The sequence below is a fragment of the Streptomyces sp. H27-C3 genome (genome assembly GCF_030063415.1).
Classification (GTDB): Bacteria; Actinomycetota; Actinomycetes; order Streptomycetales; family Streptomycetaceae; genus Streptomyces.
The window spans coordinates 55,845-113,515 of sequence record NZ_JASITA010000005.1; the positions used below are offsets into that span (position 1 = coordinate 55,845).

Annotated in this window: 48 protein-coding genes (2 of these 48 cut by a window edge); 15 read left to right on the forward strand and 33 right to left on the reverse strand. The window is 70.2% G+C overall.

Translation table 11 applies throughout. From position 1 onward, the window contains the following. The 3 genes in view from hisB to hisD are tightly spaced (each overlapping or abutting the next) and all read right to left on the reverse strand, a layout consistent with a single transcriptional unit that may run on beyond the window. Positions 1-355 carry the 5' portion of an imidazoleglycerol-phosphate dehydratase HisB gene (gene hisB, locus QMK30_RS06370; RefSeq protein WP_283516173.1) on the reverse strand. The gene continues 248 nt to the left of window position 1, outside the view, so 355 of the gene's 603 nt are visible here — the first part of the coding sequence; the start codon lies at positions 353-355; its stop codon lies beyond the left edge, outside the window. Beyond that, entirely contained in the window at positions 352-1,476 is a 1,125-nt protein-coding gene (locus QMK30_RS06375; RefSeq protein ID WP_283516174.1) for a histidinol-phosphate transaminase, read from the reverse strand. The genes hisB and QMK30_RS06375 overlap by 4 nt, the downstream gene beginning before the upstream one ends. Beyond that, on the reverse strand, positions 1,473-2,807 hold the full coding sequence (gene hisD, locus QMK30_RS06380; RefSeq protein WP_283516175.1) for a histidinol dehydrogenase: 1,335 nt from the start codon (positions 2,805-2,807) through the stop codon (positions 1,473-1,475). Before hisD ends, QMK30_RS06375 begins: the two co-directional genes overlap by 4 nt. A 158-nt stretch (positions 2,808-2,965) precedes the next feature. Between hisD and QMK30_RS06385 the strand changes: the two genes are divergently transcribed. The 4 genes from QMK30_RS06385 to ybaK all read left to right on the forward strand — a co-directional run bounded on the left by QMK30_RS06385 (position 2,966) and on the right by ybaK (position 7,026). Further along, positions 2,966-4,573 carry an oxidoreductase gene (locus QMK30_RS06385; RefSeq protein WP_283516176.1) on the forward strand — a complete coding sequence of 536 codons (1,608 nt, stop codon included), beginning with the start codon at positions 2,966-2,968 and terminating at the stop codon, positions 4,571-4,573. A 131-nt stretch (positions 4,574-4,704) separates the two neighbouring features. Then, positions 4,705-5,742 carry a hypothetical protein gene (locus QMK30_RS06390; RefSeq protein ID WP_283516177.1) on the forward strand — a complete coding sequence of 346 codons (1,038 nt, stop codon included), beginning with the start codon at positions 4,705-4,707 and terminating at the stop codon, positions 5,740-5,742. A 5-nt stretch (positions 5,743-5,747) separates the two neighbouring features. Further along, positions 5,748-6,512: an LON peptidase substrate-binding domain-containing protein gene (locus tag QMK30_RS06395; RefSeq protein ID WP_283516178.1), complete on the forward strand. Its 765-nt coding sequence runs from the start codon at positions 5,748-5,750 to the stop codon at positions 6,510-6,512. A 19-nt stretch (positions 6,513-6,531) separates the two neighbouring features. Beyond that, positions 6,532-7,026: a Cys-tRNA(Pro) deacylase gene (gene ybaK, locus QMK30_RS06400; RefSeq protein ID WP_283516179.1), complete on the forward strand. Its 495-nt coding sequence runs from the start codon at positions 6,532-6,534 to the stop codon at positions 7,024-7,026. A gap of 398 nt (positions 7,027-7,424) precedes the next feature. On the opposite strand, the gene QMK30_RS06405 is transcribed toward ybaK, so the two are convergent. The 4 genes from QMK30_RS06405 to QMK30_RS06420 form a co-directional block, all read right to left on the reverse strand. Continuing rightward, positions 7,425-8,159: a hypothetical protein gene (locus tag QMK30_RS06405; RefSeq protein ID WP_283516180.1), complete on the reverse strand. Its 735-nt coding sequence runs from the start codon at positions 8,157-8,159 to the stop codon at positions 7,425-7,427. A gap of 34 nt (positions 8,160-8,193) precedes the next feature. Next, entirely contained in the window at positions 8,194-9,021 is an 828-nt protein-coding gene (locus tag QMK30_RS06410; protein ID WP_283516181.1) for an ABC transporter permease, read from the reverse strand. After that, positions 9,018-9,989 (reverse strand): ABC transporter ATP-binding protein, encoded by a 972-nt coding sequence (locus tag QMK30_RS06415; RefSeq protein ID WP_283516346.1) that lies wholly within the window; start codon positions 9,987-9,989, stop codon positions 9,018-9,020. Before QMK30_RS06415 ends, QMK30_RS06410 begins: the two co-directional genes overlap by 4 nt. Before the next feature lie 313 nt (positions 9,990-10,302). Further along, a complete protein-coding gene (locus QMK30_RS06420) occupies positions 10,303-11,652 on the reverse strand; it encodes an NYN domain-containing protein (RefSeq protein ID WP_283516182.1) in 1,350 nt (449 codons plus the stop codon). A gap of 224 nt (positions 11,653-11,876) precedes the next feature. Here QMK30_RS06420 and QMK30_RS06425 point away from each other — a divergent pair, with 224 nt between their 5' ends. Next, positions 11,877-12,059 (forward strand): hypothetical protein, encoded by a 183-nt coding sequence (locus QMK30_RS06425; protein WP_283516183.1) that lies wholly within the window; start codon positions 11,877-11,879, stop codon positions 12,057-12,059. A 112-nt stretch (positions 12,060-12,171) separates the two neighbouring features. Here the strand turns inward: QMK30_RS06425 and dnaE are convergent, their stop codons facing one another. Next, on the reverse strand, positions 12,172-15,708 hold the full coding sequence (gene dnaE, locus QMK30_RS06430) for a DNA polymerase III subunit alpha (RefSeq protein ID WP_283516184.1): 3,537 nt from the start codon (positions 15,706-15,708) through the stop codon (positions 12,172-12,174). 227 nt (positions 15,709-15,935) lie between these two features. On the opposite strand from dnaE, the gene QMK30_RS06435 reads away from it, so the two are divergent. The 4 genes from QMK30_RS06435 (at position 15,936) to QMK30_RS06450 (ending at position 20,671) form a co-directional block, all read left to right on the forward strand. After that, positions 15,936-17,270 carry a DUF2252 domain-containing protein gene (locus tag QMK30_RS06435; RefSeq protein WP_283516185.1) on the forward strand — a complete coding sequence of 445 codons (1,335 nt, stop codon included), beginning with the start codon at positions 15,936-15,938 and terminating at the stop codon, positions 17,268-17,270. Positions 17,271-17,328: 58 nt separating this feature from the next. Beyond that, on the forward strand, positions 17,329-18,018 hold the full coding sequence (locus QMK30_RS06440; RefSeq protein WP_283516186.1) for a hypothetical protein: 690 nt from the start codon (positions 17,329-17,331) through the stop codon (positions 18,016-18,018). A 42-nt stretch (positions 18,019-18,060) separates the two neighbouring features. Continuing rightward, positions 18,061-18,876 carry a DsbA family protein gene (locus QMK30_RS06445; RefSeq protein ID WP_283516187.1) on the forward strand — a complete coding sequence of 272 codons (816 nt, stop codon included), beginning with the start codon at positions 18,061-18,063 and terminating at the stop codon, positions 18,874-18,876. A 139-nt stretch (positions 18,877-19,015) separates the two neighbouring features. After that, the gene (locus QMK30_RS06450; RefSeq protein ID WP_283516188.1) at positions 19,016-20,671 is read left to right on the forward strand and encodes an alkaline phosphatase D family protein; all 1,656 of its coding nucleotides are present in this window, start codon (positions 19,016-19,018) and stop codon (positions 20,669-20,671) included. A gap of 107 nt (positions 20,672-20,778) precedes the next feature. Here the strand turns inward: QMK30_RS06450 and QMK30_RS06455 are convergent, their stop codons facing one another. Further along, complete coding sequence (locus QMK30_RS06455; RefSeq protein ID WP_283516189.1) at positions 20,779-21,348, reverse strand: dienelactone hydrolase family protein; 570 nt, start codon at positions 21,346-21,348, stop codon at positions 20,779-20,781. 42 nt (positions 21,349-21,390) lie between these two features. Here QMK30_RS06455 and QMK30_RS06460 point away from each other — a divergent pair, with 42 nt between their 5' ends. After that, positions 21,391-22,509, forward strand: a complete 1,119-nt coding sequence (locus QMK30_RS06460) for a mechanosensitive ion channel family protein (RefSeq protein WP_283516190.1) — start codon at positions 21,391-21,393, stop codon at positions 22,507-22,509. Positions 22,510-22,588: 79 nt separating this feature from the next. Here the strand turns inward: QMK30_RS06460 and QMK30_RS06465 are convergent, their stop codons facing one another. From QMK30_RS06465 to QMK30_RS06490, 6 genes are all read right to left on the reverse strand, one after another. After that, the gene (locus tag QMK30_RS06465; protein WP_283516191.1) at positions 22,589-24,175 is read right to left on the reverse strand and encodes a Na+/H+ antiporter; all 1,587 of its coding nucleotides are present in this window, start codon (positions 24,173-24,175) and stop codon (positions 22,589-22,591) included. 192 nt (positions 24,176-24,367) lie between these two features. Beyond that, entirely contained in the window at positions 24,368-25,390 is a 1,023-nt protein-coding gene (locus tag QMK30_RS06470; protein ID WP_502963077.1) for a glycoside hydrolase family 5 protein, read from the reverse strand. Positions 25,391-25,676: 286 nt separating this feature from the next. Continuing rightward, on the reverse strand, positions 25,677-26,147 hold the full coding sequence (locus QMK30_RS06475) for a GNAT family N-acetyltransferase (RefSeq protein ID WP_283516192.1): 471 nt from the start codon (positions 26,145-26,147) through the stop codon (positions 25,677-25,679). Then, on the reverse strand, positions 26,144-27,085 hold the full coding sequence (locus QMK30_RS06480; RefSeq protein ID WP_283516193.1) for an RluA family pseudouridine synthase: 942 nt from the start codon (positions 27,083-27,085) through the stop codon (positions 26,144-26,146). The genes QMK30_RS06475 and QMK30_RS06480 overlap by 4 nt, the downstream gene beginning before the upstream one ends. 17 nt (positions 27,086-27,102) lie before the next feature. Continuing rightward, complete coding sequence (lspA, locus tag QMK30_RS06485; RefSeq protein ID WP_283516194.1) at positions 27,103-27,753, reverse strand: signal peptidase II; 651 nt, start codon at positions 27,751-27,753, stop codon at positions 27,103-27,105. Between the two features lie 133 nt (positions 27,754-27,886). Next, positions 27,887-28,672, reverse strand: a complete 786-nt coding sequence (locus QMK30_RS06490) for a TraR/DksA family transcriptional regulator (protein ID WP_283516195.1) — start codon at positions 28,670-28,672, stop codon at positions 27,887-27,889. Between the two features lie 541 nt (positions 28,673-29,213). On the opposite strand from QMK30_RS06490, the gene ileS reads away from it, so the two are divergent. After that, complete coding sequence (ileS, locus tag QMK30_RS06495; protein WP_283516196.1) at positions 29,214-32,396, forward strand: isoleucine--tRNA ligase; 3,183 nt, start codon at positions 29,214-29,216, stop codon at positions 32,394-32,396. Between the two features lie 315 nt (positions 32,397-32,711). Here ileS and QMK30_RS06500 read toward each other — a convergent pair whose 3' ends face one another. From QMK30_RS06500 to rsmH, 16 genes are all read right to left on the reverse strand, one after another. After that, entirely contained in the window at positions 32,712-33,935 is a 1,224-nt protein-coding gene (locus QMK30_RS06500) for a DivIVA domain-containing protein (protein WP_283516197.1), read from the reverse strand. Positions 33,936-33,984: 49 nt separating this feature from the next. Next, positions 33,985-34,269, reverse strand: a complete 285-nt coding sequence (locus QMK30_RS06505) for a YggT family protein (RefSeq protein ID WP_283516198.1) — start codon at positions 34,267-34,269, stop codon at positions 33,985-33,987. A gap of 79 nt (positions 34,270-34,348) precedes the next feature. After that, positions 34,349-34,954, reverse strand: a complete 606-nt coding sequence (locus QMK30_RS06510) for a cell division protein SepF (protein WP_283516199.1) — start codon at positions 34,952-34,954, stop codon at positions 34,349-34,351. A gap of 139 nt (positions 34,955-35,093) precedes the next feature. Continuing rightward, positions 35,094-35,813 (reverse strand): YggS family pyridoxal phosphate-dependent enzyme, encoded by a 720-nt coding sequence (locus QMK30_RS06515; RefSeq protein WP_283516200.1) that lies wholly within the window; start codon positions 35,811-35,813, stop codon positions 35,094-35,096. A 3-nt stretch (positions 35,814-35,816) separates the two neighbouring features. Continuing rightward, a complete protein-coding gene (gene pgeF / locus QMK30_RS06520; protein ID WP_283516201.1) occupies positions 35,817-36,560 on the reverse strand; it encodes a peptidoglycan editing factor PgeF in 744 nt (247 codons plus the stop codon). Then, positions 36,557-37,768: a cell division protein FtsZ gene (gene ftsZ, locus QMK30_RS06525; protein ID WP_283516202.1), complete on the reverse strand. Its 1,212-nt coding sequence runs from the start codon at positions 37,766-37,768 to the stop codon at positions 36,557-36,559. The genes pgeF and ftsZ overlap by 4 nt, the downstream gene beginning before the upstream one ends. 269 nt (positions 37,769-38,037) lie before the next feature. Continuing rightward, positions 38,038-38,838: a cell division protein FtsQ/DivIB gene (locus tag QMK30_RS06530; protein WP_283516203.1), complete on the reverse strand. Its 801-nt coding sequence runs from the start codon at positions 38,836-38,838 to the stop codon at positions 38,038-38,040. A 29-nt stretch (positions 38,839-38,867) separates the two neighbouring features. Further along, positions 38,868-39,962 carry an undecaprenyldiphospho-muramoylpentapeptide beta-N-acetylglucosaminyltransferase gene (gene murG, locus QMK30_RS06535; protein WP_283516204.1) on the reverse strand — a complete coding sequence of 365 codons (1,095 nt, stop codon included), beginning with the start codon at positions 39,960-39,962 and terminating at the stop codon, positions 38,868-38,870. Between the two features lie 6 nt (positions 39,963-39,968). Further along, positions 39,969-41,351, reverse strand: coding sequence for a putative lipid II flippase FtsW (ftsW, locus tag QMK30_RS06540; RefSeq protein WP_502963078.1), 1,383 nt, complete (start codon positions 41,349-41,351; stop codon positions 39,969-39,971). Between the two features lie 59 nt (positions 41,352-41,410). Beyond that, entirely contained in the window at positions 41,411-42,820 is a 1,410-nt protein-coding gene (gene murD / locus QMK30_RS06545) for a UDP-N-acetylmuramoyl-L-alanine--D-glutamate ligase (protein ID WP_502963079.1), read from the reverse strand. Then, the gene (gene mraY / locus QMK30_RS06550) at positions 42,817-43,887 is read right to left on the reverse strand and encodes a phospho-N-acetylmuramoyl-pentapeptide-transferase (protein ID WP_283516205.1); all 1,071 of its coding nucleotides are present in this window, start codon (positions 43,885-43,887) and stop codon (positions 42,817-42,819) included. The genes murD and mraY overlap by 4 nt, the downstream gene beginning before the upstream one ends. Further along, positions 43,884-45,299, reverse strand: coding sequence for a UDP-N-acetylmuramoyl-tripeptide--D-alanyl-D-alanine ligase (locus tag QMK30_RS06555; protein ID WP_283516206.1), 1,416 nt, complete (start codon positions 45,297-45,299; stop codon positions 43,884-43,886). The genes mraY and QMK30_RS06555 overlap by 4 nt, the downstream gene beginning before the upstream one ends. A 4-nt stretch (positions 45,300-45,303) precedes the next feature. Beyond that, positions 45,304-46,986: a UDP-N-acetylmuramoyl-L-alanyl-D-glutamate--2,6-diaminopimelate ligase gene (locus QMK30_RS06560; RefSeq protein ID WP_283516207.1), complete on the reverse strand. Its 1,683-nt coding sequence runs from the start codon at positions 46,984-46,986 to the stop codon at positions 45,304-45,306. A gap of 13 nt (positions 46,987-46,999) precedes the next feature. Further along, positions 47,000-48,967, reverse strand: coding sequence for a peptidoglycan D,D-transpeptidase FtsI family protein (locus tag QMK30_RS06565; RefSeq protein ID WP_283516208.1), 1,968 nt, complete (start codon positions 48,965-48,967; stop codon positions 47,000-47,002). Positions 48,968-48,971: 4 nt separating this feature from the next. Beyond that, entirely contained in the window at positions 48,972-49,556 is a 585-nt protein-coding gene (ftsL, locus tag QMK30_RS06570) for a cell division protein FtsL (RefSeq protein WP_283516209.1), read from the reverse strand. Then, on the reverse strand, positions 49,553-50,509 hold the full coding sequence (rsmH, locus tag QMK30_RS06575) for a 16S rRNA (cytosine(1402)-N(4))-methyltransferase RsmH (protein ID WP_283516210.1): 957 nt from the start codon (positions 50,507-50,509) through the stop codon (positions 49,553-49,555). Before rsmH ends, ftsL begins: the two co-directional genes overlap by 4 nt. A 408-nt stretch (positions 50,510-50,917) precedes the next feature. Here rsmH and QMK30_RS06580 point away from each other — a divergent pair, with 408 nt between their 5' ends. From QMK30_RS06580 to QMK30_RS06595, 4 genes are all read left to right on the forward strand, one after another. Next, the gene (locus QMK30_RS06580; RefSeq protein WP_283516211.1) at positions 50,918-51,481 is read left to right on the forward strand and encodes a beta-class carbonic anhydrase; all 564 of its coding nucleotides are present in this window, start codon (positions 50,918-50,920) and stop codon (positions 51,479-51,481) included. A 235-nt stretch (positions 51,482-51,716) separates the two neighbouring features. Continuing rightward, a complete protein-coding gene (locus QMK30_RS06585; RefSeq protein WP_283516212.1) occupies positions 51,717-52,775 on the forward strand; it encodes an AAA family ATPase in 1,059 nt (352 codons plus the stop codon). Further along, the gene (locus QMK30_RS06590; RefSeq protein ID WP_283516213.1) at positions 52,775-54,208 is read left to right on the forward strand and encodes a DUF58 domain-containing protein; all 1,434 of its coding nucleotides are present in this window, start codon (positions 52,775-52,777) and stop codon (positions 54,206-54,208) included. The genes QMK30_RS06585 and QMK30_RS06590 overlap by 1 nt, the downstream gene beginning before the upstream one ends. Next, positions 54,205-56,631 (forward strand): transglutaminase TgpA family protein, encoded by a 2,427-nt coding sequence (locus tag QMK30_RS06595; RefSeq protein ID WP_283516214.1) that lies wholly within the window; start codon positions 54,205-54,207, stop codon positions 56,629-56,631. The genes QMK30_RS06590 and QMK30_RS06595 overlap by 4 nt, the downstream gene beginning before the upstream one ends. A gap of 259 nt (positions 56,632-56,890) precedes the next feature. Here QMK30_RS06595 and QMK30_RS06600 read toward each other — a convergent pair whose 3' ends face one another. Together QMK30_RS06600 and QMK30_RS06605 are read right to left on the reverse strand one after the other, a co-directional pair. After that, positions 56,891-57,283, reverse strand: a complete 393-nt coding sequence (locus QMK30_RS06600) for an SCO2097 family morphological protein (RefSeq protein WP_283516215.1) — start codon at positions 57,281-57,283, stop codon at positions 56,891-56,893. Positions 57,284-57,554: 271 nt separating this feature from the next. Further along, a protein-coding gene (locus tag QMK30_RS06605; protein ID WP_283516216.1) for a methyltransferase crosses the window boundary here: on the reverse strand, positions 57,555-57,671 show its end. 654 nt of this gene lie beyond the right edge of the window; the window shows 117 of its 771 coding nt (coding positions 655-771); the start codon falls outside the window, past its right edge; the stop codon is at positions 57,555-57,557.

The window sequence follows — 57,671 nt, forward strand, 5'->3', positions numbered from 1 at the left end:
GGTACGGGCGTCCGGAGAGGTCCACGGTGACCTGGGCGAGCGACTCGTCCAGCGGCACCGTGCAGTTGCCGAAGCGGTAGATGCCGACCTTGTCGCCGAGGGCCTGCTTGAAGGCGGCGCCGATCGCCAGCGCGGTGTCCTCGATGGTGTGGTGCGAGTCGATGTGCAGATCGCCGTCGGTCTTCACGGTGAGGTCGAAGAGGCCGTGGCGGCCTAGCTGGTCGAGCATGTGGTCGTAGAAGCCGACGCCTGTCGACACATCGACCTTGCCGGTGCCATCGAGGTTGAGCTCGACGACGACCGAAGTCTCCTTGGTGGTGCGCTCCACGCGTCCCACGCGTCCTACGCGGCTCATGCGCTCTGCTCCTTCGTCATTTCGCGTACCGCATCGAGGAACGCGTCGTTCTCGGCCGGGGTGCCGGCGGTGACCCGGAGCCAGCCCGGTACGCCGTTGTCACGGACCAGGACGCCCTGGTCGAGGATCTGCTGCCATGCCGTGTGGGAGTCGTCGAAGCGGCCGAACTGCACGAAGTTCGCGTCCGAGTCGGTGACCTCGCGGCCCATGGCGCGCAACTCGGTGACCAGGCGGTCCCGCTCGGTCTTGAGCTGCTCGACGTACCCGAGCAGGGTATCGGTGTGTTCGAGGGCGGCGAGCGCGGTGGCCTGGGTGACGGAGGACAGGTGGTACGGCAGGCGCACCAGCTGTACGGCGTCGACCACCGCGGGGTCGGCGGCCAGATAGCCCAGGCGCAGGCCCGCGGCGCCGAAGGCCTTGGACATGGTGCGGGAGAGGACCAGGGTCGGGCGGCCCTCGATCAGCGGCAGCAGGGAGGGGTGGTGGCTGAACTCGCCGTACGCCTCGTCGACCACGACCAGGGTCGGTTTGACCGCCTGCGCCGCGTCGTACAGCGCGAGGACGGTGTCGGCCTCGACGGCCGTGCCCGTGGGGTTGTTGGGCGAGGTGATGAAGACGACGTCGGGCCGCTGCTCGGCGATGGCGTGGCGGGCCGCCGCCACATCGATGGTGAAGTCCTCCCTGCGCGGCCCGGAGATCCAGCCGGTGCCGGTGCCCCGGGAGATGAGGGCGTGCATCGAGTACGAGGGCTCGAAGCCCATGGCGGTCCTGCCGGGTCCGCCGAAGGTCTGCAGCAGCTGCTGGATGACCTCGTTGGAGCCGTTGGCCGCCCAGACGTTGGCCGCGGCGACCTCGTGTCCCGCGGTGCGGGTGAGGTAGCGGGCCAGCTCGGTGCGCAGCTCGACCGCGTCCCGGTCCGGGTAGCGGTTGAGTGCGCGGGCGGCCTCCCGGACGCGCTCGGCGATCCGCTCGACGAGCGCCTCGGGCAGCGGGTACGGATTCTCGTTGGTGTTCAGCCGCACCGGTACGTCGAGCTGGGGCGCGCCGTAGGGGGACTTGCCGCGCAGCTCGTCACGGACGGGCAGATCATCGATGCGGGTGACACGGGGGCCGCGGGTCATCGCTGCGGCACCTTCCATCCGTCGAAGCGGGCCTTCACGGCGGCGCCGTGCGCGGGCAGGTCCTCGGCGTTGGCGAGGGTCACCACGTGGTGCGCGACGTCCGCGAGCGCGTCGCGGGTGTAGTCCACGATGTGGATGCCGCGCAGGAAGGACTGCACGGACAGGCCCGAGGAGTGGCAGGCGCAGCCGCCGGTCGGCAGGACGTGGTTGGAGCCCGCGCAATAGTCGCCGAGGGAGACGGGTGACCACGGTCCGACGAAGATCGCGCCCGCGTTGCGCACCCGGTCGGCCACCGCGGCGGCGTCGGCCGTCTGGATCTCCAGGTGCTCCGCGCCGTACGCGTCGACGACCCGCAGGCCCTCGTCGAGCCCGTCGACCAGCACGATCGCGGACTGCCTGCCCGCGAGCGCCGGTTCGATCCGGTCCGCGCGGTGCTTGCTGGCAGCCACCTGCGGAGCCAGCTCCTTCTCGACCGCGTCGGCCAGTGCGACGGAGTCGGTGACCAGGACGGCGGCGGCGAGCGGGTCGTGCTCGGCCTGGCTGATCAGGTCGGCGGCGATGTGCACCGGGTCCGCGGTGTCGTCCGCGAGGACCGCGATCTCGGTCGGGCCCGCCTCGGTGTCGATGCCGATGCGCCCGGTGAAGTAGCGCTTGGCCGCAGCCACCCAGATGTTGCCGGGCCCGGTGACCATGTTGGCGGGGGCGCAGCCGTCGGGGCCCGAGGTCCCGTAGGCGAACATCGCCACGGCCTGGGCGCCGCCCGCCGCGTACACCTCGTCGATGCCGAGCAGCGCGCAGGCCGCCAGGATCGTGGGGTGCGGCAGTCCGCCGAAGGCGGCCTGCGGCGGGGAGGCCAGCGCGATGGACGGGACGCCCGCCTCCTGCGCGGGCACCACATTCATGATCACGGAGGAGGGGTACACGGAGAGGCCGCCGGGCGCGTAGAGCCCGACCCGGTCGACGGGCACCCACTTCTCGGTGACCGTGCCGCCGGGGACGACCTGGGTGGTGTGCGTGGTGCGGCGCTGCTCTCGGTGGACCAGGCGGGCCCGCCTGATCGATTCCTCCAGGGCCGCCCGAACGACGGGGTCGAGCTCGGCGAGCGCGTCGCTCAGCGCCCGCGCGGGAACCCGCACCCGCTCCAGCTTCACGCCGTCGAACTTCTCCGCGTAGTCGATCAGCGCCGCGGTGCCCCGATGATGGACGTCCTCGCAGATCGGCCGCACCTTCTCCAGGGCGGCTTCCACGTCGAACTCGGCACGGGGCAGCAGGCCGCGCAGGTCGGCGCCCTCGGGGAGGGCGTCACCGCGCAGATCGATTCGAGAGATCACACGGTCAATTCTCTCAGACCGCTTCCCGGTACCGGACGTCTGTATCACTGACTGATACCGACCCCAGAACTCGTTCATGACCCCCAGTGTTCAGCCCGTCACTCAAAGGGAAGAACCAAGAGAGGGATCAGGTGTACGAATACGGGAGGGGGCGGCACTTGACGGAGCCGCAGAGCGAGGTCGAAGCGCCCGACTGGCTCAGCGCGTCGGAGCTCGGCATGTGGCAGGCCTTCCGCAACGGCATCACGTACGACCTGAGCACCCGAAATCCCGTCCTGGACGATCCGATGGCTGCCAGGCCCTGGTCCCCCGACCGCAGCGTGCGCGCCCGCGTGGTGGCGCTGCTACTGCTCAGCGGGCCGTCCGCGACCCCGGGCCGGGTCGCCTCCCTCAAGCTCACCGGTGTGCAGATCGCCGGCACCCTCAATCTGGCGGGCGGCCGGGTCGAGCCGTACGTCGAGCTCAACAGGTGCCGCTTCGAGAAGGAGGTGCAGCTGCCGGAGTGCCACTTCACGACGCTGCGCATGGTCGGCTGCTCCATACCCCGGCTGGAGGCCTCCCGGCTGCGCACCCAGGGTGACCTGCACCTACCGGGCTGCCAGGTGCCCGGGGGCATCCGGCTCACCGACGCCCAGATCGGCACGGACCTGCTGATCAGCCAGATCGTCGTGCATCAGGACCGCAAGGGCCGCTCGATCTCCGCGGACGGCCTGTTCGTCGCCCAGGACCTGCAGGCCGAGATGATCGAGTCGCACGGCGAGTTCAGCCTGCGCGGCGCGAAGGTCGGTGTGTCACTGAGCCTGCGCGGCAGCCGGCTGCGCGCGCCCTACACCCCGGCGGGGCGCCGCGCGCTGAACGCACCGCAGCTGACCGTGGAGCGCACCCTCTATCTGACCGCGGCCGGAGTCGCCCCCCGGAGCGTGCCCCTGGGCGCCACTCCCCCGTACGGCATCGCGAACACCCCGCTGCACGGCACCAGGCTCCAGCACTTCGCGTGCGAGGGCGGCATCAGGCTCGACGACGGGCGGTTCGGGGACGCGGTGGACATGGAGGGTGCCCGGTTCCTCATGTCGCTCGGCCAAGAGCTGTCGATGCGCCGGATCCAGGTCCCCGAGCTGCGCTTCCTCGGGGAGCGGCCCGAGCACGGCAAGGTGGTGCTGTCCGGCGCGAAGGTCGGCAACCTGGTGGACAGGGCGGCCAGTTGGCCGGGCCCCGGTGGGCTGACGATGAACGGCTTCAGTTACGACAACCTCGTTCCGCGCGGCCAGTTCCCGCTCGCGCTGCGACTGGAGTGGGTGACGGCCGCGACACCGGAGTACGCCCCGGAACCCTACGAGCGCCTGGCCGCCGTACTGCGCAACAGCGGCGAGGACGCCGACGCCCGCGAGGTCCTCCTCGCCAAGCAGCGCAGACGCCGCGAGACCCTGCCGATCGCCGGAAAGCTGTGGGGCCTCCTGCAGGACTGGACCGTGGCGTACGGCTACCGCCCCGGCCGGGCCGCGGTGTGGATGGCCGTGCTGTGGGCCGCCGGGGCCGTGGCGTTCGCCCAGCTCGACCCGGACGCGCTCAAGAACGCCGAGCACCCCAAGTGGAACCCGCCCCTCTTCGCCCTCGATCTGCTGCTGCCGGTGATCAATCTGGGGCAGGAGGGGTACTGGGTGCTGACGGGTGGCTGGCAGTGGGTCGGTGCCGGCCTTGTCCTGCTCGGCTGGATCCTGGCCACGACGGTCGCGGCGGGGGCGTCGCGGCTGCTGCGCCGGAACTGACGCTCCGTGAGCGGGGAGGCGGCCGATCACCCCGCTTCTTTGCCATCCCTTGACGTCGATCCGCACAACCTTCTCGTCCATACGAAAGCTTCACAGCCCCCCTCTGGCGCGCCTCCCACCTGCGGTTTTCAATGGTTCACACCATGCCTCTCCTTCGCGCACTCATCAGCACCGCGCGCATGATCCGCAACACCCCGGAGCTCGCCGCCGGCCTGCCGTCGGACGACGAGGTACTGCTCGACGTCCCCGACGAACGAATGGGACCCACCCTCGTCGCGGCGGCCCTCGGCGACTACGGGCCCGCGGCCAAGCTGATGGCCGGCACCCGCGAGGCCGCCGAGTGGGAGAACCGGGACCGCTACACCACCCGCCTGGCGACCTTCGCGTACAACCGCGAGGACTGGCTCGCCCAGTGGCTGGCAGCCGCGCCGCGCGACCCCGACGCCCTGCTCGTCAAGGCGGAGCTGGCCGTGCACAGGGCCTGGGAGTCACCGGCCCGCGCCGAGCGGCTGCGCGAGGTCGGCCCGCTGATCGACGCCGCGGCGCAGGGCTCCCCGCGCGACCCGGTGCCGTGGCGCATCGCCCTCGACCACGCGCGGGGCACGCACGCCTCGTACTCCGCCTTCGGGGAGCTGTGGGGGGAGGCCGTGAGCCGTTCCTCGCACCACTACGGCTGCCATGCCGCCGCGCTCCAGTACCTGTCCGCCCAGTGGTACGGCTCGCACCGCGAGTGCTTCGACTTCGCCGAGCAGGCGGCCGCGGACGCGCTGCCCGGGTCGCTGGTGCAGGCCCTCCCGGTCCGGGCCGCGTTCGCGCACCTGCTGAGCGGTGGCGGGACGGTGGTGGCGTACGAGCGCGTCGACGCCGCCGCCGACTGTGCCATCGCGCTCTCCGCCCAGTACGCGGCGGGCGATCCCTGGCCGGCCGAGGTCCGCAACCTTCTCGCGTACATGCTGATCAGCCGGGGACGGTGGACCGAGGCGCTGGAACAGTTCCGGCTGATCGGGCCCCACGCGACCTCGTTTCCCTGGGCATATCTGAGCGAGGACGCGCTCGCGCAGTTCCTGGAACTGCGTGACACCGCGCGCATACAGGTCGCTCTGGCGACGCCTTTGCGTCCTTCGCGCAGGACGGCACGCGGAATCAGGTCCGACGGCCATTACGCTTGAGTGTTGTGACCACCGCTCGTCTCCCCCTCTTCCCGCTCAACTCGGTACTGTTCCCCGGCCTCGTGCTGCCGCTGAACGTCTTCGAGGAGCGTTATCGCGCCATGATGCGCGACCTGTCGAAAACCACGGACTCCGGGGACGACGACGAGGACGAGGACGAGCCCCGCCGCTTCGTCGTGGTCGCCATCCGCGACGGCCGCGAGGTCGCCCCCAGCGCCCCGGGTATGCCCGATCCGACGGCGGTGCCCGAGCGCGGGCCCGGCGCGGGCTTCGGGCCCGACCCGCTGCAGGCCTTCCACCAGGTCGGCTGTGTCGCGGACGCGGCGACGATCCGCGAACGCGAGGACGGCAGCTACGAGGTCCTCGCCACCGGCACGACCCGGGTGAGGCTGCTCTCCGTCGACGCGAGCGGCCCGTATCTGACGGCCGAGATCGAGGAGCTGCCCGAGGAGCTCGGGGAGGGCGCGGGCACGCTCGCCGAGGGCGTGCTGCGGGCCTTCCGCAACTACCAGAAGCGCCTCGCGGGAGCGCGGGAGCGTTCACTGGCGAGCGGCGCGGAGCTGCCGGACGAGCCCTCGGTGGTGTCGTACCTGGTCGCCGCGGCGACGGTCCTGGACATCCCGGCGCGTCAGCGCCTGCTCCAGGCACCGGACGCGGCGACCCGGCTGCGCGAGGAGCTGAAAATCCTGCGCACCGAGACGGCCGTGATCCGCCATCTGCCTTCGCTGCCCGCCGTGGACCTGACCAGGACCCCGACCAGCCCCAACTGATCCCGGAGGCGGAGCCGCCTTGGCGAAGAAGAAGCAGAGGTCGGCGGGCACCCCCGCGACCGTGGCGCTGACCGCGGCGAACACGGCGTACACCCTGCACGCGTACGAGCACGACCCCGCCTCCCCGTCGTACGGCGAGGAGGCCGCGCGGGCCCTGGGCGTTCCGGCGGACCGCGTCTTCAAGACGCTGGTCGCCGACGTGGACGGCGAGCTGACGGTGGCGGTCGTCCCGGTCGCGGGTTCGCTGGACCTCAAGGCGCTGGCGTCGGCGGTCGGCGGCAAGCGCGCGGCCATGGCGGACCCGGCGGCGGCGGAACGCACGACGGGCTATGTACGGGGCGGGATCTCCCCGCTGGGCCAGCGCAAACGCCTGCGGACGGTGCTGGACTCCAGCGCGTCCGCGCACCCGACGGTGTGCGTGTCGGCGGGCCGCCGCGGCCTGGAGGTAGAGCTGTCCCCGGCGGACCTGGCGGCGCTCACGGACGCGGTGATCGCGCCGATCGGACGCGCCTGACCCCTCGACGGCGGCCCCGTCCTCGACTACGACCGAGGGAACGCGGCTTTCCGACCGGGGAGGGGTACGCCATGTCCAAGAAGACCCGTAAGCGCAAGTGGCGCATCAGGAAGGGCAAAGCGAACCACGGCCGCAGGCCGGCGTAGCGACCACCGCCCGCGACGCCGCTGCCCGAGGGCCGGGGAGCGGCGTTCGTCCGGCGCCGGGCGTCCGGACGGGGGCCGGAGGACGTGCCGACGGCGGCAAGCAGCCGTCCGCGGTGCGGGACGGGCAAGCGGGTGTGACGGGGTGCGGGGCGGCTGAAGCGTGCCCTGCCACCGACAGGGGGCCTGCCCGCAGTTCCTGGAAGGGGCGGGTCGGGGGAGAAACGGCCTCGCCCGCCCCCGGCACCGGACCGGTCAGGCGGGTCGGCCGTCGCCCCCGCCCGCCTGCGGCGGCGGCTCCACTGCGCCGGGGCCTCCCGCGCCGGGCGCATGCCCCCGCGGAGGCTCCGGCGCGGTCATGGGCGCCCCGTAGTAGGGCGGCAGCTCCCACTCCGGCTCGGGGTCACGCGGCCCGAAGAGCGCCGTCAGCGCCAAATGGACCAACAGCGCCGCAAGCGGCCAGGCCAGCAGGGCGCCCTTCGCCGCGAGTTCGAGCGGCGCGTCGAAGGGCACTCCTTGCCCGACCTCACGCGCGCGGGCCACCACGTCATCCGGGCCGCCCCACACGCCGATCCCCCAGGCGAGGAGCGAGCCGAACAGCCCGCCCAGTGCCAGAGCGACCACCAGCGGAACACCGGCGCGCCGGTTGATCCAGAACACGACGGCCGCGCTCACCGCGCCGAAGGCGAGCGCGAGCAGGGCGAACGTGCCGTCCGCGCCCACCGCCTCCTCGCCCTCGGTGTCCTGGAGGAAGACGGCCTTCTCGGTGGAGACCAGCGGCACCCTGGGAGCCAGCCACATCCACAGCAGCCCGAGCGCCACACCCGCGACCGTCATGGCCGCGACCACCAACGCGGCCCTGGCGACCTCGGTCGACAGACTGGGCCCCTCGTCCACGGCGGGCTCGAAAGGAGGAACGGCCCCGGCGTCGGACTTCTGCCAGGGTTCGTTCGGCGGCTGCTGGTGAGGCGGCGTCAGGGGAGCGGTCACTCTGCCATCGTGCCAGGCCCCGCCGGCGCGTGCCTCACCGGACCGCTGCCCGCCGGTACGCCCAGGTGGCGAGCGCGAGCGACGCGACGCCGACCGCCGTGCAGACCGCGAGGTTGAGCGCGACGGCGGACCAGTCCGGCTGCGCGTCGAAGGTCCGCGCGAAGGCCTCCACGCCGTACGTCGACGGCAGGAGATCGCGGGCGTACGAGATGGGGCCGGGCAGCCGGTCGGCGGGCAGTACGCCGAGCAGCAGCGCCGCGGACATGCCCAGCTGGCCGAGGAGTGTGGCGAGTTCCTGCCGGGGCGCGAGCAGCCCGAGCGCCGCACCGAGCCCGGCGAGGGCCGCGCCGGCGAGCGGGACCACCGCGACCAGGATCCACAGGTGCGTGAGCGGGAGCTGGAAGAGCACACAGCCGACGACGGCTGTGACGAACGTGCCGGGAACGGTGAACGAGGCGTACGCGCCGGCCGCGCCCAGCACCACGGCGGCGGGCGGCACGGGCAGGGTGGCGTAGTGGTCGAGCCCGCCGCTCGCCCGCAACTGCCCGAAATACTGGGCGAGGAGGTTGAGCGCGACGAACGCGACGACCAGCACACTCGACCCCGCGACCACGGCCCGCGCCTCGCCCCCGCCGTCGACGACCCCACGCATCAGAACCATGATCCCGACGGACTGGAAGGTCGCCACGAAGAGCAGCGGAATGCGCGCCACCCTGGCCCGGGACAACTGCGCCCGGTAGACAGCGGCGAGCGACGGCAGCAGCCGCGCCCGGGGCGCCAGCGGCGCGGGCCACTCCTCGGCGGCCTTGACCTCCGCTCGGGTCCACGACCCGACGACCGCCTCAACAGGAACGACACTCACCCCTTGACCAGCCCCTTCGTGTTCCCGCCGAGTGCGAGATAGACGTCCTCCAGGCTCGGCGTGGCCAGAGTGAAGTCGTCGAGCGCCGCGAAGGCGGCGCCCCCGGTCACCGCGGCGACGGCCGCCCGCGCCTCGTCGGGCGCGAGGCGCAGCACCCAGCGGCGGCCGGACTCCTGCGCGGATTCCCGCAGCGCCGCGACCTCGGGCACCTCCAGCGGCGCCCGCTCCCGCCATACGAGGTCGAGCCGTACTTCCCCGGCGACCTGCGCCTTGAGCCCGGCGGGGGTGTCGCACGCGATGACCTTGCCGCGTTCGAGCACCGCGACCCGGTCGAGGACGGTCTCGGCCTCGATGACGTTGTGCGTGACGAGTAGGACGGTCGCGCCGTTCTCGGCCCTTCGCCGGTCGACGGCGGCCCACACCGCACGCCGCGCGACGGGGTCCATGCCGGTGGTGGGTTCGTCCAGTACGAGTACCGGCCGCTCACCCACCAGCACGGCGGCAAAACACGCGAGCCGCCGCTGCCCACCGGACAGCTTCTTGAGCGCGCGCCCGGCGATCTCGGTCAGTCCGAGCTCTTCGAGTACGTCGTCCCGCTCGGCCCGCGCCGCTTTCGCGGTGAGCCCGCGCAGGCGTCCGGTGGTCTCGGCGGCGAGCGACACAGTCAGTTCGTCGAGCGCGGTCGATTCCTGCCCGAGATATCCGACGAGCCGCGCGGCCCGCTCCGGGTAGCGCACGAGGTCGTGCCCGAGCAGCTCCACGGTGCCGGAGTCGGGCCTCATCAGACCGGTGAGCTGGCGCACGAGCGTCGTTTTCCCGGCGCCGTTGGGCCCGAGCAGCCCGAAGATCTCGCCGCGTCGCACATCGAGGGAGATGCCGTCGGTGGCCCGCACCTCGGGCGTCGCGGGTGTCCCGCGTCGGCCCCGGGCGGCGGGATAGGTCTTGACCAGCTCTCGCACGGCACACACGACTCCCGTGTCGCGTCCCGCCTGCGCTGCGCCCGTACTCACGAGGGACGAGCCTACGGGGTTCCGGCCCCCGCACGGCCCGCGGGTCACCTCCCACGCCCACGGCGCGACCCCGCCCCTTCGGCCGAGCCCGGCAACAACAGACCGCGCGGCGCGAAGCAACCCTGGCACGAAGCAACCCTGGCACGAAGCAACCCTGGCACGAAGCAACCCTGGCGGGGTCCGGGGCCGGCCCCGGTTCGGGAAGGGGCGGGTAGGGGAACAGTCCCGCAGGGACCCGAGCCCCCGCGCCCGCCTCGCCCCACTCCCCGCGCTACTCCCCCGTCGTCACATGCTGCTCCGCCGCCGCCCGCACATCGATCTCCCGCCAGAACCCCGCCCTGATCGCGTACCGGTCGTGCTCGTCGATCTGATCGTCCTTGTGCGCCAGCAGCCCGAACCGCGCCGCGTACCGCAGCAGTTCACCATCGATGCGGTGCGGGATCCGCGGATACATCGTCGAGAGCTTCTGGGTGTGTCCCGGCTCCGGCAGCCGCTCCATCCAGCGCCGGGCGAAGACCTGCCCGACCTCGAAGGGGTCGCCGCCGACCGTGGTGATGTCCTCCTCACGGTCCGCCCAACGCTGCTCCGCGCTCGTCAGCTGCGCAAGCGTCGGCAGCGACGCGGTCTCGGGCGGCTCGCCGAGCGCGCTGCCGCCGCCGGGGCGCTCGACCCAACCCTTGTCGGACGACCACCGCAGCGTCGCCCCGGCGGGACTCGTGCCCGGCGGCGTCGGATGCTGCGCCGCCTGCGTCCCGGGACCGCGCAGGCTCGCGAGGTCCTTCGGCGTCGGAACACCCCGCGCACCGTGCGCCTCGTGCGCCTCATGCGGCTGCCCGGCTCCGTCCGCCGTCGCGCCGGGCGCCGCCGCACCCGCCCCCTCGGCGTCCGGTGCGGCAACCGACCCGTTCCGCACGGCCTGTGCCTGGGCATGGGCCCGCGCGTCGGCCTGTGCCTGCGCCGCCCGCTCCGCGGATGCGGCGAGCGCCGACTCCGGCAGCGGGGCCGACAGGATCGCGGCGATTTCCGGCCGCGGAGCCGGCGGCGGCGAGCAGATCCCGCCGAGGTCCTTCGCCCGTACCGCCTTGGTGATCCACGCCCGGTCCAGGACCCGCCGCTCGTCGGCCTCGGCGACCAGGTCCTCGGACTGGTTGTAGTCACCGTCAGCGGCCTGCACCGCCCACAGGTGCATCGCGACGCCGTGCTCCTTGGCGGACATCAGGCCCGGCAGCAGATCGCCGTCCCCGGTCACCAGCACAATATCGGAGCAGGCGCGATTTCTGGCCAGTTCGGTCAGCTCCGCGTGCATCGCGGCGTCGACGCCCTTCTGCGCCCAGCGCCCGTCGCTGCGGGTCAGCGCACCCAGCCTGACCGTCACGCGCGGCATGACCCGCAAACGCCGGTGCTCGGGCTGCGGCACCCGGTCGGGGGCCCCGTCGAACCAGTAGATGCGCAGCAGCGGCTTCTCGGTATCGGCCTCCGCCCGCTCTCGGAGGCCCTGGATCAGGGCCGCGTGATCGACGGTGATGCGGGAACGGGCCGGTTCTCCGGCCAGCAGGCTCGCGGCGGCGCCCAGCAGATAGCCGGCGTCCACCAGGACGACGCAGCGGTCCACGCGTTCCACCCTCTTTCGGGAACCTCGGGATCGGAAGTGCTTCAGGCTTCCTTCGAGTCTGCCCGACTACGCAGGGGTTAACGGCCGGAACTCGATCATCGGCGTGGCGTATCCGTAAGTTGCGCTGCGCCAGACCCGATTACGCACGGTAATGATCCAAAATGCGCGCTTTGTCGCGACGTGTGAATCTGGTTCCGGCCCTGGCCCCTAGACCCCCCGCAGGAGGCAGCACCATGGCCAAGAACAACAAGAATCGCAAGCAGGGCGCCCAGCAGGACCGGGCGTCCGCAGCGGAGCGTGGATCGGAGCAGGCGAAGGACAACGCCTTCGAGGCCCAGACCGAGCCGCAGAAGATGGCGCAGGGCAGCCCTGCCGATGTTGCCCGTAAGCACCAGAAGCGCTTCGGCCACAACTGACCGAGCGTGACAGCGTGCCGTGAGGCGTCATGACGCCTCACGGCGACCGCTCATGCCGAAGGGGCGCCCCCGTGACGACGGGGGCGCCCCTTCGGCATGCGTGCGGCGGCGGCTAGCCGGCGAGGCAGGACGGGCCGAGCAGCACCTTCAGGTCGCCGAAGAGCGCGGGGTCCGGCTGCACGCGGTGCCGGTCGAGCCGCAGCACCGTCGTCTTGCGCGCCCCCTGGAGCTTGATCCGGACCTCGGTGTTGCCCCGGTGGTGCTTGAGGATCTCGCCGAGCTTGGTCACCATCGGCGGCGTGACCTTCACCGTCGGGATGGTGAGGACCACCGGCGCGTTCGTCCCCGCCGACGACACGTCGGGGACCATCAGCTCCATGGCGACGAGCCGCGGGATGTCCTCGCGCTTGTCGAGGCGCCCCTTGACGAAGACCACGGTGTCCTCGACGAGCTGGGTCGAGACCAGCTGGTACGTCGCGGGGAAGAACATGCACTCGATGGAGCCGGCCAGGTCCTCGACCGTGGCGATCGCCCATGCGTTGCCCTGCTTGGTCATCTTGCGCTGGAGGCCGGAGATGATGCCGCCGATGGTGACGATCGCACCGTCGGAGTGCTCACCGCCGGTGAGCTGCGAGATCGCCGCGTCGGCCTTGTCCGACAGCACGTGCTCGATGCCGAAGAGCGGGTGGTCGGAAACGTACAGACCGAGCATTTCCCGCTCCTGCGCCAGCAGGTAGGACTTGTCCCACTCGATGTCGGAGAACTCGATGTCGAGCCCGAAGCCGGGCGCGTCACCGTCCTCGTCGCCCCCGCCGAACAGGTCGAACTGCCCCTCGGCCTCCTTGCGCTTGACCTGCACCACATTGTCGATCATCGGCTCGTGGTGCGCGACCAGGCCCTTGCGGGTGTGGCCCATCTCGTCGAAGGCACCGGCCTTGATGAGGGATTCCACGGTCCGCTTGTTGCACACGACCGCCTCGACCTTGTCGAGGAAGTCCGGGAAGGAGGCGTACTTACCCTTCGCCTTGCGGCAGCGGATGATCGAGTCCACCACGTTCTGCCCGACGTTGCGGATGGCGGTCAGGCCGAAGAGGATCACGTCGTCGCCCTGGGCGGCGAAGTTCGACTGGGACTCGTTCACATTGGGCGGCAGCACCTTGATACCCATGCGGCGGCACTCGTTGAGATAGACCGCCGACTTGTCCTTGTCGTCCTTGACCGAGGTCAGCAGCGCCGCCATGTACTCGGCGGGGTAGTTCGCCTTGAGGTAGGCCGTCCAGTAGGTGACAAGACCGTACGCCGAGGAGTGCGCCTTGTTGAACGCGTATCCGGCGAACGGGACCAGCACGTCCCACAGGGCCTGGATCGCCGAGTCCGAGTAGTTGTTGTTCTTGGCGCCGGCCTGGAACAGAACGAAGTTCTTGGCGAGCTCGTCGGGCTTCTTCTTGCCCATCACGCGGCGCAGGATGTCGGCCTCGCCCAGCGAGTAGCCGGCGACGATCTGGGCGGCCTTCTGCACCTGCTCCTGGTACACGATGAGGCCGTACGTCATGCCGAGAACCTCGCTGAGCGGGGCCTCCAGCTCAGGGTGGATCGGCGTGATCTCCTGCTGCTTGTTCTTGCGCAGGGCGTAGTTCGTGTGCGAGTTCATGCCCATCGGGCCCGGCCGGTACAGGGCGCCGACGGCGGAGATGTCCTCGAAGTGGTCGGGCTTCATCAGCCGCAGCAGCGACCGCATCGGCCCGCCGTCGAACTGGAAGACGCCCAGCGTGTCACCGCGGCAGAGCAGCTCGTACGTCTTGGGGTCGTCCAGCGCCAGGCTGAGCATCTCCAGGTCGATGCCCTTGTTGGCCTTCACCATCTTGACGGCGTCGTCCATGATCGTGAGGTTGCGCAGGCCGAGAAAGTCCATCTTCAGCAGGCCGAGCGACTCGCACTGCGGGTAGTCCCACTGCGTGATGGTGACGCCGTCGGAGTGCCGCACCCACACCGGGACGTGGTCGGTGATCGTCTCGCTGGACATGATCACGCCGGCCGCGTGCACACCCATCTGCCGGACCAGGCCCTCCACACCCTTCGCGGTGTCGATGACCTTCTGGACGTCCGGCTCGTTCTCGTACATCGCCCGGATCTCGCCCGCCTCGCTGTAGCGCGGGTGCTTCGGGTCGGTGATGCCGTTGAGGTCGATGCCCTTGCCCAGCACATCGGCGGGCATCGCCTTGGTGAGCCGGTCCCCCATCGCGTACGGGTAGCCGAGGACGCGGGCGGAGTCCTTGATCGCGTTCTTCGCCTTGATCTTGCCGTACGTACCGATCATGGCGACCTTGTCGGCCCCGTACTTCTCTGTGACGTACCTGATCACCTCGCCGCGCCTGCGCTCGTCGAAGTCGATGTCGACATCGGGCATGGAGACGCGCTCGGGGTTGAGGAACCGCTCGAAGATCAGACCGTGCTCGATCGGGTCGAGGTCGGTGATGCCCATCGCGTACGAAACGATCGAACCGGCCGCCGAGCCGCGCCCGGGGCCCACCGCGATGCCGTTCTTCTTCGCCCACATGATGAAGTCGGCGACCACCAGGAAGTACCCGGGGAAGCCCATGTCGATGATGATGCCCATCTCGTACTCGACCTGCTTGAGCCGGTCGTCCGGGATGGTGCCGGGGAAGCGCCTGGCCATGCCGCGCATGGTCTCCTCGCGGAACCAGCTGACCTCGGTGTACCCGTCGGGGATGTCGAACTTCGGCATCAGGTTCCGCTCCTGGAACCAGCCGTCGGTGTCGATCTGCTCCGCGACGAGCAGCGTGTTGGCGCAGCCCTGCTGCCAGGCCTCGGAGGAGTCCACGGCGTACATCTCGTCGGTGGACTTCAGGTAGTAGCCGGTGCCGTCGAAGCGGAAGCGGTCCGGGTCGGAGAGGTTCTTTCCGGTCTGGATGCACAGCAGGGCGTCGTGCGCGGTCGCCTCCTTCGCGTAGGTGTAGTGCGAGTCGTTGGTGACCAGCGGCGGGATGTTCAGCTTCTTGCCGACTGCCAGAAGCCCCTCGCGGACGCGGCGCTCGATCTCGATGCCGTGGTCCATCAGCTCCAGGAAGTACTTGCCCTCGCCGAAGATGTCCTTGTAGTCCGATGCGGCCTGCACCGCCTCGTCGAACTGCCCGAGCCGCAGCCGGGTCTGCACCTCACCCGACGGACAGCCCGTCGAAGCGATCAGCCCCTCCGACCACTTGGCGATCGTCTCCTTGTCCATCCGGGGCCACTTCGTCAGCCAGCCCTCGGCGTAGGCGTCCGACGACAGCCGGAAGAGGTTGTGCAGGCCGGTGCGGTTCGACGCCCAGATCGTCTTGTGCGTGTAACCGCCCGAACCCGACACGTCGTCGCGCTTCTGGTGCGGCTGGCCCCACTGGATCTTGCGCTTGTTGCGCCGCGACTCGGGCGCCACATACGCCTCGATGCCGATGATCGGCGTCACGTTGGCCTTTTTGGCCTGATGGAAGAAGTCGTACGCCCCGTGCAGATTGCCGTGGTCGGTCATCGCGATGTGCGACATGCCCATCTCATTGCAGGCGTCGAACATGTCCTTGAGCCGCGCGGCACCGTCCAGCAGCGAGTACTGGGTGTGGACGTGAAGGTGCGTAAAAGGCGGCTTGGTCACGGCGAAGGCCTCCGGCGAAACGGTCGATGACAGGTTGGGGCGACAGCGTGGAAGTCTACGTCGGCCGACTGACAGTCCGGCGGAACCTTCGGCGCGAAGGGCCTCGGCGAGGGGCCGGGGGCGGGCGGTCACGCACCCGGGGCACTCACGGGTACGGTCGAGCGTTGGACGAGGCGAAACACCTGTCCCATTTGCCATGTACGTCATGCACCAGGAGGCACCCGGCGATGTCGGTCCAGCAGACAGACGCTGCTCAGCGCGGCGAAGAGATCCTCGCCGTTTTCGACACCTCGTTCGGCACGCTGCTCGCCGCCGACCCGGCCGCGTTCCAGGTGAAGTTCCGCAAGATGGCCGCCTCCGCCTTCGCGTTCTACCGGGGCACGGCCTGCCTGTTCTACAACGACCTGGAGCGCGAGCAGCACGGCGGCCCGTACCTGGACGAGCGCACCGGCCGGGTATGGATCCACGGTGACCTGCACGCCGAGAACTTCGGCACGTACATGGACTCTCAGGGCCGTCTGATCTTCAACGTCAACGACTTCGACGAGGCGTACGTCGGTCCCTTCACCTGGGACCTCAAGCGCTTCGCCGCCTCCATCGCGCTCATCGGCTACACCAAGGCCCTCAGCGACGGGCAGATCACCGAGCTGGTGCGGACGTACGCCGCCGCCTACCGCGAGCGCATCCACGCCCAGGCCACCGGCGCCAAGAACGACGAGGTACCGCCCTTCACGCTGGACACGGCCGACGGCCCGCTGCTGGGCGCGCTGCGCTCCGCGCGCTCGCTGACCCGCTTCGGGCTGCTCGACTCGATGACCGAGATCCGCGACTTCGAGCGCCGCTTCGCCCCGGACGGCGGCTCCATCGACCTCGACGCCGCCAGCCGCTACAAGGTCCTGGCGGCCTTCGACGGCTATCTGGAGACACTGCCGGAGTCCAGCCTGACCCGACCCGACTCGTACCGGGTGAAGGACGTCGTGGGGCGGCGCGGCATCGGCATCGGCTCGGCGGGCCTGCCCTCGTACAACATCCTCCTCGAGGGCAACAGCGACGCCCTGGAGAACGACGTGGTGATCTACATGAAGCAGGCGCAGACCCCGGCGGTCTCCCGGCACATCACCGACCCCGCAGTCCGCGGCTACTTCCAGCACGAGGGCCACCGCACGGTGATCTCGCAGCGCGCGCTCCAGGCGCACGCCGACCCGTGGCTGGGCTGGACCGAGCTGGACGGGGCCGGGCAGCTGGTCGCGGAGGTCTCGCCGTACGCCGTCGACCTGAACTGGGCGGACATCGACGACCTGGACGAGATCATGGCCGTAGTCGCCGACCTCGGCCGCGCCACCGCGACGATGCACGCGGCGGCGGACGACGAGAGCGGCCACTCGCTGGTGCCGTTCTCCACGGAGCGGGCGATCGACGCGGCCATCGCCGCCGACGAGGAGCACTTCGGGGACCTCCTGGTGGACTTCGCGCATTCCTACGGCGCGCGGGCCCGAGCGGACCACCAGATCTTCGTCGACCTCTTCCGCAATGGACGCATCCCGGGTCTGCAGGACCTCTAGGGCGCGCGGAAGGGCCTTTAGGAAGGCCTTACCCGGGCACATGGCAAACTCCTGTCCGATGGACATATCAGGGGCCCTGTTGAGGACACTGCGCGCAGCGCTTTTCACGGCACTCGTCGTGACGCTGTCCGCGGGGTCCCATGTGCTCCTTTCCGGGGTCCCGCTGCCGCTGACCACGGTCGCCCTGGTCGGCGCCGCGGTGTTCGCCGTGGCTTACGCACTGGCGGGCCGCGAGCGCGGCTTCGGGCGGATCGCCGCCCTCCTCGTCCCGCTGGAGCTGGCCGCCGACACCGTCTTCACCGCCGGGCAGCACGTCTGTTATGGCCCGGCGGGCGGCCCCGTGGCGGGCCCACTGCGTGCCTTCGGCGTCGATGTGCTGTGCGGCGGCAGCGGAGTCGGGGCGCCCCTGGCGCGCGTCACCGGCTCCCGGGAGAGCGTGGCGGCGCTGCTCAGCTCCCCCGATCCGGCGCTGCCCTGGCTGCTGCTCGGCGCGCATGTGACGGTCGGTCTGTTCGCCGCCCTCTGGCTGCGGCGTGGCGAGGCCGCGCTGGCCGGGCTGTTGCGCGCGACGGCCGGCTTCGCCTTCCGGCCGCTGCTGATCGCGGTGGCCATGACGGTCTCGGTCCACCGGAGCGTGCGGCGCGCGGCACGCCCCGCGCGCCGCGCACGGAGCTCCGCGCGCGACCGGCTGTTCGTGCACTGGGTCGGACGGAGGGGACCGCCGCGCTCGGCTTTCACCCTCGCCTGAGCCCGTAGTCCCCCTGTCTGTCACACCTCAACGGAGTCCGTCATGAGTGCACGCAACAGTCATTCCAACAAGGCAGCCGCCCGCGAGCGGCTGCGCGTCGAGCGCGAGCGCCAGGCCAAGAAGGACAAGACCCGCAGGCAGCTGGTCGTCGCGGGCACCATCGTCGCCGTCCTGGCGATCGCCGGCGGCGTCGGCTACGGCATCATGCAGGCGAACAAGCCCGGCGCCTGGGAAGTCGCCAAGGACGAGAAGCAGGTCACCGAGCCCGCCAACACCACGGGCACGAACGGCACGACCGTCGTCATCGGCAAGAAGGACGCCAAGAAGACGCTGGAGTTGTACGAGGACGCGCGCTGCCCGATCTGCGCGACCTTCGAGCAGTCCGTCGGCAAGACGATCGACAAGGACGTCGCGGCCGGCAAGTACAAGATCCGTTACGTCGGTGCCACGTTCATCGACAACAGCGACAGCGGCGAGGGGTCGAAGAACGCGCTGAGCGCGCTGGGCGCCGCGCTCGATGTCAGCCCCGAGGCCTTCCTCGAATACAAGGCGGCTCTCTACTCCAAGGACAACCACCCCGCCGAGCAGGACGACAAGTTCGCCAAGGACGACGACCTGCTCAAGATCGCCGAGAGTGTGGGCGCTCTCAAGAACAACACCAAGTTCCAGAAGAACGTGCAGGACGGCACCTTCGACGCCTGGGCGATGAAGATGTCGGCCGCCTTCAGCGACAGCGGCGTGGAGGGCACCCCGACGCTCAAGATGAACGGCAAGAAGGTCACCGCCGAGGGCAGTGAGAACGCCCCCATGACGCCGGACGCGTTCAACACCGCGATCGACAAGGCCATCAAGGGATAACGGGGCCCCCGCGGGGCGGCACTTCACATACGCCCCCAGGCCGCGCGGCGAGTGTCACGGAACATTCCACGAAAGGGCAGGCGAACATTCAAGCGATTCGCCTGCCCTTCGGGCCTACCGCTCAGTAATGTGATCGTCCGTGACCAGTCGACTCTCCTCTGCCCCCAGCCGCCGCGCGGTCGTCAAAGCCGCTGCCGCCACCGCTGTTGCCGTGCCCGCCGTCGCCATACCCGTCCTGGCCGGCCCGAGTGCCTTCGCCGGGACGCGAACCTCCGCGTTCCTCCACGGAGTCGCCTCCGGCGACCCGCTGCCCGACGGCGTCCTGTTGTGGACCCGCGTCACTCCCACCCCCGACGCCGTCCCCGGCTCCGGCAAGGGGCCCGATGTGGCGGTGACTTGGGAGATCGCTCTGGACAAGGGCTTCTCCCAGGTCGTCAACAGCGGCACGACGACCGCGAGCGCCTCCTCCGACCACACGGTCAAGGTGGACGTACGAGGCCTGAGCCCGGCCACCGCCCATTACTTCCGCTTCTCGGCCGACGGCGTCAGATCCCCCGCCGCCCGCACCCGTACCGCTCCGGCCGTCGACGCCGCCACGCCCGGAGTGCGCTTCGGGGTCGTCTCCTGCGCCAACTGGGAGTCGGGCCACTTCTCCGCGTACCGGCATCTCGCCGCCCGCGCCGACCTCGACGCGGTCCTCCATCTCGGCGACTACCTCTACGAGTACGCGAGCGGCGGCTACCCAGCGCCCGAGTACGTCGTACGGGAGCACGAGCCGAAGCACGAGATCGTCACCCTCGCCGACTACCGCACCCGGCACGGCAAGTACAGGACCGACCCCGATCTGCGGGCCCTGCACGCCGCGCACCCGGTCATCGCGATCTGGGACGACCACGAGTTCGCCAACGACGCCTGGTCGGGCGGCGCGGAGAACCACACTCCGGGCGCCGAGGGCGACTGGGCCGCGCGGGTGGCCGCCGCCAAGCAGGCGTACTTCGAGTGGATGCCGGTCCGCGCCTCCACCGAGGGCACCGTCTACCGCCGCCTGCGCTTCGGCAGGCTCGCCGATCTGCACCTGCTGGACCTGCGGTCCTTCCGCTCCGAGCAGGCGAAGGTCGGCAGCGGCGCGGTGGACGACCCGGAGCGTACGATCACCGGCCGCGCACAGTTGGACTGGCTCAAGTCGGGACTCGCCTCCTCGGACGCCACCTGGAAACTGGTCGGCACCTCGGTGATGATCTCGCCGGTGGCCTTCGGCTCCGTACCGGCCCATCTCCTGGCGCCACTGGCCGAGTTGCTCGGGCTGCCCAAGGGGGGCCTCGCGGTCAACACCGACCAGTGGGACGGCTACACGGACGACCGCAAAGAGTTGATCGGCCACCTCAAGGACCGGGCGATCAGGAACACGGTCTTCCTCACCGGCGACATCCACATGGCGTGGGCCAACGACGTACCGGTCAAGGCGGCGACGTATCCGCTGTCGCAGTCCGCTGCGACCGAGTTCGTGGTGACCTCGGTGTCCTCGGACAACCTCGACGACATCCTGCATGTCGCGCCGCAGACCGTCTCGCTGGTCGCCGCCACGGCGATCAAGGCGGCCAACCGGCATGTGAAGTGGCTCGACATGGACTCGCACGGCTACGGCGTCCTCGATGTGACCGGCGAGCGCTCACAGATGGACTACTTCGTCGTTTCCGACAAGACGAAGCAGGACGCGACGTCGCGCTGGGCCCGCTCGTACCGCACCCTTTCGGGCACTCAGCGGGTGGAGCGGGTGTACCAGCCCGTACTCTGACGGGCATGAACGGGGGCGGGGAAAACCGGGGGCACAGAGTCGTCGACGGTCGCTTCGAGTTGCTGGAGCGGCTCGGCAACGGCGGCATGGGCACGGTGTGGCGCGCCCTACAGCGTCGCCAGGAATCCCAGCGCGACCTTCCACGTCAGGTCGGCCGATTCCGCGTCGAAGTCCGGCAGCTCCGGGTCTGTGTAGAGGTGCCCCGCCCCGGGATACCGATACACCTCCACGTCCGTACCGATCCGCCGCATCTGCAGGTACCACGCGTTCAGCCAGTCGTTCGGCTCGAAGGGATCCGGGTCCGCGACATGCAGCTGCACCGGCAGGTCGGGCGCCGACGCGTCCTCCGCGATGTCCGAGGTCCCGTGCAGAAGCAGCAGCCCGCGCGCCTTCTCGTCACCGAGTGCCAGCGTCTGCGCGACGGACCCGCCGAAGGAGAATCCGGCGTACACCAGCCCGCTCTCGGAGTGCGGCGCCGCGGCCAGCACTGCCCGCTTGAGCAGCTCGTCGCGGCCGAAGCTGTCCTTGAGCGCCATCCCTTCCTCAGTGGTCCCGGCCGTTTGCCCATCGAAAAGGTCGGGCACGTGCACCTGGTGCCCGGCGGCACGCAGTCGCTCGGCGGCGGCGTGCACCGCCGGACGCAGACCGTAGACGGAGTGGAAGAGAATGATGTCCATCCCGCTATCCTCCCATTTCGATTCGGAGCTAGTTTCTAAGCCATGGAGAACGTACTGCGCCCGTTGATCGTCATCGGCGGCTCGGTCGTGCTCACGCTGCTCGTCGGCTGGGCCGCCGACGTACTGCTGCGTCGTACCGATGCCCGCCACCACGAGACCCCGCTGTGGGGCCTGCTCCGCCGTTGCAGGCTGCCGCTCCAGGTCGTCCTGCTGACCGCTCTGCTGAGAGGGGCCTACGGCCAGACGAAGATCAAGCTCATCCAGGACCACGAGCCCGGCATCGGCCGGGCCCTGTCCCTGGTCCTGATCGGCGCCAGTGCCTGGCTGGTGATCCGGATCGTCTCGGCCGTGGTCGAGACGACCTACGCCCGCTACGCGTCATCGACGCGCGACCCGGCCCGGGTCCGGCGCGTCCGCACCCAGGTGACGCTGATCATGCGGATCGTGACGGCGGTCGTCGTGGTCGTGGCGGTCGCGGCGATTCTGCTGACCTTCCCCAACATGCGCGCGATCGGTACGTCGATGCTTGCGTCCGCCGGAATCATCGGCATCGTCGCCGGTGTCGCCGCCCAGTCCACCCTCGGCAACCTCTTCGCCGGCTTCCAGATCGCCTTCGGCGACATGGTGCGGCTGGGCGACACGGTGGTGGTGGACGGCGAGTGGGGTGTCGTCGAAGAGGTCACCCTCACCTTCCTGGCCGTACGGACCTGGGACGAGCGCCGGATCACGATGCCGGTGTCGTACTTCACCAGCAAGCCGTTCGAGAACTGGTCGCGCGGCGGGGCCCAGATGACCGGCACGGTCTTCTTCCAGCTGGATCACAGCGCCCCGGTGAGCCTGATGCGCGAGAAGCTCCAGGAGATCCTCGGCACCTGCGCGGCCTGGGACGGCCGCGACTGGAGCCTGGCGGTCACCGACACCACGCCGAGCACCATGGAAGTGCGTGCCGTGGTCACCGCGAAGGACGCGGACGACATCTGGACGGCCCGGTGCGCGGTGCGCGAGCAGCTGATCGCCTGGCTGTGCGAGAAGCATCCGTACGCGCTGCCGCGGATCACCACGACCACCGCCGCAGCCGCCCTGCCGCCGGACGGGCAGTGGCCGGAGCTGGGCAAGGCCGACGGCCGCCCGCCGCGCGCCGACGAGACCGGTCGCGGCTGACGGCCACGAGCGGCGCCACCCGGCGTGGGCGCGCCCCCGGCAGGCGCGCCTACCCGGTGAGGCACCCCGTCCGGTCGGCTCAGCGCAGGCTGCGGATGTCCAGCTGGTGCAGGACCTTGTCGACGATCTCGGGGTTGGCGCCCGGTTCGCTGCGCGCCGAGAGAATCTCGTGGCGGGCGGCCGACAGCATCTCCCGCTGGATCCGCTGCACCGACTTCACCCGCTCGGCCCGCTGCGCGAACGCCTCCCGGCGTTCCTCGTCGATGATCTCGGGGCTGATCCTGGCACCGATGTCGTACGCGCCCCGGTGCAGCCGGTCGACGACCTCCTCGGGCAGGTCCTCGACCTCTTCGATCTCCTTGAGCCTGCGCTTGGCGGCCTTCGCCGCCCGCACCGCGAGTTCGTGCTCGACCAGCCGCTCCAGGTCCGTGTCGGCGCGCACACCCAGCTTCCTGACCAGCCAGGGCAGCGTCAGCCCCTGGAAGACGAGCGTCGTCATGATGACGGCGAACGCGACGAAGATGATCTCGTCCCGGGCCGGGAACGGAGAGCCGTCCTCCGTCTTGAGCGGGATGGCCAGCGCCAGCGCGACGGACGCCACGCCCCGCATGCCCGACCACCACATGATGACGGTCTCGCGCCAGCTGACGGGGATCTCCTCGTCGTAGTCGCGCAGCGAGTGCAGCCGCTTGGCCAGCCAGGTCGCGGGCAGCAGCCACAACAGCCGCACGCCGACGACGACCCCGACGATCGCCGCGCCCCAGCCGAGCATCTCGGACAGGCGTCCGTCGGCCGTCCCGAAGACGACATGCAGCTCCAGACCGATCAGGCCGAAGGCGACACCGGTGACGAGGGTGTCGACGATCTGCCAGAAGGTCTGCCCGGCGAGCCGGCCGAGCACGTCGTCGGCGTCGGTGGCGTGCTCGGCGAGGAAGAGCGCGATCACCAGGACGGCGAGCACACCGGACCCCTTGAACTCCTCGGCCAGCACATAGCTGACGAAGGGCGCGAGCAGGGTCAGGCCGATCTGCAGGGTCGCGTCGCCCAGGAAGCCCATCAGCTTGACGGTGAGCCAGCCGAGCCCGAGGCCCACCACCACGGCGACCACGGCGGACAGGACGAGCTCCCCGACCGCGGCGGGCCACGAGAAGGTGCCGCTGACCGCCGCGGCGATGGCCACGTGGTACAGCACGATGGCGGTCACATCGTTGAACAGGCCCTCGCCCTCCAGGATCGACACCAGCCGGCGCGGCAGCCCGAGCGATCCGGCGACGGCCGTCGCGGCGACCGGGTCGGGCGGGGCCACCAGCGCGCCGAGCGCGATGGCCGCGGCGATCGGCAGCCCGGGGAGGATGGAGTTGGCCACGGCGGCGACGGCGGCCGTGGTGACGAAGACCAGCGCCACGGCGAGCAGCAGGATGGGCCGCACATTCGCTGTGAACTGCCGCCAGGAGGTGCGCTGCACGGAGGCGTACAGCAGCGGTGGCAGCACCAGCGGCAGGATGTACTCGGGCGGAACCTCGATGTTCGGCACGAACGGCAGCAGCGCCAGGACGATCCCGACGAGCGTCATCAGGATCGGCGCCGGCAAGCCGATCCGCTCACCCAGCGGCACCGTGATCACGGCCCCGAACAGCAACACGAACAGCAGGGCCAATTGATCCACGGTGCGCCCTCCGGCAGTACGAGACCTGGACGATCAAGGCCCCCAGACTGCCACGCTCGCCCCCCTCGACCGAGCAGTGGCCCCCGCGCCGCACGGGCAGTCCCGCGCCCTCGCCGTGCACGGCGAGGGCGCGGGTTCGACCGGCTGCGGGCCGACCGGCTGTGGTTCCACCGGCCGCGGGCCGGCCGTCACTCAGCTGTCGCTGCGGACCCGCTCCCGGATCCAGACGCCGGCCTCCTTGAGCACACCGGTCCCTGTCCAGTTGGTCCCATTACAGGTGCCGGTCTTGAAGACGGCGCCGGAACGGTTGTCGTCGGAGTAGTTCCAGTTGGTCCAGGAGATCTTCTTGCGCTTCATCAGGTCGATGTAGCGCTGGGACTGCGCGAAGTCGTTGGCGCCCTCGCCCGCGTAGTCCTGCGTCCCGAACTCGGTGACGAAGATGGGCAGCTTGTCGGAGGCCCGGTTGAGCGCGTCCAGGTACTCCGTCTTGTGCGAGGCGGCGTAGAAGTGGAACGTGTACATGATGTTGGAGGCGTTGACCGGGCTGTTCACCACGTCCTTCTCGTCCGCCCCCTCCGAGACGCCGAGCGAGGACCACGCGCGCGTGCCGACCAGGACCACCGCGTCGGGGTCCTGGGCCCTGATGATCGGGATGATCTTCTCGGCGTACGACTTGATCCTGGACCAGCTCGTCGCGGACGGCTCGTTGGCTATCTCGTAGAGCACGCCGGGATTGTCCTTGTACTTCTTCGCCATCGCGGTGAAGAAGGTCTTGGCGCGCTCGAAGTTGAAGTTGGGGTCGCCCGGGTCGAGCATGTGCCAGTCGATCACGGCGTACATGCCGCGCTTGTGGGCTCCGTCCACGAACTTCTGGGCGAGGCTGGTGAAGCGCTGCGGGTCGGTCTGGTAGCCACCCTCCTGAACGTAGGTCGAGACGCGCAGGACGTCGGCACGCCAGTCGCCTGCGAGCGCGTCCATCGACCCGTCCGTGACGCACTTCGCGTACCACTGGGTGCCGTGTGTGCTCATGCCGCGCAGCTGGATGGGCTGCCCCTGCTGGTTGCACAGCTGCTTGCCGCAGACCTTCAGCTGGCCGTTCTCGGAGACGGGGGTCGCGAGGGGCTTGGCGCCGGCCGGCGTCTGCAGCGCGATCACGACCCCGAGAGCTGAGGCGACGAGCAGGGCTTTGCGCTGCCGCATCGTACGTCGGTGCATGGTGACGCTCCCTTGGGCTGGGGGTTCCGGTACGGGAGTTCAGTGGCAGATACACCATGGACATGACAGTCCAGTCCGTGGAATCCGCTTCATGGACGTGAAAGTTAGGGTCGTTTCCAGTCTCCGTCAAGAGTGTTGGGAAACTTTACTAACTATTGCGGGAGCGGGAGAGTGGCAGCACGAGGCGACAGGAGGACTGCCGGGTGCCGGCAGGGGGCGCGGGCCGGGAACAGCGAAACGGGGCCGACAGCCTGAGCTGTGACCCCGTCGATCCTCTGAGCTGCGCCTACAGTGCGCGCCGCATCGCCCGGTGCGCGATGTCCGCGTCCAGGAACTCCGGCCCGTACGCCGCATAGCCGAGCCGCTCGTAGAAGCCCAGCGCGTGCGTCTGCGCGTGCAGGTCGACGGCGCTCAGGCCGAGCTCCCCGGCCACGTCCTCGATCGCCCGCACCAGCGCGGCCCCGACACCGAGCCCACGTGCGGCCCGGCTCACGGCCAGCCGACCGAGCGAGCCGACCGTCGCGTCGCCACCGGTCGGGCCGGCCGCCCCCGGGCCGTGCAGCAGCCGTCCCGTGCCCAGCGGCAGCCCTTCGTCGGTCACGGCCAGGACGTGCACGGCCAGGGCGTCGTAGGCGTCGTGGTCGATGTCGGCGGGCACCTCCTGCTCGACGACGAAGACCTCTTTGCGGACAGCGAAGCAGGCCTCGGTGTCCGCGGGCCCGTCGGCGACCCGGACGACGTACGAAACCGACCTCACTCGCTCTCCGCCCGGATCACGTCCAGCGCGTTCTGGAGGTCTTCGGGGTAGGTGCTCGCGTACTCGACCCACTGGCCGTCGGACGGGTGCTCGAAGCCGAGCCGCACGGCGTGCAGCCACTGCCGCGTCAGGCCGAGGCGCTTGGCGATGGTCGGGTCCGCGCCGTAGGTGAGGTCGCCCACGCACGGGTGGCGGTGGGCGGACATGTGCACGCGGATCTGGTGCGTGCGGCCCGTCTCCAGCTTGACGTCCAGCAGGCTCGCGGCCCGGAAGGCCTCGATGAGGTCGTAGTGCGTGACGGAGGGCTTGCCCTCGGCCGTCACGGCCCACTTGTAGTCGTGCTGGGGGTGGCGGCCCACCGGGGCGTCGATGGTCCCGCTCATCGGGTCCGGGTGGCCCTGTACGAGCGTGTGGTAGCGCTTGTCGACCGTACGCTCCCGGAACTGCTGCTTGAGCAGGGTGTAGGCGCGCTCCGACTTGGCGACGACCATGAGGCCGGACGTACCGACGTCAAGGCGGTGCACGATGCCCTGGCGCTCGGAGGCGCCGGAGGTGGAGATCCGGTATCCGGCGGCGGCGAGGCCGCCGATCACGGTGGTGCCGGTCCAGCCGGGGCTCGGGTGGGCGGCCACTCCGACCGGCTTCACGATGACGACGATGTCGTCGTCGTCATGGACGATCTCCATGCCCTCGACGGGCTCGGCGATGATCTGCACGGGCGCGGCGGCCTGTGGCAGCTCCACCTCGAGCCAGGCCCCGCCGTGCACCCGTTCCGACTTCCCGACCACCGCCCCGTCGACCTGAACCTTTCCCGCGGCGGCGAGATCGGCCGCCTTGGTACGGGAGAAGCCGAACATGCGGGAAATAGCGGCGTCGACGCGCTCGCCTTCTAGGCCATCGGGAACGTGCAGGGTGCGAACCTCGGGAATCGTACTCACCTGTCGAGTATGCCTTGTCAGTCCTTGTGGACGGTCCCATCGGGGTCCAGGCCCCGGAACGACAGGATCACAATGAGGATGCCGCCGCAGACGATGGCGGAGTCGGCCAGGTTGAAGACCGCGAAATTCGCCGGCGCGATGAAGTCCACGACGGCGCCCTCGAAGACGCCGGGCGAGCGGAAGATCCGGTCGGTGAGGTTGCCCAGCGCACCGCCGAGCAGCAGGCCCAGCGCGATGGCCCAGGGCAGGCTGTAGAGCTTGCGCGCGAGCCGGGCGATCACCACGATCACGGCGGCCGCGATGCAGGTGAAGATCACCGTGAAGGCCTCGCCGATGCCGAAGGCGGCGCCCGCGTTCCGGATCGCCTCGAACCTGAGCAGGTCCCCGACGACTTCGATCGGCTCGTGGTGCTCCAGCTTCGCCACCACGAGCATCTTGGTGCCGAGGTCGAGCAGATAGGCGACGAGCGTCACCACGAACAGCGCGGCGATCCTGCGCCTGCCCCTGTTCGCGGGCTCCTCGGCTGGGTCCCCCGCGCCGGTCCCGACCTCGGCATCGAGCTCGCCACCGCCCTCGGGCCGGGCCGCCGCGTCGGAGGGCCGCTCCGGCTCGGCGCCTCCGGCCTCAGGGGTATCCGGCGTACCGATGATGCGCTCCGCCTCTGCCACGTGAGTCCCTCAACCTAGGTGCCTGACTAGAGCACGAGGGTACGGCACACACGTACGGACTCCGAGGCGCCGGACCAGCCACGCGGCGGTCCGGCCACGGTCCTTCGGAGCCCTCGGTGGCTTTCGGCGGCCCTCAGGAGCGGCGCTCCTGCTTCTGCTTGTCCTCCACGCACAGCGTGGCGCGTGGGAAGGCCTGCATGCGCGCCTTGCCGATCGCCTTGCCACAGATCTCGCAGAGCCCGTACGTGCCCGCGTCCAGCCGGTCCAGCGCCCGCTCGGTCTGCTCCATCCGCTCGCGGGCGGAGGCGGCCAGCGCCAGCTCGTGCTCGCGGGAGATGTTCTTGGTGCCGGTGTCGGCGTCGTCGTCGCCCGCGCCACCACCGGAGTCCCGCATCAGCCCGGACACCGCCTCCTCCAGCGTGGCGATCTCGGCCCTGAGCTGCAGGATCTCGCTCTCCAGCTCGGCCCGTGCCTCGGCGATCTCCGACGAGGTCCACGGATCCTCACCCGGCCGGACCGCGAGCTCGCCCACGTCCGCCGCGGCTGCCGTGCGGGACTTGGGAACCGCCGCGGCCGTGGCCGCCGGGGCCTTCTTGACGGCCGACGCCCTGCTCGGAGTCTTTTTCGCAACCACCGTCTTGGCTCCTGTCTGTTCCGCGGCCTGAGCCGCCCCCTTGGCCGCAGGAGCGGCCCTCTTCGCAGCCGCCTTCTTGGCAGGCGCCTTTGCGGCAGGTGCCGCCTTCTTCGCGACCGCCTTCTTCGCGGTCTTCTTGGCGGTCTTCTTGGGAGTCTTCTTGGCGGTGGCGGTCTTCGCTGCGGCCGCCCTCTTCCCACCGGCCCCGTCAGCGTTGTCAGCCGCCGTACCAGTGGATCCTTCGGACGCCGTTTTCTTCTGTACGGCGGTCTTCTCAGCCACCATGGCCGCGGCCCCTTCACATTTTGTGATCTTGCGCGCGAATCGTGCTGGGACGATAAATCGACCCCAGCCCCGCGGCAACGGGGCACGCCGCCGGTAGACCGCGCCGCACGGTCGACACGGCGGGTCTGCATCCGTTGTGCCCATGCTCTCCGCCGGGTAATCCGCCGCCCGGAAGCAGCCGGAGCCGATCGGGGTCCGTATGGCCATTCGGGCTAGCGGCGCTGCCCCCCGGCGCCTTGCGGAAACCAGGCGGTCTCCCGGCCCGGCGGCCCGTACACTGGGCCCTGCGAAAGGCGATGACGGGGACCAGTAGCGTCGTACGCAGTCATGAGCGACCCGGGGACGGTGAGAGCCCGGGGACGAGCGCGAAGTGAAGCATCACCCCGGAGCCGCCGGAAGAACGCCCTCAGGGGTCAGTAGAACCGGCATCGCGACCCCAATGAGGGGGCCGCCGGCACCGTCGGCGGTCAAGGAGGGTGGTACCGCGGGAGCACTCACTCTCGTCCCTCCGACGGAGTTGCCACGTCCGCCGGAGGAACCGATGTCGCAGTACCGCCAGGTGCCAGCCCAGGTCGACCTGCCCGCCCTTGAGCACGCCGTGCTCGATTTCTGGCACGAGAGCAAGGTCTTCGCGAAGAGCCTCGATCAGTCCGAGGGCCGCCCCGAGTGGGTCTTCTACGAGGGCCCGCCGACCGCCAACGGAATGCCCGGTGCCCACCACATCGAGGCCCGCGTCTTCAAGGACGTCTTCCCGCGCTTCCGCACCATGCGCGGCTACCACGTCGCCCGCAAGGCCGGCTGGGACTGTCACGGCCTGCCCGTCGAGCTGGCCGTCGAGAAGGAGCTGGGCTTCACCGGCAAGAAGGACATCGAGGAATACGGCATCGCGGAGTTCAACGCGAAGTGCCGCGCCTCGGTGACCAGGCACACCGACGCCTTCGCCGAGCTGACGACCCGCATGGGGTACTGGACCGACCTCGACGGCGCCTACCGCACGATGGACCCCGACTACATCGAGTCGGTCTGGTGGTCGCTGAAGGAGATCTTCAACAAGGGCCTGCTGGTCCAGGACCACCGCGTCGCTCCGTGGTGTCCGCGCTGCGGCACCGGCCTGTCCGACCATGAGCTGGCGCAGGGCTACGAGACGGTCGTCGACCCCTCGGTCTTCGTCCGCTTCCCGCTCACCTCGGGCCCGCTGGCCGGCGATGCGGCGCTCCTCGTATGGACGACCACTCCCTGGACCCTGGTCTCCAACACAGCCGTCGCCACGCACCCCGACGTCACCTACGTCGTCGCGACGAACGGCGCGGAGAGGCTCGTCGTCGCACAGCCGCTGCTCGAAAAGGCCCTGGGTGAGGGCTGGGAGGCCACCGGCGAGAGCTTCACCGGCGCGGAGATGGAGCGCTGGAAGTACCAACGCCCCTTCGAGCTGGTCGAGTTCCCGAGCGGCGTCGAGGGAACCAATGGGCACAGCCCTGCTGAAGCCCACTACATCGTCAACGCCGAGTACGTCACCACCGAGGACGGCACCGGTCTCGTCCACCAGTCCCCCGCCTTCGGCGCGGACGACCTCCTGGTCTGCAAGGCGTACGGTCTGCCGGTCATCAACCCGGTCCGCCCCGACGGCACCTTCGAGGAGGACGTCCCGCTGGTCGGCGGCGTCTTTTTCAAGAAGGCAGACGAGGCGCTCACCGAGGACCTGGGCAACCGCGGACTGCTGTTCCGTCATGTCCCCTACGAGCACAGCTATCCGCACTGCTGGCGCTGCCACACCGCGCTCCTCTATTACGCGCAGCCGTCCTGGTACATCCGCACCACCGCGGTCAAGGACGCGATGCTGCGCGAGAACGAAAAGACCAACTGGTTCCCTGACTCGGTCAAGCAGGGCCGCTTCGGCGACTGGCTGAACAACAACGTCGACTGGGCGCTGTCCCGCAACCGCTACTGGGGCACCCCGCTGCCCATCTGGCGCTGCGAGGACAACCACCTCACCTGCGTGGGCTCGCGCGCCGAGCTGACCGACCTGACCGGCACCGACCAGTCGTCGCTCGACCCGCACCGCCCGTACATCGACGACGTGACGTTCCCCTGCCCGGACGAGAGCTGCGCGCTCACCGCGACGCGAGTGCCCGAGGTCATCGACGCCTGGTACGACTCGGGTTCGATGCCGTTCGCGCAGTGGGGATACCCGCACAAGAACAAGGAGCTCTTCGAGAAGCGCTACCCGGCGCAGTTCATCTCGGAGGCCATCGACCAGACCCGCGGCTGGTTCTACACGCTGATGGCCGTCGGCACCCTGGTCTTCGACAAGTCGAGTTACGAGAACGTCGTCTGCCTGGGCCACATCCTGGCCGAGGACGGCCGCAAGATGTCCAAGCACCTGGGCAACATCCTTCAGCCCATCCCCCTGATGGACCAGCACGGCGCGGACGCCGTGCGTTGGTTCATGGCAGCCGGCGGCTCCCCGTGGGCGGCGCGGCGCGTGGGCCACGGCACGATCCAGGAAGTCGTCCGCAAGACGCTCCTCACGTACTGGAACACGGTCGCCTTCCAGGCGCTCTACGCCCGTACGTCCAACTGGGCCCCGTCCGCGGCCGATCCGGCCCCGGACGGCCGCCCGGTCCTGGACCGCTGGCTGCTGTCCGAGCTGCACGCCCTGAGCGACCAGGTCACCTCGGCGATGGAGTCGTACGACACCCAGCGCGCCGGCAAGCTCCTCTCGTCGTTCGTCGACGACCTGTCCAACTGGTACGTACGCCGCTCGCGCCGCCGGTTCTGGCAGGGCGACAAGGCGGCGCTGCGCACCCTGCACGACGTGGTGGAGACGGTCACCCGGCTGATGGCCCCGCTCACCCCCTTCATCACGGAGCGGGTCTGGCAGGACATGATCGTCCCGGTCACGCCGGGCGCCCCGGAATCGGTCCATCTCTCCACCTGGCCCGAGGCCGACCTCTCCGCGATCGACCCCGCGCTCTCCCAGCACATGGCGCTGGTACGCCGCCTGGTCGAGCTGGGCCGCGCGACGCGTGCGGAGTCCGGCGTCAAGACCCGCCAGCCGCTGTCCCGCGCACTGATCGCGGCCCACGGCTTCGAAGCCCTTTCCCCCGAGCTGCGCGCCCAGATCACCGAGGAGCTCAACGTCACCTCGCTGGCCTCCCTCTCGGAGGTCGGCGGCTCCCTGGTCGACACCACGGCCAAGGCGAACTTCCGCGCACTGGGCAAGCGCTTCGGCAAGGGCGTCCAGGCAGTGGCGAAGGCGATCGCCGAGACGGACGCGGCGGCCCTGTCCCTCGCCCTGCGCGAAGGCACCGCGACGGTGACGGTCGACGGCGAGCCGGTGTCCCTGACCCCGGACGAGGTCATCATCACCGAGACCCCCCGCGAGGGCTGGTCGGTGGCCTCCGACTCGGGCGCCACGGTCGCGCTGGACCTGGAGATCACCCCGGAGCTGCGCCTGGCGGGCCTGGCCCGCGACGCGATCCGCCTGATCCAGGAGGCCCGCAAGAACAGCGGTCTGGACGTCGCGGACCGTATCGCGGTCCGCTGGAGCACGACGGACCCGGAAACCACCGAGGCCCTCACCGCGCACACCAAGCTCATCGCGGAGGAGGTCCTGGCGCTGGACTTCGCGGCGGCGGAGGCGGAGGCGGACACGACCTACGGCGACCCGTTCACGGACGAGGGCCTGTCCCTCACCTTCCGGCTGCGGAAGACCGAAGTGTAGGCCTCAACTCGCGCGAGCGAAGGCCCGGCCGACTTCGGCCGGGCCTTCGCTGTTTCGCCGTGCGGACTGAACGTTTCCCCGATGCCGCACGTACTTCAGCCTGTCGGCGTTTGAGGACCGGGGTCTGGGGCGGAGCCCCCGGTTGTGGGAAGGGCCGGGTAGGGGAACAGCCCGCCCCAGGCGCCACCCCGCCGCACCCCCGTCCCGCACCCGGGGCCCGCCCCGCACGCCAAAAGGGCCGGGCCCCGGGGAGTGAATCCCCGGGGCCCGGCCCTCAGCCTGCCGACGGCTACGCGCTCAGCGCGCGCATGCCCGTCAGTTGTCGTCCTCGTCGATGAGGAAGCCGCGCATCGGCGAAGGCGCCTGCTGCATCGGCTGCGGAGCCTGCGGCCGCACCGGCGCCATCGGCTGAGTCATCGCCGGGGACATCTGCTGCTGGCCGCCGTAGGACGGAGCGTTGGACTGCTGGCCACCGTGGCCGCCCATCGGCGGCTGACTGCCCATGGAGTGCCCCATCGCGCCCGCACCGGCCGGAGCCATCGAGCCACTCATCTGCGGAGCCGGCGGCAGCGAAGCGGTCGCCGGGGTCCGCGGCGGAGCCAGCGAGTCGTCCGCCTGGGTCTCCAGCTGACGCAGCTGGCTCTCCAGGTAGGACTTCAGCCGGGTCCGGTACTCGCGCTCGAAGCCGCGCAGGTCCTCGACCTTGCGCTCAAGGGTGGCGCGGGCGGACTCCAGCGAGCCCATCGCGACACGGTGCTTCTCCTGCGCGTCCCGCTCCAGTGCGTCCGCCTTGGCGCGGGCGTCCCGCTCCAGGCCCTCGGCGCGGCTGCGCGCCTCGCCGACGATCTTGTTGGCCTCGGAACGGGCCTCCGCGATCGCCTGGTCCGCGGTCTGCTGCGCCAGCGAAAGCACACGCGCGGCGCTGTCGCCACCGGGTGCCTGACCGGGCTGCGGGAGCTGCGGTCCATGGTTGCCCATGGGGCCGCCCATCGGGCCGCCCATCTGGTTCTGCATCTGGTTCTGCATCTGGCCCTGGCCCATGGGGCCCTGACCCATCTGTCCCTGGCCCATCGGACCCTGGCCCATGGGGCCGTGCTGGCCCTGCGGACCCGGACCGTGCTGCTGGACCTGGCCGTGCTGGCCCTGCGGGCCCGGACCGTGCTGGCCCTGCTGGCCGTGCTGGCCCTGCTGGCCGTGACCACTGGGACCCGCGGGCAGCTGCGGAGCACCACCGGGCAGCTGGGGCGGACCCATCTGCGGGGGCTGCTGCTGGACCGGCGGGCCGGATATGGCCGCGGGCACGGGCGCACCGGGTCGATCCTGCTGTTCCTGCTTGCGCATGCCCTGCTGCTGGTTCTGCGCGGCGGCACGCGTCGCGGCGGCCAGCTTGGCGCGCAGATCCTCGTTCTCGCGGAGCAGTCGCGTCAGTTCGGCCTCGACCTCGTCGAGGAAGGCATCAACCTCGTCCTCGTCGTAGCCTTCTCGGAGCCGGACGGTCGTGAACTGCTTGTTCCGCACGTCCTCGGGGGTCAGCGGCATCTCTTCTTCACCTCTACGTAGTCGTCGGCAGTCGGCAAGACCGTATCGCTCACATCTTGACCACGATGCTGATCAGGATGTAGACGATGATCATCAGAACGAAGAAGGACAGGTCGAGTGCCACGCCCCCGAGACGCAGCGGCGGAATGAACCGCCGCAGAAGCTTGAGCGGTGGATCGGTGACAGAGTAGGTGGCCTCCAGAACGACCACCATCGCCTTGCCGGGTTCCCATGAGCGCGCGAACTGGAAAACGTAGTCCATGACGAGCCGGAAGATCAGCACGATGAGGAAGCACATCAGCGCGATGTAGATCACCTGTAGTGCAATGCCCATCTCGTACTTCCCTCTCCCCATACCCTCACGGTCCGGCCTCCCGGCCGGGGTCGTTCCCCTGTGTCACGTGTGTCGCGTCTCAGCTCTGATTGAAGAAGCCGCCCTCTGCAATACGGGCCTTGTCCTCCGCCGTGACATCGACGTTAGCAGGCGACAACAGGAACACCTTCTGCGTCACTCGTTCAATGCTGCCATGCAGACCGAAGACGAGTCCTGCCGCAAAGTCGACAAGTCGCTTCGCATCCGTGTCGTCCATCTCCGTGAGATTCATGATCACGGGAGTGCTCTCGCGGAAGTGTTCCCCGATGGTACGGGCCTCGTTGTAGGTCCGCGGGTGCAGCGTGGTGATGCGGTAGGGCTCCCGCTCGGACACAACCTTGGGCATGATCACCGGTGCGTTCTTCTCCAGGTTCGGGCGTTCAGGTGTGATGGATGCCACGGGAGCGATTCGCGCCGGTCGTCCGCTTTCCGCCGCGAGCGGAACCGGCTCGCGCTGCGCGGGAGGCTGCACCACGCGCACGGAATCCTCGTGCCGGTCCTGGTGCGGTGGCTGGTGCCGCCGGTGCTCCCGCTCGGGCTCCGGCTCGGGTTCGAAATCGTCATCGGGATCGAAACCCCGGCCGTCGTACCCATCGTCCTCCACGAGGCCGAGGTAGACCGCCATCTTGCGCATCGCGCCGGCCATTCTCTGAGTCCTCCGCTCTGTGGTGGATCGGCATCGTCACCATCGGCATCGTCACCAAGTGCCCGCGATCCACTGGGCCTGCCCACCTGTTGGTGGGAATGACCATATTTTCTGCTGTGGTCCGACTTGCTTCGCGACGTTACCCGAGGCGGGGTCGGACTCCGAGTACCGCAGTACCGACGCGTACATGTGTCGCCCCGGCCACTACGGCCTGCTCAAGGTCCGCACTCATCCCTGCCGAGACCATGTTCGCAGCAGGATGCGCCGCGCGCAGGCGGGATGACAATTCCACCAGCCGCTCGAATGCCTCACGTTGGCGCCCCTCGTACGGTCCCGCCAGAGGCGCGACCGCCATCAGACCGTCGAGCCTCAGGCCCGGGGCCCCGGCCACCTTCGCGGCCAATTCCTCGATGCCGTCCGGTGCCACACCGCCCCGCTCCCCGCGCTCGCCCGACCCGGCGTCGAGGGCGACCTGGATCAGGCAGCCGAGCTCACGCCCGACCCCCGTCGCCGCCGTCGAAAGCGCGGTGACGAGCTTCGCCCGGTCCACGGACTGCACGATATCGGCATAGGACGCCACAGAACGGACCTTGTTCGTCTGCAGCTGTCCCACGAAGTGCCAGGAGATCGGCAGCCCGGCGGACTCGGCCGCCTTGGGAGCCGCGTCCTGGTCCCGGTTCTCCGCGACATGGCGCACGCCGAGCTCGGCGAGCAGCCGTACATCGCTGGCGGGGTAGGTCTTGGTGACCACGATCAGGGTTACTTCTTCGCGCTTGCGCCCGGCGGCCGTACAAGCGGTGGAGATACGTTCCTCCACCTGCTTCAGGTTCGCCGCGAGTTCAGACTTGCGATCCGTCATGCGTCATCCGTCCAGCCAGACATATCCGGCGAGCCGCCCCGTGGTGCGGTCGCGGCGGTACGAGAAGTGGTCACCCGACTCCAGGGTGCAGACCGGCGAGAGCTGCCGGTCCCGTACGCCGAGCGCTTCGAGCTGCGCGTGCACCCCGGCGCTCACATCGACGGCCGGGGTTCCCCAGCTCGTCTCCGACCAGGCCTCGGGCACCGCGTCGGCGACCTCGGCCCGCATCTGCGCGGGCACCTCGTAGCAGCGTCCGCAGACGGCGGGGCCGGTGCGGGCGGTGATCCGGGACGGCTCGGCGCCCAGTGTGATCATTGCCTCGACGGCGGCGGGGACGACCCCCGCGACCAGACCGGGCCGCCCGGCGTGGGCGGCCGCCGCGACGCCGGCGACGGGGTCGGCCAGCAGGACGGGGGTGCAGTCCGCGGTGAGAACGGCGAGGGCGAGCCCGCGCCGGGCGGTCACGATCGCGTCGACCGCCGGGATGCGCGCGGTGCCTTCGCCCCACGGTCCGTCGACGACGGCCACCTCACGCCCGTGCACCTGGTTCATCCAGACGACCAGCGAGGGGTCGAGGCCGAGCGCCTTGGCCGCGATGTCCCGGTTGGCCAGTACGGCGGCGGCCTCGTCGCCGACCGCGCCACCGAGATTGAGCTCCGCGTACGGAACGGCGCTCACCCCGCCCCACCTGTCGGTGAAGGCGAAGTGCGCGCCGTCCGGGTGTATCGCGTCGTGCTGCACGGTCACTTCAAGAAGTCCGGGACATCCAGCTCTTCGGCCTGGCTGTCCTGGTACGGGCGGGCCGGCGGCACGTGCGGCGGCGAGACCGGCGTGCTGGTGTACTCGCTCACCGGGGCGGCCTCGGCCGGGGCCGGGGTCTCCTCGCGCGGCGGAACCGTGCCGATGCCGCCGGTGGACCGCGACGTCTCCGCGGGGCGGGACGGCGTGGACTCCTCGCGCTTGCTGCCCGCGCCCGCACCGAGACCGGTCTCCCGGCGGGTCGGCGGCTGTCCGCCGTCGAAGCCGGCGGCGATCACGGTGACCCGCACCTCGTCGCCGAGCGCGTCGTCGATGACCGCACCGAAGATGATGTTGGCCTCGGGGTGCGCGGCCTCACTCACCAGCTGCGCGGCCTCGTTGATCTCGAAGAGACCGAGGTCCGAGCCGCCGGAGATGGAGAGCAGCACACCGCGGGCGCCGTCGATGGACGCCTCCAGGAGCGGCGAGGAGATCGCCATCTCCGCGGCGGCCACCGCGCGGTCGTCGCCGCGTGCCGAGCCGATGCCCATCAGGGCGGATCCGGCCTCGGACATCACGGACTTGACGTCCGCGAAGTCGAGGTTGATCAGACCCGGGGTGGTGATGAGGTCGGTGATGCCCTGGACGCCCGAGAGCAGTACCTGGTCGGCCGACTTGAACGCGTCGAGCACGCTGACCTGACGGTCCGAGATGGACAGCAGCCGGTCGTTGGGAATGACGATGAGGGTGTCGACCTCTTCGCGGAGCTCGGCGATGCCGTCCTCCGCCTGGTTCGCGCGACGCCGGCCCTCGAAGGTGAACGGGCGGGTGACCACGCCGATCGTGAGGGCGCCGAGCGAGCGCGCGATGTTGGCGACGACAGGTGCGCCGCCCGTTCCGGTGCCGCCACCTTCGCCGGCGGTGACGAAGACCATGTCGGCCCCCTTGAGGACCTCCTCGATCTCCTCACGGTGGTCCTCTGCCGCCTTGCGTCCGACTGCCGGGTTGGCTCCGGCGCCGAGGCCGCGGGTGAGTTCCCGTCCGACGTCGAGCTTGACGTCGGCGTCGCTCATCAACAGCGCTTGTGCGTCCGTGTTGATCGCGATGAACTCGACGCCTTTGAGACCGACCTCGATCATTCGGTTGATGGCATTGACACCACCGCCGCCGACACCGATGACCTTGATGACTGCGAGGTAGTTCTGCGGTGCTGCCACGTCGAAGGCCTCTCGCCTCGAGTTACGTGCCGCCGCGGAGTTGCAGCGCCGCGACGACTGATGCCGATTGGGACGGTCCGAACGCCGACCCGAACCCTAACCGTGAAGTTCAGGGTTACCAGTGTGCCTGTTGGACTCTTCCGAACAGGACACTAAGTCGACAAGTGGCGCACGTTCAACGAACACGCCGAACCTCCCGTTTTTCTTTTCACCCTATGTGATCACCCATATCGCTGGCCAACCAGGGTGCTGGCCAGGGCGTATGCCCGTCAACTCCCCGACACGGCCGGGGCGGTGGGCGCACTGACGTCGAAGTGCGCGGCCTTGGGGGCTGCTTTCATGAGAGCCCTCAGTGTGCGCGCCTTCGCTTCGCCCTGCTCGCTACTGCCCCAGTCGACCGTACGGCCCCGGCTCAGCTCAAGTGAGATGGCGTCGTACGAACGGACCTTGAAGGATCGCACATCCTGGGCGACGGATTCGGGGATTTCGCCCTGAACCCGAACGGCTTCCCGCATCAGACGGTCCGCTCCGAAGCGTCGCAGACTCGGCGACTGATCGGGTGTCAATTCCAGTAGTGGTACGCCCTTGGGCGCCTTGGGGACCGTGGCGAACCGCACACTCTCATCGTCCACTTCGACGAACTGTGCGCCCTTCCGCACGAGCAGTACAGCCTTTCGTTCGGTCACTTTCAGGCCGATGGCGTGCGGCCACGAACGAACAACGTCCACCGAGTCGATACGGGGCAATTTCCGGCGCAGCCGGTCTTCAATGGCATCCGTATCGACGGAAATCAGCGGCGCCCCGATCGGAACCGCCGCGGCGGCGAGTACCTCATCGGGCGTCAGGACCTGCGTGCCGGAGGACTTCACCCGCTCGACCCGCAGCCAGGTGGAGCCGTAGAGCGCCCAGACGCCGCCCCCGGCGAGCAGCAGCGCCGCGACGACGAGCAGGATCACCCAGGGGCGGCCGGGGAGCCGAAGGCGGCCCCCCGGCCCCTTCTCGCGGGGTGGGCGGGCCGCCGGTCCCGGCGCCTTTCGTGCGCCGCGCTGGGCGGTCGTCGGTCCGGCCACTCGCTGTTGCCTCCTGCGTCGGGGGCCGTTCAGCCGGCCCTGCGTGCGGCAATCGCCTCGTACACCATGCCGACCAGCAGCTCGTCGGCGTCCCGGCGGCCGAACTCGGCGGCGGCGCGGGACATCTCGTACAGCCGGTGCGGGTCCGCGAGGACCGGGAGCACCTGGCTCTGCACCCACTCGGGGGTCAGCTGGGCGTCGTCGACCAGCAGACCGCCTCCGGCGTTGACCAGCGGCTGCGCGTTGAGCCGCTGTTCGCCGTTGCCGATGGGCAACGGGACGTAGGCGGCCGGGAGTCCGACCGCGGAGAGTTCGGCGACGGTCATCGCGCCCGCACGGCAGAGCATCATGTCGGCCGCCGCGTACGCGAGGTCCATCCGGTCGACATACGGTACCGGGATATAGGGCGGCATACCGGGCATGTTGTCGACGTGTGGCATTTCATTCTTCGGACCGACCGCGTGCAGGATCTGGATTCCGGAGCGCTGGAGCACCGGCGCGATCTGCTGGATCACCTCATTGAGGCGGCGGGCGCCCTGCGAGCCGCCGGAGACGAGCAGCGTCGGCAGGCTGGGGTCGAGGCCGAAGGCGGCGCGCGCCTCGGGCCTGACCTTGGCGCGGTCCAGGGTGGCGATCGTGCGGCGCAGCGGGATGCCGATGTAGCGGGCGCCGCGCAGCTTGCTGTCGGGGGTGGAGACCGCCACGGCGGCCGCGTAGCGCGAGCCGATCTTGTTGGCCAGGCCGGGACGGGCGTTGGCCTCGTGGACGATGATCGGCACGCCGAGGCGCTTGGCCGCGAGGTAGCCGGGCAGCGCGACATAGCCGCCGAAGCCGACGACACAGTCCGCCTTCGTACGTTCCAGGATCTGCTCGGCCGCCTTGATGGTGCCGCGCAGCCGCCCCGGGACGGTGATCAGTTCCGGGGTGGGCCTGCGGGGCAACGGTACGGCGGGGATCAGCCCCAGTTCGTAACCACGCTCGGGTACGAGCCTGGTCTCAAGTCCGCGCTCCGTGCCCAGGGCCGTGATTCCCACGCTCGGGTCCTGCCTGCGCAGGGCGTCCGCGAGGGCGAGCGCGGGCTCGATGTGGCCGGCGGTCCCCCCGCCGGCGAGTACGACATGCACCGAAATTCACCGCTCTCCGGACGGACGCTTCTTGACGCGCCGTCTCATCGTCATCGTCTTCCATCTCACCCCGGCCTTTTTGCCAAGGCCGGGCCGTCGCATGGCCAGGGCCGCCTTGGCGGCGGGATCCTCTCGCGCGAAGGCGATCAACAACCCTACGGCGAACATGGTCGGCAGCAGGGAGGAGCCCCCGTAGGAGAACAGCGGGAGCGGGACACCGGCGATCGGCAGAAGACCGAGCACCGCACCGATATTGACCACGGCCTGAGCCGTGATCCAGGTGGTCACACCTCCCGCGGCATACCTGACGAAGGGATCCTCCGTGCGTCCGGCCACGCGGATACCCGCATAGCCTAGGGCCGCGAAGAGGGCGAGGACGGACAGCGTCCCCGCCAGACCCAGTTCCTCACCGGTGATGGCGAAGATGAAGTCGGTGTGGGGCTCAGGGAGTTGGCCCCATTTTTCCACACTCGCACCCAGTCCGGAACCGAACCATCCGCCGGACGCCAGCGCGTAGATTCCGTGCACCGCCTGCCAGCACTCGCCCTTGGGGCCGAGGTCGGTCGCGCCGATGCAGCCGAGCCGCGACATCCGGTTGGCGTTGTTGCTGATGAGGACGAATCCGATGAAGGCGGCGAAGGCGAGCACGCCGGCGAAGAGCCGGGTGGGGGCGCCCGCGAGCCAGAGCAGGCCGAAAAGGATCGCGGTGAGGATGATCGCCGTACCCATGTCGCCGCCGAGCATGATCAGGCCGAGCAGCATGAAGGCGACGGGGACGAGCGGCACCAGCATGTGCTTCCACTGGGTCAGCAGCCGCTTGTCCTGCTTGCGTGCGAGCAGGTCGGCGCCCCACAGGATCAGCGCCAGCTTGGCGAACTCACTGGGCTGGAGCATGAAGGGCCCGCCCAGCGAGATCCAGTTCTGGTTGCCGCCGATCGAGACTCCTATCCCGGGGATCTGCACCAGGACCATCAGGAAGACCGTGACGGCCAGCAGCGGGTAGGAGAGCGCCCGGTGCAGCCGGGCGGGCATCCGGGACGCGGCGAGCAGCAGGGCCGTCCCGATGACGGCCGCGAAGAACTGCTTGCGGAAGAAGTACGAGGCGGGCAGCGAAAGCTCCAGCGCCTTGATCATCGAGGCGGAGTAGACCATCACCAGGCCGAGCACGGTGATCAGCAGGGCGCTGCCCAGGATGAGGTAGTACGCCGTCAGAGGCCGGTCCCAGGTGCGCCGGAGCTGCTCGTACAGCCGTCGCGGTCCGTTGCCCCGAGGGGGTCTGGGCATGGTCGGGCCGCGGCGGCGCGGCGCGGCCTGGCGGCGGACCGTTCCTGCCCCGGCCCGTCCGCGCAGGGCGGGGCGGCCGGTCAGGGCACTGTCGTCGGCCAACATCTCGTGTCCCCTCCACTCATGGGCTGCGCCGGCCGGTCCGCGGCGCGGGGACCGGTCCGCTAGTCGCGCTCGGGAGCCAACTCGCGTACGGCGTCGGTGAATGCCTCGCCACGCTTGTTGTAGTTGGCGAACATGTCCATGGAGGCGCAGGCCGGGGCCATCAGCACGGTGTCCCCCGGCTGTGCGAGTCGCGCCGCTTCGCGCACCGCCGCCGACATCGCCCCAGTGTCGGTCCGGCCGAGGTCGACCACCGGTACCTCGGGGGCGTGTCGCGCGAGGGCTTCGGCGATCAGGGCGCGGTCGGCGCCGATCAGGACGACACCGCGCAGCCGCTTCGCCGACTTCTCGACGAGTTCGTCGAAGGTGGCACCCTTGGCGAGGCCGCCCGCGATCCACACGATCGGGTCGTACGCCGCCAGGGACGCCTGTGCGGCGTGCGTGTTGGTGGCCTTGGAGTCGTCGATGTACGCGACCCCCTCGACGTCCCCGACGTGCTCGATGCGGTGGGCGTCGGGCCGGAAGGCCCGCAGTCCGTCGCGTACGGCGGTGGGCGGCACGCCGTAGGCGCGGGCGAGGGCCGCTGCCGCGAGGGCGTTGGCGATGTTGTGCGGGGCCGGCGGGTCGACGTCCGAGATCTCGGCGAGCTCCTGGGCGTTCCTCTGCCGGTCCTTCACGAAGGCGCGGTCGACCAGGATGCCGTCGACGACGCCGAGTTGGGAGGGGCCGGGGGCCGCGAGGGTGAAGCCGATCGCGCGGCAGCCCTCCTCGACGTCGGCCTCACGGACCAGGGCCTCGGTGGCCGGGTCCGCGAGGTTGTAGACGCAGGCGACCTGGTTGCCCTCGTAGACGCGGCCCTTGTCCGCGACGTACGCCTCCATGGAGCCGTGCCAGTCGAGGTGGTCGGGGGCCAGGTTGAGCACGGCCGCGGAGTGTGCGCGCAGGCTCGGCGCCCAGTGCAGCTGGTAGCTGGAGAGCTCGACGGCCAGGACGTCGTACGGCTCGTCGCCGAGGACGGCGTCGAGCAGGGAGACACCGATGTTGCCGACGGCCGCGGTGCGCAGGCCCGCGGCCTGCAGGATCGAGGCCAGCATGCGCACGGTCGTGGTCTTGCCGTTCGTGCCGGTGACCGCGAGCCAGGGGGCCGCGTCCGGGCCCCGCAGGCGCCACGCCAGCTCGACGTCGCCCCAGATCTCCACGCCCGCGTCCGCCGCGGCCGTGAAGAGCGGCTTGTCGGGCTGCCAGCCGGGCGTGGTGACGACGAGCTCCGTGCCCTCGGGGAGTGTCGCTCCGTCGCCGAGGCGCACCGTGATGCCCAGCGCCGCCAGCTCGGCGGCCTGGGCGCGGGAGCGCTCGTCGTCGCCGTCGTTGACGACGGTGACCCGGGCCCCGAGGTCGCGCAGGGCACGCGCCGCGGGGATCCCGGAGACTCCGAGGCCCGCGACGGTGACCCTCTTGTCGTGCCAGTTCACTTGTCGGCCGCCCAGCCGGCGTAGAACAGCCCCAGACCCACGATGACGCACATGCCCTGGATGATCCAGAAACGGACCACCACAAGGACTTCGGACCACCCCTTGAGTTCGAAGTGGTGCTGGAGCGGCGCCATCTTGAAGACCCGCTTGCGGGTCATCTTGAAGAAGCCGACCTGGATCACGACGGACATCGTGATCAGGACGAACAGGCCGCCGAGGAGGGCGATCAGGAACTCCGTGCGGGAGCAGATCGCCAGACCGGCGAGCGCGCCGCCGAGGGCCAGCGAGCCCGTGTCGCCCATGAAGATCTTGGCGGGCGAGGTGTTCCACCACAGGAAGCCGAAGCAGGCGCCCATCAGGGCGGCGGCGACGATGGCGAGGTCCAGTGGATCTCGTACCTCGAAGCAGGCTTCCGGGTTGGTCAGCGAGACCGCGTCGGCGCAGGACTCCTGGTACTGCCAGACACCGATGAAGGTGTACGCGCCGAAGACCATCACCGAGGCGCCGGTGGCGAGACCGTCGAGGCCGTCGGTGAGGTTCACACCGTTCGACATCGCGAGAATCATGAACAGCGCCCAGACCACGAAGAGCACGGGGCCGATCGTCCAGCCGAAGTCCTGGACGAAGGAGAGCTTGGTGGACGCCGGGGCGAGCCCGCGGGCGTCCTTGAACTGCAGCGCGAGCACCGCGAAGGCGATGCCGACGATCAGCTGGCCCGCCATTTTCGCCTTGGCCCGGAGACCCAACGAACGCTGCTTGACGATCTTGATGTAGTCGTCGAGGAACCCGACGACTCCCATGCCCGCCATGAGGAACAGCACCAACAGGCCGGACATCGTCGGCTTCTCGCCGGCGATGACCTTCGCCAGGCCGTACGCGATGAGCGTGGCTGTGATGAAGGCGATGCCGCCCATGGTGGGGGTGCCGCGCTTGCCGTGGTGGCCGCGCGGACCGTCGTCCCGAATGAACTGCCCGTATCCCTTGCGGGCGAGCAGTTTGATCAGCAGCGGGGTGCCGACCAGGGTCAGAAAGAGACCAATGACTCCCGCGAAGAGGATCTGCCTCATCGGCCGGTGACCTCGCCCTCGGTACGGTGATCGAGCAGCGCCTGGGCGACCCGTTCGAGACCGACCGACCTGGAAGCCTTCACCAGCACGACGTCTCCCGGGCGCAACTCACTGCGCAACAAGTCGACCGCCGCCTGCGCGTCGGACACGTGCACCGACTCCTCACCCCACGAACCCTCGTTGTAAGCGCCCAGCTGCAGCCAGGACGCTTCCCTGCCCCCGACTGCCACGAGCTTGCTGACGTTGAGCCGGACGACAAGTCGTCCGACCGCGTCGTGCTCGGCGAGTGAATCGTCGCCGAGCTCGGCCATCTGGCCGAGCACCGCCCACGTACGACGTCCCGTACCCATGGCCGCGAGCGCGCGCAGGGCGGCTCGCATGGATTCGGGATTCGCGTTGTAGGCGTCGTTGACGACCGTCACGCCGTCAGGACGCTCGGTGACCTCCATACGCCAGCGGGACAGCGTGTCCGCCTCGGAGAGCGCCACGGCGATCTCGTCAACGGACATGCCCAGCTCATGGGCGACGGCGGCCGCGGCGAGCGCGTTCGACACGTGGTGCTCACCGTACAGCCGCATGGTCACGTCACTGCACCCGGTGGGTGTGTGAAGGCGGAAGGCCGGCTGCCCGTTCTGCGTGAGCCGGACATTCTCGGCACGTACGTCCGCGTCGTCGGCCTCACCGAAGAGGATCGTCCGGGCCTTCGTACGGACCGACATGGCGCGTACGAGCGGGTCGTCCGCGTTGAGCACGGCAACTCCCCCCGCCTCGGCCGACGGTAGCGACTCGACCAGTTCGCCCTTGGCCTCGGCGATCTGCTCGCGGCCACCGAACTCGCCGATGTGGGCGGTCCCGACGTTCAGCACGAGGCCGATCTTCGGCGGGACGAGGCTGCTGAGGTAGCGGATGTCGCCGATGTAGCGGGCGCCCATTTCCAGGACGAGGTGCTGGGTGTCCTCGGCGGCCCGCAGTGCGGTCAGCGGCAGCCCGATCTCGTTGTTGAGGTTGCCGGCCGGCCAGATCGTCGGGCCCTTGCGCTCAAGGAGTTGGGCGATCAGGTCCTTGGTGCTGGTCTTGCCGGCCGATCCGGTGAGCGCGACGGTGGTGGCGCCCAGGCGCTCGACGACGGCGCTCGCGAGGGCGCCGAGCGCCCGCACGACATCGTCCACGACGATGGCGGGCACACCGACCTGGCGGGTGGCCAGCACTGCTGCCGCGCCTGACTCGACGGCGCGTTGCGCGTAGTCGTGGCCGTCGACGCGCTCACCGGCGAAGGCGACGAAGAGGCTGCCTGGTCCGACTTCACGGGAGTCGATGACGACGGGGCCGGTCACCTTGAGGGCAGCGTCCGGTATGTCGTACGGCTGCCCGCCGACGATTTCGGTGATCTCGGCGAGGGAGAGGGCGATCACTTGGTCATCCCTGGGTGTTCATAATCGCGGCGCGAAGCACCTGACGGTCGTCGAAGGGGCGTAGTACCCCTGCGATGTCCTGCCCCTGCTCGTGTCCCTTGCCCGCGACGAGCACGGTGTCGCCGGGCTGTGCGCGCGCCACGACCGTGGCGATCGCGGCGGCCCTGTCGGCCTCGATCAGGACGTCGCCGCGCTCGTGCACGGGCACCTCGGCGGCGCCCGCGATCATGGCGGCAAGGATCGCGAGAGGGTCCTCGGAACGAGGGTTGTCGGAGGTCAGTACGGCGGTGTCGGACAGCCTGGCCGCGGCGGCACCCATCGAGGCCCGCTTCTGCTTGTCTCGGTCGCCGCCGCAGCCGAGGACGATGTGCAGTTTGCCCTCGGTGACCTTACGCAGCGCGCGCAGGACCGATTCGACAGCGTCCGTCTTGTGCGCGTAGTCGACGACCGCGAGGTACGGCTGGCCGACGTCCACGCGCTCCAGGCGGCCCGGCACGCCGGGGACGGCGGCGATGCCGTCGGCGGCGGTCTGCGGGTCCACGCCGGCGACGGCGAGCGTGGCGATCGCGGCGAGGGTGTTGGCGACGTTGAACGGGCCCGCCAGCGGGGCGGTCGCGGTGACGCGTTCCCCCTTGGGGCCGACCGCCGTGAAGCCACTGGTGAACGGGCCGACCTCGACGTCCTCGGCCCGCCAGTCGGCGTCCGGGTGGCCCTCTGCGGAGAACGAGGTGACCGGGACGCCCGACTCGGTGATGAGCCTGCGGCCGTACTCGTCGTCGAAGTTGACCACGCCGACCCGGCTGCGCTCCGGCGTGAACAGCCGCGCCTTCGCCTGGAAGTAGTCCTCCATGCCGGAGTGGAATTCCATGTGCTCGGGGCTCAGGTTGTTGAAGACCGCCACGTCGAAGACGCAGCCGTCGACCCGGCCGAGCACCAGGGCATGGCTGGAAACCTCCATGGCGACCGCCTTGACGCCGCGCTCGCGCATGACGGCGAACAGGGCCTGCAGGTCGGTTGCCTCGGGGGTGGTGCGTTCGGACTTGATGCGCTCGTCGCCGATGCGCATCTCGACGGTCCCGATGAGGCCGGTCAGGGCCGGCTCGTCCCGGCCCGCGGCGGCCCGCAGGCCGCCCTCGACGAGATACGCCGTGGTGGTCTTGCCGGACGTGCCGGTGATGCCGATCTGGAGCAGGTCCTCGCCGGGGCGGCCGTAGATCTCGACGGCGATCTCGCCCATCCGGCCGCGTGGGTCGTCGACCGAGAGGACCGGCAGGCCGGTCGCGGCGGCCCGCTCGTGGCCCGCCGGGTCTGTGAGGATCGCGGCCGCGCCGAGGCTCGCCGCCTGCGTGGCGAAGTCGGCGCCGTGGAAACGGGCCCCCGGCAGCGCGGCGTACAGATCACCCGGCCTCACCGCACGGGAGTCGTGGGTGATGCCCGTGACCTCGGCCGCACCCGGGGAATCGATGCCCAGCCGTGCGGCCAGCTTCCCTACGGGTGTCGGGCGGACCTGGACCGGCCTGGGCGCTCCGGGGTACGTCACCGGAGCGTCCTTCTGGGTGGTTTGGGACTGATCAGCGTGTGGCACGGCGGTGAGCGTACCGGGCTGACCCGGCCTGCCGCGAAGTGAGGGGGGCGGGTCGGAGGGTGGGTCTTGTTGGTTCCCGGAATCCCGGGTGATCGTTGTCACTGAAGGTCCTGAGTCACTCGCCGGGCTGGAAGGACACCGGCAGCCGCGCGGGGCGGGTGCCGCTCGGGGCTACCTGCTGGGTCTTCAGCGCGAATTCCATGACCTGCTTGTAGATGGGACCGCAGATCTGGCCGCCGAAGTAGCTGCCCCTGGTCGGGTTCTGGATGGCGCAGTACACGGTGATGCGCGGGTTGTCGGCGGGCGCGAATCCGGCGAAGGACGCCGTGTAGCCCTTGTAGCGGCCGGTGGCCGGATCCACCCGGTTGGACGTGCCGGTCTTACCACCGACGCGGTAGCCGGGGATGCGCGCCTTGGTGCCCGTACCCTCTTCGTCGTCCACCACGGACTCCAGCATCGAGGCCAGGGTCTTGGAGGTCTTCTCGCTGACCACACGGGTCTTCTTGGGGGCGGGGGCCGGAGTGAAGCGGCCGTCGGGGCCATGGGAGCCGCGGACCAGAGTTGGCTCGATCCTTACGCCGCCGTTGGCGATCGTCGAGTAGACCGAAGCGGCCTGCATGGCGTTGAGCGACAGGCCCTGGCCGAACGGGATCGTGTACTGCTGGGAGGTACTCCAGTCCTGCGGCTTGGCGAGGATGCCGGACGTCTCCCCCGGATAGCCGAGCCCGCTGGGGCTGCCCAGGCCGAACTTGCGCAGATACGAGTGGAGGACCTGGTTGGCCTCCGCCCGGGTCTTGCCGAGCTGCTCGGTCGCGAGGATCGTGCCGATGTTGCTGGACTTGGCGAGTACGCCGTTGAGCGTCAGGTACCAGGTGGGGTGGTCGATGTCGTCCTTGAACAGCCGGTCGCCGCGGTGCAGCCGGTTGGGCACGACCACATGGGTGCCGGGGACCGCCGCGTTCTCCTCCAGTACCGCGGCCATGGACATGACCTTGGCGGTGGAGCCGGGCTCGAAGGCGTCCTGAAGCGCCGCGTTGCCCATCGCGGCCGAGTTGGCCTGCGAGAGGTCGTTGGGGTCGAAGCCGGGGGCGTTGGCCATGGCGAGGACCTCGCCGGTCCTGTTGTCCTGCACTATGACGTAGCCACGGTCCGCGGCGGACTTCCTCACCTGGTCGGCGATGGCCTTCTGGGCGGCCCACTGGATGTCACGGTCGATGGTCAGCTCGATGTCGGAGCCGGGCACCGCGGGCACCTCGCGGTTGCCCGCGGTGGGCACCCGGCGGCCGCCGGACTGCGCGTAGGTGATCTCACCGTCCTTGCCCGCCAGCTCCTTGTTCAGCTGGGTCTCCAGACCGCCGCCGCCCTTGCCGTCGGCATTGACGTAACCCAGTATTCCGGCGCCGAGATCGCCGTTGGGGTAGACGCGCTTACTGCTGGGCTCCTGGAAGACACCGGCGAGCACATTGGCGCCGGTGCCGCCCTTGGCCTTGTCCGTCCTGGCCTTCTCGGTAAAGACGCTTCGGAGGTCCTTGATCTGCTTCCAGATCTGCGGGGTCTGGCGGCGGGCCAGGATCGTGTACCTGCTCTTGGGCTTGCTGAGCTGCTTGGCCAGGTCGCCGGCGTCCTTGCGGAGGATGGGCGCGAGGAGCGCGGCGGCCTGCTCCGGCGTGTCGTCCGCCTTGCTGAACCTGGCGGTGAACATCGACGGGTCCGCCGTGATGTCGTACGCGTCGACGCTGGTGGCCAGGGCGACCCCGTCGCGATCGGTGATCTCACCGCGCTCGGCGGCCAGCGTGGAACTGGAGTACCGGTTCTTCTCCGCCTTGGCCGCGTACGCGCTCGCGTCGACGGCCTGCACCTGGAGCAGCCGTACGACGAAGGCCAGCATGACCAGGGTCAGACCGAGGCCGACCAGCCGCAGCCGGGGCCTGGGGCTGCCAAGCCGCAGGGAGCGCGCCGCCTTGCGCGCGGGGCGCGGGCGTCCCGCCTGGGGGCGCGCGGTGGATCTGGAGCGCCCCCCGCCCTGCGCACGCGCGGGGCCGGGTACTCGGCGGCGCGGTGTGGCTGGTTCCTTGGGAGGCACTGCGTCACCTGCCGGGTGTCGTGGTCTGCTGCGTGGGCGGGCTCACCGGGGCGGGAGCGGAGTCGGAAGCCGGAGCGGGAGGAGCCGTGGGCGAAGGCGTGGAGCGCGGAGCGGGCGACGCGGAGGGCGAGGCCGATGCCACCGGCGCCACAGGTGCGGAGGGCGCGGCCGCGGGCGGCGGAGCGGGGACGCTCAGCGCGGTGGGCTGGGCGACGGGCTCGGCGGAGGCCTCGGTGGGCACTCCGCGGACCGTACCGTCCGGGTTGAGGAAGACGGGGCTGCCGCCGGGCACCATGCCCAGCTGGCGGGCCCTGCGCTCCAGCGCGTCGGGCGCGTATCTGTCGTCCACGTCCCGCTGGAGCGCCTGCTCCTCGTCGGTCAGTTCGGTGGTCCGCTTCTTGAGCTCGCTCAGCCTGAACGAGCCCTCGTTGAGCGAGGAATTCAGCAGCAGCAATGTGATGAGCCCACCGCCGAGAAGGAGCACGACCAGCAGCACGAAGGGGGTGCGAGCCGCCGTAGTGGGACCCGAGGGCATCAGCTGCGACAACCTCGCGGCCCGCCCCTTCAACTGCTTGGCCGGTTTGCTCACAGCACATCCTCCCGGATGCGCTGCGCGCCCCGCAGCCGGGCCGGAGCAGCCCGCCGGTTCTCGGCGATCTCCTCCTCCGTCGGCAGTTCCGCACCGCGTGTCAACAGCTTCAGACGTGGTTGGTAGCGCTCGGGCACAACCGGCAGACCGTGCGGCGCCGTGTTGGCGGCGCCCGCCGAGAACACGTGCTTGACCAGCCGGTCCTCCAGCGAGTGGTACGAGAGGACCGCGATCCGGCCGTCCACGGCGAGCGTCTTCACCGCCGCCGGAATGGCCCGCTCCAGCACCGTGAGCTCACCGTTGACCTCGATGCGCAGCGCCTGGAAGGTGCGCTTGGCAGGGTTGCCGCCGGTGCGCTTCGCGGCCTGCGGCAACGCGTCACGGATCAGCTCGACGAGCCGGGCACTGTTGCTGAAGGGTTCGCCATCGCGCTCACGCACGACCGCCGAGACGATCCGCTTGGCCTGCTTCTCCTCGCCGTACGCGCGCAGGATCCGCACCAGCTCGCCCGGTGCGTACGTATTGAGCACCTCGGCGGCGCTGATGCCCGTCGTCTGGTCCATCCGCATGTCGAGCGGGGCGTCCTGGGCGTAGGCGAAACCGCGGTCCGCCTCGTCCAGCTGCATCGACGAGACGCCGAGGTCGAACAGGATGCCCTGCACCCGTGGGACGGACAGCCGCTCCAGGACCTCGGGCAGCTCGTCGTAGACAGCGTGCACCAGGGTGGCCCGGTCGCCGAACGGCGCGAGCCGCTCGCCGGAGAGCCGCAGCGCCTCCTTGTCCCGGTCCAGCGCGATGAGCCGCGCCGAGGGGAAGGCGGAAAGCAGGGCCTCGCTGTGCCCGCCGAGGCCGAGAGTGCAGTCCACGACGACGGCTCCCGGCTCGGCGAGAGCCGGGGCCAACAGGTCCAGGCATCGCTGGAGCATCACCGGGACGTGTCGGGTCTGGCTCATGCGCCCTCTCAGGTAGCGGGCGCGGTGGTACGTACGGCCTGGTCCCCGCCCGCTTCGCAGAAGGGGAAGTGGCCTGCCGGCGCCGGGGAAGTGGCGTCGGCCGACCGGCGAGCGGGAGGAGGCCGGGCCGTACGTACGCCGCGCACGCGGGAGTAACTTGCGGGATTCAGGATGTGCGTGATGTGTCCGTAAAGCAGTAAGGGACGCGTCACGCCACCCACTTCGCGTCACTTTAGTCGACACGTCCTTCCGGTCAATCAACCGGCTGGCGCGTCGCGCGTGCGCGTTTTCACCCGTTCGGAGGAGGCGCCGCAACGCCTGTGGGTTACCTCACAACAAGCCTTGTTGACGTTCTTTGTCCCATCTCACAGCGGGCCCACCCCCACGACGACCACTAACGTCTAGGTCATGTCGACTTCCCCGCACCTCCCCACCGAGCCCGTCACCGCCGCGCCGGCCCCGGCGCGCACCGGAGGTACGGTCACCGACCGTCTCGTCGAGGCGAACCGCGAATACGCCGCGAGCTTCGACGACCCCGGCATGGACGCCCGCCCCGTGCTGCACGTCGCCGTGGTCGCCTGCATGGACGCGCGGCTCGACCTGCACGACGCCCTCGGGCTCGAACTGGGCGACTGCCACACCATCCGCAACGCGGGCGGCGTGGTCACCGACGATGTGATCAGGTCGCTGACCATCAGCCAGCGGGCACTCGGCACCCGGAGCGTCATACTGATCCACCACACCAACTGCGGTCTTGAGAGCCTCACCGAGGATTTCAGGCACGAGCTGGAGGACGAGGTGGGGCAGCGTCCCTCCTGGGCGGTGGAGGCCTTCCGCGATGTCGACCAGGACGTACGACAGTCGATGCAGCGCGTGCGGACCTCGCCGTTCCTGCCGCACACCGACGATGTGCGCGGCTTCGTCTTCGAGGTGGCGAACGGACTGCTGCGGGAGATCGATCCCGTCAAGTGATGTGATCTGAGCAGCCAAAAAGACGGCAAACCCCGACATATCCGACCCAGTTATCCACAGGCGAGTGACACGAAGCGGTAACGGCAACAAGAATGCGGGAGTGGCATCGCGCCGGAACCAATCCACGCGTGGTGTCCGTGTTTCGGGGTGGGCCGTTCCGTCGTTGTGGCGTCGGCCCGGTGAATGGGGTATCCCCTGCTCCTCAAGAGCTTGGGGAAGGGCCGAGGAGGGCCGGGTGACGACCTATGACGATCGAGCGAGCCTCACAGATCTGACCACCACAGCGGAGCGTGTCCGCAGGTCGGTGGAGAGTGTGATCGAGGGCAAGCCGGAGGTCGTACGGCTTTCGCTGACCGTGCTCCTCGCCGAGGGGCATCTGCTCATCGAGGATGTGCCGGGCGTGGGCAAAACCATGCTCGCCAAGACGCTCGCCAGATCCATCGACTGCTCGGTCCGGCGTATTCAGTTCACGCCCGATCTGCTGCCTTCCGACATCACCGGCGTGAGCATCTACGACCAGCAGCGGCGCGACTTCGAGTTCAAGCCGGGCGCGATCTTCGCCCAGATCGTGATCGGCGACGAGATCAACCGCGCCTCGCCCAAGACCCAGTCCGCGCTCCTGGAGTCCATGGAGGAGCGCCAGGTCACCATCGACGGCCAGACCTACGAACTGCCCAGCCCCTTCATGGTGGTCGCCACGCAGAACCCGGTGGAGATGGAGGGCACGTACCCGTTGCCCGAGGCGCAGCGCGACCGCTTCATGGCGCGGGTGTCCATCGGCTATCCGAGCCCGGAGGCCGAGCTCCAGATGCTGGACGTGCACGGCGGGATCTCACCGCTGGACGATCTGCAGCCGGTGGCCCACGTGCACGAGATCCTGAAGCTGATCGACGCGGTCCGTGCGGTGCATGTGGCCGACTCGGTAAGGCGCTACGCGGTCGAGCTGGTCGGTACCACCCGCAACCACCCCGATCTGAGACTCGGCGCTTCACCACGCGCGACGCTGCATCTGCTGCGCGCCGCGAAGGCTTCGGCCGCCCTCAGCGGGCGTGACTACGCGCTGCCCGACGACGTACAGGCACTGGCGGTGGCGGTGCTCTCGCACCGGCTGCTGCCGACCGCGCAGGCCCAGCTGAACCGGCGCACCGCGGAGCAGGTCGTCCTGGAGATCCTCCAGCGCACCGCTGTGCCCACCGCGGCGAAGCCCGACGGCGGCCGAGTCGTGGGGCGTGCGACGCCGCCGACCGGCGGCCCGCTGTACGGCAACCAGCCGCCCGGCGTTCGGCGGCTGTGATGACCACGGCCGGGGAGCCCGCGCCGGTCGACGACGGCAGGGACCCGGACGGCAGGGGCGGGCTGCGCGCGGCCCTGTCCGGGCTCACCACACGCGGCCGCTCGTTCCTGGCGGCCGGCGTCGCCGCCGCGGTCTGCGCGTACGCCCTGGGCCAGAGCGATCTGCTGCGCGTCGGGCTGCTCCTCGCCGTGCTGCCGCTGGTGTGCGTGGCCGTGCTCTACCGCACGCGCTACCGGGTCGCGGGGAGCAGGCGCCTCTCGCCGTCGCGCGTCCCGACGGGCGAGGAGTCACGCGTACATCTACGGATGGACAACGTCTCGCGGCTGCCCACCGGTCTGTTGATGCTCCAGGACCGGGTGCCGTACGTGCTCGGGCCGCGGCCCCGGTTCGTGCTGGACCGGGTGGAGGCGGGCGGGCAGCGCGAGGTGTCCTACCGGGTCCGCTCCGACCTGCGCGGACGCTATCCGCTGGGCCCGCTGCAGCTGCGGCTGACCGACCCCTTCGGCATGTGCGAACTGACCCGTTCCTTCAGCGCGTACGACACCCTGACCGTCATCCCGCAGGTCGAGCCGCTGCCCGCGGTGCGGCTCGCGGGCGAGGCATCGGGGTACGGCGACGGGCGCAACCGTTCGCTGGCGCTGGCCGGCGAGGACGACGTGATCCCGCGCGGCTACCGGCACGGCGACGACCTGCGGCGGGTGCACTGGCGTTCCACCGCGCGCTACGGCGAGTTGATGGTGCGCCGCGAGGAGCAGCCGCAGCGGGCCAGGTGCACGGTGCTGCTCGACACCCGGCGGGCCGCCTACCAGGGGGCGGGCCCCGACTCGGCCTTCGAATGGGCGGTGTCGGGGACGGCGTCGGCCTTGGTGCACATGCTCGAACGCGGCTTTTCGGTGCGGCTGCTGACCGACACAGGCAATTCGGTACCCGGCGAGGGCGCCGGCGGTTTCGCCGGTGCCACCCAGGAGACGGCCGACTCCGCCGGGCTGATGATGGACACGCTCGCCGTCGTCGGGCACTCGGACGAGGCCGGTCTGTCCCGGTCCTACGACATGCTGCGCGGCGGGAACGAAGGACTGCTGGTCGCCTTCTTCGGTGACCTGGACGAGGAGCAGGCCGGGGTGGCGGCGCGGATGCGCCAGCGCGGCGGCGCCGCCGTCGCGTTTGTCCTGGACAGAGCGACCTGGGTGCGGGGCCAGGGCAGTGCGGATGCCGGGCAGCCCGACGGACGGGTTCCGGCGCAGGTCCCCGTGGAGATCACGGCGCGGGCCGAGGACCGGGTCAGACCGCTGCGCGAGGCGGGGTGGACGGTGGTGACCGTGCCACCCGGCGCTGCGCTCGCGGATCTGTGGCGACTGGCGGAGCGACAGCGCGCGGGGTCGGGGGCGTCCCCATCGGGCGGCGCGGGCGGCACAACTGGGGGTTGGTCATGAGCGGTCGCGGAAGACTGACACTCTGCGCCTCGGCGGCCACGCTCATGGCCGCGGGAGCGTTGCTGCCACTGATCGAGAGTGCTTCCTGGTACCTCCAGGTCGTCCTGCTCGTTTCGGTCCAGGCGGGAGTGGGCGCGATCGCCCGGCGGGTGCCGCTCGCCCGGGTGCTGACGGTGGTGGTGCAGGCCCTGGTGACGCTGGTGCTGCTCACCATGATGTTCACGATGGACGAGGCGCTCGGCGGTGTGCTGCCGGGACCCGACGCGTTGAGGGAATTCAACGGGCTGCTGACGACGGGCGCGGATGAGGTCGGGCGGTACGCCATCCCCGCGCCCGCAACCGACGGCATCAAGCTGATGCTGGTCGCCGGTGTCGTGCTGATCGCTCTCGCGGTCGACGCGCTCGCCGTGACCTTCCGCAGCGCGGCGCCGGCCGGGCTGCCGCTGCTCGCGCTCTACTCGGTCGCCGCCGGGCTCTCGCCGGGCGGCGCGGGCTGGGGGTGGTTCCTGCTGGCGGCCTGCGGCTATCTGCTCCTCCTGCTGTCGGAGGGCCGGGACCGGCTCTCCCAGTGGGGGCGGGTATTCGGCGGCGCGCCGCGTGCGGCAGGCCGGACGGCTGCCGGGCCCGCCCCCACGGGCGGTTCCGCGCATGCCCCGGTCCGTACGGGCAGGCGCATCGGTGTGGCCGCACTGGGCATCGCGCTGGTGGTCCCCGCCATGCTGCCCGCGCTGGACGGCGGGCTGTTGAACACCGCGGGCTCCGGGGGCGGCGCGGGCACCGGCGGCGGCACCATCTCGGCAGTGAATCCGCTGGTCTCGCTGCAGAACAGCCTGAATGAGCCCGAGGACCGCGAAGTGCTGCGGTACCGCACGAACGCGGACCGTACGCAGGACCTGTATCTGCGGATCGTCGCGCTCGACCAGTTCGACGGCGCCGCGTGGAAGTCCTCGGAACGCCGGATCAACGACGTGCCGGAGCGGCTGCCCAGCCCGCCGGGGCTCAGCCCCGATGTCAGGGCAACCGAGATCAACTCCAATGTCTCGGCCGCCGGCTGGTACTCCCAGACCTATCTGCCCCTCCCCTATCCGGCGACGAAGGTGGATGTCGACGGTCGCTGGCGCTACGAGCCGACGGGCCGCACTCTCGTGGGCGACCGGGGCCAGACCACACGCGGTGCCCGGTACTCGGTGAGCAGCCTGATAGTGCAGCCGACCTCCGAACAGCTGTCGGCAGCAGCTCCGGCGCCGTCGGGGCTGCTCCGCGAGTACACCAAGGTCCCCGACTCCCTGCCGGACGTGGTCAGGTCGACCGCTCTCGATGTGACGCAGGGCGCGGCGAACGACTACGAGCGGGCCGTCAGGCTCCAGGACTGGTTCGCGGCGGACGGCGGGTTCACCTACGACACGCAAGTGCGGTCGGGCAGCGGAACGGCCGCGATCTCACGTTTCCTCAGGGACAAGGAAGGCTTCTGCGTCCACTTCGCGTTCTCGATGGCCGCGATGGCCAGGGCCATGGGAATTCCGGCGCGAGTGGCCGTGGGCTTCACGCCCGGCACCTCGCAGCCGGACGGCAGCATGTCGGTCGGCCTGCGCGATGCGCACGCCTGGCCGGAGTTGTACTTCGAGGGCGTGGGGTGGACTCGGTTCGAGCCGACGCCGTCCCGCGGCTCGGTGCCGGACTACGCCCGCGCGGACACCCCGTCGGGCCGCGCGTCCGATGCCGCGCGGCCTCGGCCCAGCACCTCGGTCGCACCCTCGGCGGCGCCCAGCGTCTCCGAGAGCTGCCCCGCGGACCTCAGGAAGCAGGGCGAGTGCGGCGCGACCGCCGCGCAGGGTGGGGCCGGCCCCACCGACACGGGGCCCCCGGTCGAGACCGTGATCGGCATTGGGCTGGCCGTCCTGCTCGCGGCGCTGCTGCCTCTGCTGCCGCTGCTGTGGCGGACGCGGGTCCGTGCGCGACGACTGGGTTCCGGCGGGCGCACCCCTGCGGACGCGGATGCCCGGACGCTGGCCGCCTGGCGTGAGATCACCGATTCGGCGTGGGACTACGGCATTGCGCCGGACGAGTCACAGACACCGCGCAAGGCCGCCGCTCGCATCGTGCGGCTCGGCGGCCTCGAAGGCACACCCGCCGAAGCGGTCCACCGGGTGGCGGGCGCGGTGGAGCAGGTGCTCTACGCGCCGCGACCGCAGGCGCTGAGTGGCCTCGCCGAGGACGCGCAGCGCGTACGGGCGGGTCTGCGGGCCGTCGTGGGGCGGGTCGCGCGCCTACGGGCAGTGCTCGCACCGCGCTCGGCCGTCCGGGTGGTCTGGGAGCTGTCGGAGCAGTGGAACGCCCTGGTGAACCGCTGGGGCACGCGCCGCTGGAACCTGGAGCGCTGGCCGCTCGCCCTGCGGCGCCGCCCGTTTCGCCAGCGGGGCTGAGGGGCCCGGTTCCCGGGGCCGGGCCGGTGTCGGCCGGGTCCGAGCCGGTGCTGACACTGCGAGACCCCGTTCATGAAGTTGGGCGGACCCAGCAGGGGCAGGGGCAGGGCTGCTCGGTAGGGCCGCGCCGATGTCGGGGTGGCCCACAAGACAGGGGCGGGCCGGGCGTCAGAGGGCATGCGTGAGGGGTGACCGTCCTAAGGCGGTCACCCCTCACTGGTACTTCAAGTATGGGATGGTGCTGTGCGGCGGCCGGTTGTCACTGACCCTGTTGTTCGTCGCGACGGCGCTGCCATCGCTGCTCGATTCGGCCCATCATCGACCGGCGCTGCCGAGTCTGGCGGCCGGCCGACGGATCAGAAGCGGGCTGTTCCCCCGGCTTCGGGGCCTTGCGCCAGCCAGTGACCGCGAGTACCGCGCAGCCGAGCATCACAAGGAAGCCCACCACGCTGACCCAGATCTGCTGTGCGACCATTCCGGCCATGAGGAGCGCGATACCCACCAGGAAGCCAGCGACTGCCTGGTAGACCCGTCGTCGGGTATACGTACGCAGCCCGCTTCCCTCAAGCGCTGTCGCGAACTTGGGATCTTCGGCGTACAGCGCTCGCTCCATCTGCTCGAGCATTCGCTGCTCGTGCTCCGAGAGCGGCACGGAGTCCTCCTACTCGTCGGTCGCGGGGGGCGACCGTTTGCGGCCCTTTCAGAATAGGCAGGGAATCGCCCCCGTGAAACCCGCCCTCTACGCCAAATAACCAATCCGGGCCGCCATGCCGCTCGGCTGCCTGAGGCGTGCATTCCCCATTGGCCGACCCGTCATGCCGGATGGTGTCCCTCGATCATACGGGGCGAGAGGCCTGATCGGAGGGCCTGTGGCGTACTCCATGCGCTACTGCGTGGCTGATCAGCCCCCGTCGGCGTCCACTTCAGCCCACGTCGGGCTGCCGCTTCTCGCCCAGAACGTGGAGCTGGGTGGCGACGGAGTGGAATGCGGGCAGCTCCGCGACCGCGGCTTCGAGCTTGAGCAGGGCCTCCTGGGCGCC

Bases quoted from the DNA above. Each gene is read 5' to 3' on its own strand.
- QMK30_RS06375 (WP_283516174.1), bottom strand. From the start codon at position 1,476: ATGACCCGCGGCCCCCGTGTCACCCGCATCGATGATCTGCCCGTCCGT.
- QMK30_RS06390 (WP_283516177.1), top strand. From the start codon at position 4,705: ATGGTTCACACCATGCCTCTCCTTCGCGCACTCATCAGCACCGCGCGC.
- QMK30_RS06425 (WP_283516183.1), top strand. From the start codon at position 11,877: ATGGCCAAGAACAACAAGAATCGCAAGCAGGGCGCCCAGCAGGACCGG.
- QMK30_RS06435 (WP_283516185.1), top strand. From the start codon at position 15,936: ATGTCGGTCCAGCAGACAGACGCTGCTCAGCGCGGCGAAGAGATCCTC.
- QMK30_RS06440 (WP_283516186.1), top strand. From the start codon at position 17,329: ATGGACATATCAGGGGCCCTGTTGAGGACACTGCGCGCAGCGCTTTTC.
- QMK30_RS06445 (WP_283516187.1), top strand. From the start codon at position 18,061: ATGAGTGCACGCAACAGTCATTCCAACAAGGCAGCCGCCCGCGAGCGG.
- QMK30_RS06455 (WP_283516189.1), bottom strand. From the start codon at position 21,348: ATGGACATCATTCTCTTCCACTCCGTCTACGGTCTGCGTCCGGCGGTG.
- QMK30_RS06460 (WP_283516190.1), top strand. From the start codon at position 21,391: ATGGAGAACGTACTGCGCCCGTTGATCGTCATCGGCGGCTCGGTCGTG.
- QMK30_RS06470 (WP_502963077.1), bottom strand. From the start codon at position 25,390: ATGCACCGACGTACGATGCGGCAGCGCAAAGCCCTGCTCGTCGCCTCA.
- QMK30_RS06490 (WP_283516195.1), bottom strand. From the start codon at position 28,672: ATGGTGGCTGAGAAGACCGCCGTACAGAAGAAAACGGCGTCCGAAGGA.
- ileS (WP_283516196.1), top strand. From the start codon at position 29,214: ATGTCGCAGTACCGCCAGGTGCCAGCCCAGGTCGACCTGCCCGCCCTT.
- QMK30_RS06500 (WP_283516197.1), bottom strand. From the start codon at position 33,935: ATGCCGCTGACCCCCGAGGACGTGCGGAACAAGCAGTTCACGACCGTC.
- QMK30_RS06505 (WP_283516198.1), bottom strand. From the start codon at position 34,269: ATGGGCATTGCACTACAGGTGATCTACATCGCGCTGATGTGCTTCCTC.
- QMK30_RS06510 (WP_283516199.1), bottom strand. From the start codon at position 34,954: ATGGCCGGCGCGATGCGCAAGATGGCGGTCTACCTCGGCCTCGTGGAG.
- QMK30_RS06515 (WP_283516200.1), bottom strand. From the start codon at position 35,813: ATGACGGATCGCAAGTCTGAACTCGCGGCGAACCTGAAGCAGGTGGAG.
- ftsW (WP_502963078.1), bottom strand. From the start codon at position 41,351: ATGTTGGCCGACGACAGTGCCCTGACCGGCCGCCCCGCCCTGCGCGGA.
- mraY (WP_283516205.1), bottom strand. From the start codon at position 43,887: ATGAGGCAGATCCTCTTCGCGGGAGTCATTGGTCTCTTTCTGACCCTG.
- rsmH (WP_283516210.1), bottom strand. From the start codon at position 50,509: ATGAGCCAGACCCGACACGTCCCGGTGATGCTCCAGCGATGCCTGGAC.
- QMK30_RS06580 (WP_283516211.1), top strand. From the start codon at position 50,918: ATGTCGACTTCCCCGCACCTCCCCACCGAGCCCGTCACCGCCGCGCCG.
- QMK30_RS06590 (WP_283516213.1), top strand. From the start codon at position 52,775: ATGACCACGGCCGGGGAGCCCGCGCCGGTCGACGACGGCAGGGACCCG.
- QMK30_RS06595 (WP_283516214.1), top strand. From the start codon at position 54,205: ATGAGCGGTCGCGGAAGACTGACACTCTGCGCCTCGGCGGCCACGCTC.